The 56,193-nt window shown below is 71.2% G+C and carries 48 protein-coding genes (1 of these 48 cut by a window edge); 28 read left to right on the top strand and 20 right to left on the bottom strand.

The genetic code is table 11. The features are described 5' to 3' along the window. From ACG0Z3_RS19365 to ACG0Z3_RS19340, 6 genes are all read right to left on the bottom strand, one after another. Positions 1–397, bottom strand: partial view of a carbohydrate ABC transporter permease gene (locus ACG0Z3_RS19365; protein ID WP_394400537.1) — the beginning only. It extends 413 nt beyond the left edge of the window; only the first 397 of its 810 coding nucleotides appear in the window; its start codon is at positions 395–397; its stop codon lies off the left edge, out of view. Then, complete coding sequence (locus tag ACG0Z3_RS19360; RefSeq protein WP_394400535.1) at positions 394–1,401, bottom strand: carbohydrate ABC transporter permease; 1,008 nt, start codon at positions 1,399–1,401, stop codon at positions 394–396. Before ACG0Z3_RS19360 ends, ACG0Z3_RS19365 begins: the two co-directional genes overlap by 4 nt. A 121-nt stretch (positions 1,402–1,522) precedes the next feature. After that, positions 1,523–2,734, bottom strand: coding sequence for an ABC transporter substrate-binding protein (locus tag ACG0Z3_RS19355; RefSeq protein WP_394400532.1), 1,212 nt, complete (start codon positions 2,732–2,734; stop codon positions 1,523–1,525). After that, positions 2,731–4,896, bottom strand: coding sequence for a family 20 glycosylhydrolase (locus tag ACG0Z3_RS19350; RefSeq protein ID WP_394400530.1), 2,166 nt, complete (start codon positions 4,894–4,896; stop codon positions 2,731–2,733). Before ACG0Z3_RS19350 ends, ACG0Z3_RS19355 begins: the two co-directional genes overlap by 4 nt. A gap of 71 nt (positions 4,897–4,967) precedes the next feature. Further along, a complete protein-coding gene (locus tag ACG0Z3_RS19345; protein WP_394400528.1) occupies positions 4,968–5,867 on the bottom strand; it encodes a DMT family transporter in 900 nt (299 codons plus the stop codon). Positions 5,868–6,059: 192 nt separating this feature from the next. After that, on the bottom strand, positions 6,060–6,689 hold the full coding sequence (locus tag ACG0Z3_RS19340; protein ID WP_394400525.1) for a LysE family transporter: 630 nt from the start codon (positions 6,687–6,689) through the stop codon (positions 6,060–6,062). A 105-nt stretch (positions 6,690–6,794) separates the two neighbouring features. Between ACG0Z3_RS19340 and ACG0Z3_RS19335 the strand changes: the two genes are divergently transcribed. The 10 genes from ACG0Z3_RS19335 to ACG0Z3_RS19290 all read left to right on the top strand — a co-directional run bounded on the left by ACG0Z3_RS19335 (position 6,795) and on the right by ACG0Z3_RS19290 (position 13,327). After that, complete coding sequence (locus ACG0Z3_RS19335) at positions 6,795–7,499, top strand: hypothetical protein (protein WP_394400522.1); 705 nt, start codon at positions 6,795–6,797, stop codon at positions 7,497–7,499. Between the two features lie 13 nt (positions 7,500–7,512). Beyond that, positions 7,513–8,877 (top strand): DNA repair protein RadA, encoded by a 1,365-nt coding sequence (gene radA / locus ACG0Z3_RS19330; protein WP_394400519.1) that lies wholly within the window; start codon positions 7,513–7,515, stop codon positions 8,875–8,877. Between the two features lie 71 nt (positions 8,878–8,948). Then, positions 8,949–9,380, top strand: a complete 432-nt coding sequence (locus ACG0Z3_RS19325; protein WP_394400516.1) for a hypothetical protein — start codon at positions 8,949–8,951, stop codon at positions 9,378–9,380. Between the two features lie 40 nt (positions 9,381–9,420). Next, positions 9,421–9,771: an antibiotic biosynthesis monooxygenase family protein gene (locus ACG0Z3_RS19320; protein WP_394400513.1), complete on the top strand. Its 351-nt coding sequence runs from the start codon at positions 9,421–9,423 to the stop codon at positions 9,769–9,771. Continuing rightward, positions 9,768–10,145 carry a hypothetical protein gene (locus tag ACG0Z3_RS19315; protein WP_394400510.1) on the top strand — a complete coding sequence of 126 codons (378 nt, stop codon included), beginning with the start codon at positions 9,768–9,770 and terminating at the stop codon, positions 10,143–10,145. Before ACG0Z3_RS19320 ends, ACG0Z3_RS19315 begins: the two co-directional genes overlap by 4 nt. 47 nt (positions 10,146–10,192) lie before the next feature. Beyond that, positions 10,193–11,125 (top strand): branched-chain amino acid transaminase, encoded by a 933-nt coding sequence (locus tag ACG0Z3_RS19310; RefSeq protein WP_394400508.1) that lies wholly within the window; start codon positions 10,193–10,195, stop codon positions 11,123–11,125. Positions 11,126–11,147: 22 nt separating this feature from the next. Continuing rightward, positions 11,148–11,363 carry a zinc-finger domain-containing protein gene (locus tag ACG0Z3_RS19305; RefSeq protein WP_268167957.1) on the top strand — a complete coding sequence of 72 codons (216 nt, stop codon included), beginning with the start codon at positions 11,148–11,150 and terminating at the stop codon, positions 11,361–11,363. Between the two features lies 1 nt (position 11,364). Next, positions 11,365–11,820: a YybH family protein gene (locus tag ACG0Z3_RS19300; RefSeq protein ID WP_394400506.1), complete on the top strand. Its 456-nt coding sequence runs from the start codon at positions 11,365–11,367 to the stop codon at positions 11,818–11,820. 10 nt (positions 11,821–11,830) lie between these two features. Next, positions 11,831–12,796, top strand: a complete 966-nt coding sequence (locus ACG0Z3_RS19295; protein ID WP_394400503.1) for a YheT family hydrolase — start codon at positions 11,831–11,833, stop codon at positions 12,794–12,796. Positions 12,797–12,808: 12 nt separating this feature from the next. Then, on the top strand, positions 12,809–13,327 hold the full coding sequence (locus ACG0Z3_RS19290; RefSeq protein ID WP_394400500.1) for a DUF2946 family protein: 519 nt from the start codon (positions 12,809–12,811) through the stop codon (positions 13,325–13,327). Between the two features lie 80 nt (positions 13,328–13,407). Here the strand turns inward: ACG0Z3_RS19290 and ACG0Z3_RS19285 are convergent, their stop codons facing one another. Continuing rightward, entirely contained in the window at positions 13,408–13,956 is a 549-nt protein-coding gene (locus tag ACG0Z3_RS19285) for an RNA recognition motif domain-containing protein (protein WP_394400497.1), read from the bottom strand. A gap of 223 nt (positions 13,957–14,179) precedes the next feature. Here ACG0Z3_RS19285 and ACG0Z3_RS19280 point away from each other — a divergent pair, with 223 nt between their 5' ends. From ACG0Z3_RS19280 to ACG0Z3_RS19230, 11 genes are all read left to right on the top strand, one after another. After that, on the top strand, positions 14,180–15,094 hold the full coding sequence (locus tag ACG0Z3_RS19280) for a hypothetical protein (RefSeq protein ID WP_394400494.1): 915 nt from the start codon (positions 14,180–14,182) through the stop codon (positions 15,092–15,094). Positions 15,095–15,124: 30 nt separating this feature from the next. Next, the gene (locus ACG0Z3_RS19275) at positions 15,125–15,757 is read left to right on the top strand and encodes a MarC family protein (RefSeq protein ID WP_394400491.1); all 633 of its coding nucleotides are present in this window, start codon (positions 15,125–15,127) and stop codon (positions 15,755–15,757) included. Next, positions 15,757–16,782 carry an NAD(P)H-dependent flavin oxidoreductase gene (locus tag ACG0Z3_RS19270; protein WP_394400488.1) on the top strand — a complete coding sequence of 342 codons (1,026 nt, stop codon included), beginning with the start codon at positions 15,757–15,759 and terminating at the stop codon, positions 16,780–16,782. The genes ACG0Z3_RS19275 and ACG0Z3_RS19270 overlap by 1 nt, the downstream gene beginning before the upstream one ends. Next, entirely contained in the window at positions 16,770–17,441 is a 672-nt protein-coding gene (gene creB / locus ACG0Z3_RS19265) for a two-component system response regulator CreB (RefSeq protein ID WP_394400749.1), read from the top strand. Before ACG0Z3_RS19270 ends, creB begins: the two co-directional genes overlap by 13 nt. Further along, complete coding sequence (creC, locus tag ACG0Z3_RS19260; protein ID WP_394400485.1) at positions 17,441–18,859, top strand: two-component system sensor histidine kinase CreC; 1,419 nt, start codon at positions 17,441–17,443, stop codon at positions 18,857–18,859. The genes creB and creC overlap by 1 nt, the downstream gene beginning before the upstream one ends. A gap of 59 nt (positions 18,860–18,918) precedes the next feature. Then, on the top strand, positions 18,919–20,292 hold the full coding sequence (gene creD, locus ACG0Z3_RS19255; RefSeq protein ID WP_394400482.1) for a cell envelope integrity protein CreD: 1,374 nt from the start codon (positions 18,919–18,921) through the stop codon (positions 20,290–20,292). Between the two features lie 48 nt (positions 20,293–20,340). After that, positions 20,341–21,990, top strand: coding sequence for a GMC family oxidoreductase (locus ACG0Z3_RS19250; protein ID WP_394400478.1), 1,650 nt, complete (start codon positions 20,341–20,343; stop codon positions 21,988–21,990). A 92-nt stretch (positions 21,991–22,082) separates the two neighbouring features. Then, entirely contained in the window at positions 22,083–24,011 is a 1,929-nt protein-coding gene (locus ACG0Z3_RS19245) for a B12-binding domain-containing radical SAM protein (protein WP_394400475.1), read from the top strand. Positions 24,012–24,041: 30 nt separating this feature from the next. After that, positions 24,042–25,235, top strand: a complete 1,194-nt coding sequence (locus tag ACG0Z3_RS19240) for an ATP-binding protein (RefSeq protein ID WP_394400472.1) — start codon at positions 24,042–24,044, stop codon at positions 25,233–25,235. Next, a complete protein-coding gene (locus tag ACG0Z3_RS19235) occupies positions 25,235–25,564 on the top strand; it encodes an antibiotic biosynthesis monooxygenase family protein (RefSeq protein ID WP_394400470.1) in 330 nt (109 codons plus the stop codon). The genes ACG0Z3_RS19240 and ACG0Z3_RS19235 overlap by 1 nt, the downstream gene beginning before the upstream one ends. 46 nt (positions 25,565–25,610) lie before the next feature. After that, positions 25,611–26,378, top strand: a complete 768-nt coding sequence (locus ACG0Z3_RS19230; RefSeq protein WP_394400467.1) for a ParA family protein — start codon at positions 25,611–25,613, stop codon at positions 26,376–26,378. Here the strand turns inward: ACG0Z3_RS19230 and ACG0Z3_RS19225 are convergent. From ACG0Z3_RS19225 to ACG0Z3_RS19210, 4 genes are all read right to left on the bottom strand, one after another. Next, a complete protein-coding gene (locus ACG0Z3_RS19225) occupies positions 26,364–29,198 on the bottom strand; it encodes a M16 family metallopeptidase (RefSeq protein ID WP_394400465.1) in 2,835 nt (944 codons plus the stop codon). The genes ACG0Z3_RS19230 and ACG0Z3_RS19225 overlap by 15 nt on opposite strands. Positions 29,199–29,267: 69 nt before the next feature. Next, positions 29,268–30,254 (bottom strand): AEC family transporter, encoded by a 987-nt coding sequence (locus ACG0Z3_RS19220; protein ID WP_394400463.1) that lies wholly within the window; start codon positions 30,252–30,254, stop codon positions 29,268–29,270. Between the two features lie 106 nt (positions 30,255–30,360). Beyond that, on the bottom strand, positions 30,361–32,211 hold the full coding sequence (locus tag ACG0Z3_RS19215; protein WP_394400460.1) for an ATP-binding protein: 1,851 nt from the start codon (positions 32,209–32,211) through the stop codon (positions 30,361–30,363). A gap of 71 nt (positions 32,212–32,282) precedes the next feature. Beyond that, positions 32,283–34,958, bottom strand: a complete 2,676-nt coding sequence (locus ACG0Z3_RS19210) for a DNA topoisomerase III (RefSeq protein ID WP_394400457.1) — start codon at positions 34,956–34,958, stop codon at positions 32,283–32,285. Positions 34,959–35,193: 235 nt separating this feature from the next. On the opposite strand from ACG0Z3_RS19210, the gene ACG0Z3_RS19205 reads away from it, so the two are divergent. From ACG0Z3_RS19205 to ACG0Z3_RS19195, 3 genes are read left to right on the top strand one after another with little or no spacing between them, the layout of a single operon-like run. Beyond that, positions 35,194–35,661 (top strand): SET domain-containing protein, encoded by a 468-nt coding sequence (locus ACG0Z3_RS19205; protein WP_394400454.1) that lies wholly within the window; start codon positions 35,194–35,196, stop codon positions 35,659–35,661. A gap of 4 nt (positions 35,662–35,665) precedes the next feature. Beyond that, positions 35,666–36,388, top strand: a complete 723-nt coding sequence (locus ACG0Z3_RS19200) for a biotin--[acetyl-CoA-carboxylase] ligase (RefSeq protein WP_394400451.1) — start codon at positions 35,666–35,668, stop codon at positions 36,386–36,388. Further along, a complete protein-coding gene (locus ACG0Z3_RS19195; RefSeq protein ID WP_394400448.1) occupies positions 36,385–37,056 on the top strand; it encodes a hypothetical protein in 672 nt (223 codons plus the stop codon). Before ACG0Z3_RS19200 ends, ACG0Z3_RS19195 begins: the two co-directional genes overlap by 4 nt. On the opposite strand, the gene ACG0Z3_RS19190 is transcribed toward ACG0Z3_RS19195, so the two are convergent. From ACG0Z3_RS19190 to glnE, 5 genes are all read right to left on the bottom strand, one after another. After that, positions 37,007–39,091 (bottom strand): S8 family serine peptidase, encoded by a 2,085-nt coding sequence (locus ACG0Z3_RS19190; protein WP_394400446.1) that lies wholly within the window; start codon positions 39,089–39,091, stop codon positions 37,007–37,009. The genes ACG0Z3_RS19195 and ACG0Z3_RS19190 overlap by 50 nt on opposite strands. A 124-nt stretch (positions 39,092–39,215) precedes the next feature. Beyond that, positions 39,216–39,884, bottom strand: coding sequence for a glutathione S-transferase family protein (locus ACG0Z3_RS19185; RefSeq protein ID WP_394400443.1), 669 nt, complete (start codon positions 39,882–39,884; stop codon positions 39,216–39,218). Positions 39,885–40,019: 135 nt separating this feature from the next. Continuing rightward, complete coding sequence (locus tag ACG0Z3_RS19180) at positions 40,020–40,619, bottom strand: hypothetical protein (protein WP_394400441.1); 600 nt, start codon at positions 40,617–40,619, stop codon at positions 40,020–40,022. Beyond that, positions 40,609–41,199, bottom strand: coding sequence for a rhombosortase (gene rrtA, locus ACG0Z3_RS19175; protein ID WP_394400439.1), 591 nt, complete (start codon positions 41,197–41,199; stop codon positions 40,609–40,611). Before rrtA ends, ACG0Z3_RS19180 begins: the two co-directional genes overlap by 11 nt. Before the next feature lie 22 nt (positions 41,200–41,221). Continuing rightward, the gene (glnE, locus tag ACG0Z3_RS19170) at positions 41,222–44,185 is read right to left on the bottom strand and encodes a bifunctional [glutamate--ammonia ligase]-adenylyl-L-tyrosine phosphorylase/[glutamate--ammonia-ligase] adenylyltransferase (protein ID WP_394400437.1); all 2,964 of its coding nucleotides are present in this window, start codon (positions 44,183–44,185) and stop codon (positions 41,222–41,224) included. 52 nt (positions 44,186–44,237) lie between these two features. Here glnE and ACG0Z3_RS19165 point away from each other — a divergent pair, with 52 nt between their 5' ends. Both ACG0Z3_RS19165 and ACG0Z3_RS19160 read left to right on the top strand, forming a co-directional pair. Beyond that, complete coding sequence (locus ACG0Z3_RS19165; protein ID WP_394400435.1) at positions 44,238–48,269, top strand: YhdP family protein; 4,032 nt, start codon at positions 44,238–44,240, stop codon at positions 48,267–48,269. Positions 48,270–48,278: 9 nt separating this feature from the next. Continuing rightward, a complete protein-coding gene (locus tag ACG0Z3_RS19160) occupies positions 48,279–49,073 on the top strand; it encodes a carbon-nitrogen hydrolase family protein (RefSeq protein WP_268167928.1) in 795 nt (264 codons plus the stop codon). 25 nt (positions 49,074–49,098) lie between these two features. Here the strand turns inward: ACG0Z3_RS19160 and ACG0Z3_RS19155 are convergent, their stop codons facing one another. The 3 genes from ACG0Z3_RS19155 to ACG0Z3_RS19145 all read right to left on the bottom strand — a co-directional run bounded on the left by ACG0Z3_RS19155 (position 49,099) and on the right by ACG0Z3_RS19145 (position 51,761). After that, positions 49,099–49,653 (bottom strand): hypothetical protein, encoded by a 555-nt coding sequence (locus tag ACG0Z3_RS19155; RefSeq protein ID WP_394400432.1) that lies wholly within the window; start codon positions 49,651–49,653, stop codon positions 49,099–49,101. Positions 49,654–49,719: 66 nt separating this feature from the next. After that, positions 49,720–51,093, bottom strand: coding sequence for a sensor histidine kinase (locus tag ACG0Z3_RS19150; RefSeq protein WP_394400430.1), 1,374 nt, complete (start codon positions 51,091–51,093; stop codon positions 49,720–49,722). Further along, a complete protein-coding gene (locus ACG0Z3_RS19145) occupies positions 51,093–51,761 on the bottom strand; it encodes a response regulator (protein WP_394400428.1) in 669 nt (222 codons plus the stop codon). The genes ACG0Z3_RS19150 and ACG0Z3_RS19145 overlap by 1 nt, the downstream gene beginning before the upstream one ends. Before the next feature lie 187 nt (positions 51,762–51,948). Here ACG0Z3_RS19145 and ACG0Z3_RS19140 point away from each other — a divergent pair, with 187 nt between their 5' ends. Together ACG0Z3_RS19140 and ACG0Z3_RS19135 are read left to right on the top strand one after the other, a co-directional pair. Next, positions 51,949–52,821, top strand: a complete 873-nt coding sequence (locus ACG0Z3_RS19140) for a c-type heme family protein (protein ID WP_394400426.1) — start codon at positions 51,949–51,951, stop codon at positions 52,819–52,821. 106 nt (positions 52,822–52,927) lie between these two features. Continuing rightward, complete coding sequence (locus ACG0Z3_RS19135) at positions 52,928–54,367, top strand: serine/threonine-protein kinase (protein ID WP_394400424.1); 1,440 nt, start codon at positions 52,928–52,930, stop codon at positions 54,365–54,367. Positions 54,368–54,414: 47 nt separating this feature from the next. Here the strand turns inward: ACG0Z3_RS19135 and ACG0Z3_RS19130 are convergent, their stop codons facing one another. Continuing rightward, positions 54,415–55,440 carry an integron integrase gene (locus tag ACG0Z3_RS19130; RefSeq protein WP_394400746.1) on the bottom strand — a complete coding sequence of 342 codons (1,026 nt, stop codon included), beginning with the start codon at positions 55,438–55,440 and terminating at the stop codon, positions 54,415–54,417. Positions 55,441–56,193 lie beyond the last annotated feature (753 nt).

The raw sequence follows: 56,193 nt of genomic DNA, 5'->3' as shown, positions 1-56,193 counted from the left end.
GCAGCCCCAGCGAACGGTCCAGGCCGAGGCGCGCCATCGTGATGGCCAACGGCAGCAGGTAGACCTTGATGGGCAGGAAGAAGGCCAGCACCAGCAGCAGCCCCACCCAGCGTTCGCCGCGGAAGCGGACCTTGCACAGCACGAAGCCGTTCAGTGCTGCCAGCAGCGCCGACAGCAACACCGCCGGCACGGCCAACATCAGGCTGATGCCGAAGCTACCCGATAGCTTCTGCCACGCCAGCTGCCAGGCGGCCAGGCTGGGTTCGCGCGGCAGCGACAGAAAGCCCTGCTGCGCCTCGGCCACGCCCTTGAAGCTGTTCATCAGCATCAGCAGCAAGGGCAACGCGATGACCGCAGCGGCCAGCCCGGCCAGCAGGTATAGGCCAACCCTTCTCACCGTGATCGCCCCACGGAGTTGCTCGGGCCGAGCGCTGGGCCGCTCCCAAGCCGGCCCGTCTGGCGATGTGCTGGCGGCTCGATGCCGCCAGCATCGCCGTCCCCCCGGGGGACCGGCTGGGCACGCCCGCGTCCAGCGCGGCGGGACCGGACGAGGGGCGTGCGCGCCAGCGAGTAAGGCAGCGCGATGCTCAGCACCATCATCACCAGCACCATCGCGCTGGCCGCACCCAGACCGAGGCGGCTGCGCTCGAAGGCCATCTGGAACATGTAGAACGCCGGCAGCTCGCTGGACTGGCCGGGGCCGCCCTCAGTCAGCACGACGACGAGGTCGAAGGTCTTGATGGCCGCCGGCAGCAGCACCAGCAGCGCCGACGCGAGGCTGGGCCCCAGCTGCGGCAGGATGACGCGCCTGAGCAGCCGCCAGCCGGTTGCGCCGTCCAGCCGCGCGGCCTGCAGCATGGCCTCGTCGATGCCGCGCAGCCCGGCCAGGAAGAGCGCCATGACGAAGCCGGTGATCTGCCACACGGCGGCCACCACCAGCGCGTAGACGGCCATGTCCTCCTGCGCCAGCCAGTCCCAGCGGAAGTTCGCCCAGCCCCAGCCGCGCACGGCCTCGGCGAGGCCCTGCTCCGGGTCCATCAGCCAGCGCCACGCGCTGCCGGTCACGACCATGGACAGTGCCATCGGGTGCAGCCACACCCAGCGCAGCACGCCCTCGCCGCGCAGCTTCTGGTCCAGCAGCAACGCCAGCGCCAGGCCCAGCAGCAGCGGCAGCACGACAAAGCCGGCGCCGAAGCGCAGCAGGTTCCACAGCGCGGCCTGCCAGCGCGGGTCCAGCAGCAGGCGCTCGTACTGCTTCAGGCCGACGAACTCGGTGCTGGGCAGCAGGTTGGAGCGCGTCAACGACAGCCAGCCCGTCCACAGCAGGAAGCCGTAGAAGAACACGGCGCCGACGAGCAGCAGCGGGATCAGGCACGCGAGTGCGGTGCGGCGTTCGTTCATGTCGTAGGGCGGGTCGCGACCCGCCGTTGGGTGGCGACGACCGCTTGCCCGATGCCGGCTTGCGCGCCGAACCAGCGGGTCGCGACCCGCCCTACGAACGGCCTTGTGTTCACCATGCGCATCAATCGACCTGCCTCAACGCCTGGGCTAGGCGCGCCTGCGCCTGCGGGGCCGTCATACGCTCGCTGGCCCAGTAGGCCGACAGCACATCGCGCAGGCCGCCATAGGCGCTCTCGCCCAGGCGGGCGCTCAGGCTCAGAACGAGGTCGCCGCGAGCCTCGCCAGCGCGAAAGTCCGCCGCCGAGCGCTGCGCGCAGGCGTTGAAGCCCGACAGGTCGGCATCGCGCCGCACCGGAATGCCGCCTTTCAGACGCGCCAGCTTCGCCGACGTATCAGGCTGCAGCAGCAGGCCGGCCAGCTTCTGCTGCGCGCCCAGGCGGGCCGGCTGGGCGAAGAACACCAGCCGGTCGAACTCGAAGTAGTGCAGGCCGGCGTTGCCGGGCGCGGCCGTGCAGTCGTAGTCGACGCCCGGCTGCCAGCCGGCCTTCTGGAACTCGCCATTGGCCCAGTCACCGGTGAACTGGAACACCGCCTTGCCCTGCAGCAACAGCGCCGTCGCGCCCGCCCAGTCGCGGCTGACCTGGCCGGCATCGGTGTAAGCCTTCAGCGAGCGGAACTCCTGCAGCAGCGCCGCCATGCGGGCGCCGGCCAGCAGCGCCGGATCGGCCTGCACCAGCGCGCGCTCGAAGAAATCGCGCCCCGCGCGGCCCAGCACCACGGCCACAAACAGGCTGAGCTTCTGCCCCGCTGAGCTGCCGATGGCGAGCGGCAGCAGGCCCTGGGCGCGCAACCGCGCGGCCGTGCGGTGGAAGGCGTCCCAGTCTTGCGGCACGGCCAGGCCGTGCGCGCGCAGCAGGCGCTGGTTGCTCCACAGCGTGTTGAGGCGGTGCACGTTCAGCGGCACGGCGGCGGGCTTGTGGGCGGCATCGCGCAGCTCGCTGGCGACCGCATGCGGCAACGTGGCAAACAAGGCGCTCACGTCCTGCCCCAGGTCGGCCAGCGGCACAGCCTCGGCCCAGATGCGTAGCGGCTTGTCGGTCTGCGCCAGCGTCGGCGGGTGGCCCGACAAGAAGCGTGCCTTCAGCAGCGTGTTGGCGTTGGACGCGCCGGCCACGGCCGTCGTTTTGAGATCCACGCCGCCGCGCCTGGCGGCTGCCGCCAGCTCGCTGACCATGGCGGCCTCACTGCCCGAGGTCCAGGCATGCAGCAGCTCCAGGTCGGCGGCGGGCGCGCTGCCGGCCAGCAGCAGCATGGCGAGGGCGAGCGGCTTCATGCGAGGGCGTCCAGCCGGCGCTGCAGCGGCTGCACCAGCGCGGGCAGCATCTCGTCCACCAGCGCAGCCCCGCGGTGCAGCCGGCGCTGGGCATCGCCGGGCTTGCGGCCCGCCCACAGCGCCAGGCCCAGCGCGCTCAAGTCGTCCAGCGCGTCCAGCAGCGGCAGCGCGGGTGCAAGCCGGGGCATGGCGGCCAGCAGTACACGCCATGCAGGCAGTTGCTCGCGGGCGTGAGCCAGCGCGGCCTGCCAGGCGGCTGCATCGTCCTGCAGCGCGGCCATCAGCGGGCTCTCGGCCGGCAGCGCATCGGCCAGGCGGTCCAGCGGCTCGTGCTGGTGATAAGCCAGCGCGCGTTTCTTGGCGTGCTGGCGCGCATAGCCGGAACCAGGCTCCAGCCAGGCGGCCAGCGCGCGCAGGCGCTCGCGGTCAGCCGTGTCGGGGCACAGCGCGGCGAACAGCGGCGCGGCCGGGTCGGCCGGCAGGCGGCCGGTGGCCACCAGCCAGCGCTGCGTGGCGGCCAGGCGCAGGGCCAGGTCGTGCCCGGCGTCGGCGGGGTCCCTCCACAGCCGCTCGGCCACGGCCAGCGCGCGCGGCCACAGGCGCAGCGGCAGTTGGGGCGCCTCGACCAGCTCGCCCCACAGCGCCACCTCGCCGCCCAGCAAGGGCACGGCCGGGCCACCGCCGTCGGCCGGCCAGCCCGCAGGCCCAGCCGGCAGCGGCTGCCAGTCGCAGGGCTGGCGCAGCGCATTGACCCGCAGCCAGCCGCGGCCGGAGGCGGCAGGTCCCCACAACTCCAGCTCGCCGAGGTCGCTGTCCACCTGCAGGCGCCAGCGCGTCGGGCCGACGCCGGGCCCGGGCACGACGCGCGGCGCCAGCCATTCATCCAGGGTGCCGGTGCTGCGCAGATGCAGGCGCGCGTCATCGCCCTGCAGCCACAGCCGCCCCTCGACCTGCCAGGCGCCCACGGTGGCGCGCAGCGACCAGGCCGGCGCGTCGTCAGCCGGCGCGGGCGGGCGCGGCGGCGGCTGCAGCGGCCGCCGCCAGTGGTAGGCAGCGGGGTGGATCTGGTCCAGGTAGAAGCCAGCACTGCGCAGCCGGCCGCCCAGCCCGGGCGGCGCCAGGCGCAGGGCCTCGTCGCCGCGCCAGCACTGCAGCACGCTGCCGGCCGGCAGCGCGGTGGACTGGCCCATCTCGTCCCAGGCCAGCAGCCGCTTGCCGTGGCGACGCAGCACACCGGCCACACGCGCCAGGTAGGCAGCCTGCAGCGCGGCCAGGCTGGTTCCGCGCTGCTCGGCCAAGCGCGTCCAGGCGGCCGGCGCCAGCTCGTCGCCGCCGAGGTGGACGAAGGGGTCGGGGAAGACCTCGGCCCACTCGCCCAGCAGGCTGTCGAGGAAGGCGTAGAGCGCGTCGCTCTCCGGGTTGACGGCAGTGCCGAACACGCCGAAGCCGGGCTGCGGCGCGGTGGGCGCCGGGGCGCACAGCAGCTCGGGGTGCGCCAGGCCCAGCGCCCAGCAGTGACCGGGCAGGTCCAGCTCGGGCACGACGCGGATGCCGCGCGCGCCGGCCTCGCCCACCAGGCGGCGGGCCTGGTCCAGCGTGTAGCAGAAGCCGCCGCTGGCGTGTGTTTGCAGGCGAGGGTGGCGGGCCGAGGCCAGGCGCCAGCCCTGGTCGTCGGTGAGGTGCCAGTGCAACACATTGAGGCGCGCGGCGGCCATGCCGTCGAGCAGGCCCAGCAGCGCGTCGAAGGGCAGCGGCCTGCGCGCCACGTCCACCAGCAGGCCGCGCCAGGGGTGGCGCGGTGCGTCGTCGATCTGCAGCGCCGGCAGCGCGGCCAGGCCGGCCTCGCGCGCCTGCCACCACAGCTGCGACAGCGCATGCAGCGCATGCCCGACGCCGGCCGGCGTGGCGGCCTGCACGCGCACGGCCTCGGCCGTCAGCCGCAGGCGGAAGGACTCGTCGTCACCCAGCTGCGGCCGCGCGGGCGGCAGCGACGGCAGTTGCAGGCGCGCGGCGGCCGGGGCGTCGCCCGCCAACGGCAGCAGGGCCTGCCAGACCGGCGGCACATCGCGCAGGCCAACCACGTGCGGCCCCGCACCGGGCAGGCGCTGCAGGGCCCGGGGCCGGGGCAGCAAGGTGGCAGCAAGACGCGACAGAACGGGCATGCGCCCATCTTGTGCCGGCTCGGCTAGGCCTCACCTCAAGCGAATCTGAAGGTTGTCTGAAGGCCGGCCGCTCAGCGGCCTGTAAGGCGAACGGGACGCGTGGCCACGAACAGGCTGGCCAAACACAGCACCATGCCGGCCACCGCCAGCGGCGTGACCTGCCAGCCCTCGAACACCGCCGAGATCACCAGCGCGATGACGGGGATGATCACGCCCGTCAGCGCCGCCTGCGCCGGGCCGCGCGCCTGGGCCAGCTTGAAATACAACACGAAGGCGATCACCGAACCGGCCACCGACAGGTAGAGCAGACTCAGCACATAGGGCAGGCGCAGGTCGAAATGCAGGCCCTGGCCGCTGGCCAGCGACACGCCCAGCAGGAACAGCGCACCATAGCCCATGCTCCAGGCCAGCACCGGAACCAGCGGCAGGCCGCGCTTGGTGAGCGTCAGTGTCAGCACATTGCCGATGCAGGCCACCAGCACTGCGAACAGCCCCAGCGCCAGGCCCAGCCAGGCGCTGGGGCGCGCGCCGGTGGCCGCGATCTCGGGCCAGAAGATCAGCACCACGCCCAGCACGCCGCCGCTGGCCGAGGCCAGGAAGCGCCGCGTGACCGGCTGACCGAAGAACAGTCGCCCCGACAGCGCGTTGCCGTACACCATCAGGCAGAACAACACGGCCACCAGGCCGGACGGGATGTGGCGCTCGGCCTCGTAGACCGACAGGTAGTTGCCGCTGTACTGCACGATGCCGGTGGCGAGCATCCAGCCATGCGCCCACAGTGGCAGCCGCAGCGACAGGCCTTGCCAGCGCGCGAGCGCGGCCAGCAGCAGCGCCGCCAAGCCGAAGCGCCAGGCCACGGAGTTGAATACAGGCACGCCGGAGTCCAGCTGGTACAGGATGACGTGCCAGGTGCTGGCCCAGATCAGCGTGGGGCCCCAGAACAGCCAGCGGCTGGGCGATGCAGTGGACATGGACTCGGCGAAGCAAAACGCCGCTCAGGGCGGCAGAGGGAGTTCGGCAATTCATGCGGGCCGAGCGCCGGGCCGCCCCAAGCCGGCCCGCGCTGGCGATGTGCTGGGCGGTCGAGCCGCCCGGCATCGCCGCCCCCTCGGGGGGCGAACGGGACGGCCGGCGTTCAGCCGGCCCCGGCACGGGCGGGGGCTTCAGGCGTGGCGTTTGAAGCTGGCCAACAGCAAGCCGGCCACGACGAACAGCGAGCCGAACACGCGATTCAGCAGCTTGATGTGGTGCGCGCTCTTGAGCGCCGCCAGCACGCGTGCGGCCAGCGCGGTGTAGCCACCCATGACAACAAGGTCGGTGAAGCCCAGCGTGGCGCCGATGACGAGGTACTGCGGCGCCAGCGGCGCGGCCAGGTCCAGGAACTGCGGCACCACAGCCAGCAGGAAGACCGTACCCTTGGGGTTGACGGCATTGATGCCCCAGCCGCGCAGCACCAGCTGGCGGCGCGTGGCCTGCACGGCGCCATCGTCGGCGGCCGCCAGCGGCTTGGCCGGCGCGCGCCACTGCTGCACGCCCAGCCACACCAGGTAGGCCACGCCGGCCCACTTGATGACGGCGAAGGCCGTCTCGGACGCGGCGATCAGCGCGCCCAGGCCGGCACTGACGAACAGCACCTGCGTCAGGATGCCGAGGATGAGGCCGAAGGTCATGAAGTAGCCGCGCCGGAAGCCGTGGCTCAGCCCCGCGCTCATGGCGGCCACCGCGCCCGCGCCGGGCGACAGGCTGATGGCCCAGCAAGCGGCGAAGAAGGTCAACCAGGTGGCGAGTTCCATGTGGGGCTCCGGGGGCGGCGGGACGTGAGCGAGCGCTGCAGTGTGCATGAGCGGCGGCGGCAGCGCCGGTCGTCATGCCCGCGCGCAGCGCCAGAATGGCCCGCCATGAGCGCCACCCCGTCCGTCGAACGCCAGATCCTCAGCACCCGCCGCTGGCTGCGCAGCCACCGCTGGCTGCGCCTGCATGTGGGCCTGATCGCGCTGTGCTGCCTGGCCTGCCTGTGGCTCGGTGGCGCGCTGCTGCGCTGGGCGGGAGTGGACGGGCTGGCGTTGCGCTTCGGGCTCAGCCTAGCGTTCAGCTACGCGACCTACCTGGGGCTGCTGCGGTTGTGGGCGGCCTACCTATTGAGCCGGGCGGACGGCGACGCCACCGACCTGGCCGACCTCGGCGCGCAGCTGGCCGACAGCAGCTGCGGTGGCGGTGGCGGTGGCGGCGCAGCGCTGGACGCGCTGGAGCTGGCGGCCGGCGCCGACGAGGGCGCGATCCTGCTGCTGCCTCTCGCGGCAGCTGTGGCGGTGGCCGTCGCGCTGGCCGCGCTGCTGGGCGCGGGCGTGACGCTGCTGTTCGGCGTGGAGGTGCTGCTGGCGGTGTCCGTCGAGGTCGCGCTAGCCGCGTTTGCCGCCGGCCTGGCCTGGCGGCACCAGCGCCAGTTCGACCGCGGCGGCTGGCTGCGCTGCGCGCTGCGCCACACCTGGGTGGGCGCGCTGGTGCTGCTGCTGGCCGGCGTGGGCCTGGGCGCGGCGCTGGACCGTTGGATGCCGCAGGCCGAGTCGCTGCCGCATGCTGTCAGGCTGTGGCGCGCGGCCTGACGACAATGGCCGCATGGCCACGAGCAAAAGCATCTACACCTGCACCGACTGCGGCGGCACCAGCCCGCGCTGGCTGGGCAAATGCCCGCACTGCAATGCCTGGAACACGCTGACGGAGGCCCCCGCCGAGCCCAGCGGCGGCGGCAAGAACCGCTACCAAGCGCTGGCCAAGAGCCAGCCGGTGGCCACGCTCAGCGAGATCGAGGCCAGCGACTACGAGCGCACGCCCACCGGCCAGGAGGAACTGGACCGCGTGCTGGGCGGCGGCATCGTGGCCGGCGGCGTCGTGCTGATCGGCGGTGACCCGGGCATCGGCAAGTCCACGCTGCTGCTGCAGGCGGTGGAGTCGCTGTCACAGCAGGTCAAGGTGCTGTACGTGACCGGCGAGGAAAGCGGCGCCCAGGTCGCGATGCGCTCGCGGCGCCTGGGCCTGGCCGGGGACAAGGTGCGCGTACTGGCCGAGATTGGGCTTGAGAAGATCCTCGCAACCATCGAGGCCGAGCAGCCCGACTTCTGCGTCATCGACTCCATCCAGACGCTGTACTCCGAGCAGCTGTCGTCGGCGCCGGGCTCCGTCGCCCAGGTGCGCGAGTGCGCAGCGCAGCTGACGCGCACGGCCAAGGCGCGCGGCTGCGCGATGGTGCTGGTGGGCCACGTGACGAAAGAAGGCGCGCTGGCCGGCCCGCGCGTGCTGGAGCACATCGTCGACACGGTGCTGTACTTCGAGGGCGACACGCACAGCAGCTTCCGCCTTGTGCGCGCCATCAAGAACCGCTTCGGCGCCGTCAACGAGATCGGCGTGTTCGCGATGACGGAGAAGGGCCTGAAGGGCGTGGCCAACCCCAGCGCCATCTTCCTGAGCACGCACACCGAGCCGGTGCCGGGCAGCTGCGTGCTCGTCACGCTGGAGGGCACGCGGCCCCTGCTGGTGGAGCTGCAGGCGCTGGTGGACAGCGGCGGCGTGAGCCCGCGGCGCCTGTCCGTCGGCCTGGACCGCGACCGCCTGGCCATGCTGCTGGCCGTGCTGCACCGGCACGCGGGAGTAGCCACGGGCGACCAGGACGTGTTCGTCAATGCGGTGGGCGGCGTGCGCATCAGCGAGCCGGCGGCCGACCTGGCGGTGCTGTTGGCCATCCAGAGCTCGCTGCGTGGCCGCGCGCTGCCCAAGGGCTTCATCGCGTTCGGCGAAGTGGGCCTGGCCGGCGAGGTGCGGCCCGCGCCGCGCGGCCAGGAGCGCCTGAAGGAAGCCGCCAAGCTGGGCTTCAGCGTGGCCGTGGTGCCCAAGGCCAACGCGCCCAAGAAGCCCATCGACGGGCTGACCATCCACGCCATCGAGCGCGTGGAACAAGCCATCGACGTGCTGCGCGGCCTGACCTGACCGCAGGTTTCCACACTGCACGCCGCCACAAAGTCTGCTTAGGATGCGGCCTGTCACAGGAGGACTCTTTCATGCCCGACTTCGCCGACCTCAGGCAGCATGCCCGCACCGATTTCCTGGGCGCCCAGCACGACGCCGACTCCCTGCCCGGCTGGGTGTTCAAGCCGGTGCAGTTCAGCCAGGGCCCGGCCGGCCTGGTGCTGAACATGAGCGACGGCGGCCTGCAGGTGCTGACCAGCGCCACCGAGCCGTTGACGGACGCCAAGTACGAGGTGGTGCTGCTGCTGGGCCGCTCCGACATGGATGACGGCGAGGAGCAGGTGTCCTGGTTCAACGGTGTGGTGGAGCGCAAGTGGTCGCGGCCCGTGCCGCGCATGGGCGTGCTGCATGGCATGAGCTTCACGGCGCGCAACTCGACGGCCGAGACCTTCTTGAACGGCCACCAGGCCGCGCTGGAGGCGGGCCAATGGGTGCGCTGCGTGCTGCTGAAGGTCAGCGCCTGATGCCGGCCATGGCAGGATGCGCGCCCCGACCCAGCGCCCCATGACTCCCGACCTGCCCGAACCGCCCTACTACGCCGTCATCTTCACGAGCCAGCGCAAGGCCGTGCAAGACGGCTACGCCGACACCGCCGAGCGCATGGTGGCGCTGGCGGCCGCGCAGCACGGCTACCTGGGCGCCGAGAGCACGCGCGGCGCCGACGGGCTGGGCATCACCGTGTCCTACTGGCGCACGCCGGAGGACATCGCGCGCTGGCGCCGCGACACCGAGCACCAGGCGGCGCGCGACACCGGCCGCGCCCGCTGGTATGAGCGCTACACGCTGCGCGTGGCCCGCGTCGAACGCGCCTACGCCTGGGAACGCAGCGACGGAACACAGGATCCTCAAACATGAACGCATGGATGGGCGTGCTGCTGGCGCTGGCGGCGCTGGTGGCGGGCGGGGCTTTCTTCGGCTGGCAGGGCATCGTCTTCGCGACGACGGGCATCGTCTTCTGGCTGCTGCTGCAGATGAGCCGGCTGATGCGGCTGATGCAGAAGGCGGGCGCCGCGCCCATGGGCTCGGTGGCGAACGCCATCATGCTCAGCAGCAAGCTGCACGAGGGCATGACGCTGGTGGAACTGATCAAGCTCACCGGCAGCCTGGGAGAGAAACTGACCGAGGACACCTACATCTGGCGTGACACCGGCGGCGATGCGGTGGAGGTGGTGCTGAAGAAAGGCAAGCTCGCCGAGTGGCGGCTGCTGCGGGCCGGCGAGGCGTCATAGGCTCTTCGTAAAATCGCTGTTTTTCCTTCTTCAGCCTGGAGTACCCGATGGTTCCCGCCCCCCTGCACGACCGCGACGGCAAGATCTGGATGGACGGCGAGCTCGTCGACTGGCGCGACGCCAAGATCCACGTGCTGACGCACACGCTGCACTACGGCTGTGGCGCCTTCGAGGGCGTGCGCGCCTACGACACCGTCAACGGCACGGCCATCTTCCGGCTGCAGGAGCACACGCAGCGCCTGCTCAACAGCGGCAAGATCCTGCGCATGAAGTTGCCGTTCTCGGCCGAAGAGATCAACGAGGCGCAGCGCGCCGTCGTCAAGGCCAACGGCCTGAAGAGCGCCTACATCCGCCCGTTGATCTGGATCGGCTCCGAGAAGCTGGGCGTCAGCCCCAAGGGCAATCAGGTTCACTTGATGGTGGCCGCGTGGAGCTGGGGCGCCTACCTCGGCGAAGAAGGTCTGAAGCGCGGCATCCGCGTGAAGACCAGCTCCTACACGCGCCACCACGTCAACATCACGATGACGCAGGCCAAGACGGTGTCCAACTACACCAACTCCATCCTGGCCAACATGGAAGCCACCGACGACGGCTACGACGAGGCGCTGCTGCTGGACGCCTCCGGCTTCGTCTCTGAGGGCGCGGGCGAGAACCTGTTCGTCATCAAGAACGGCGTCGTTTACACGCCCGACCTGTCGGCCGGCGCGCTCAACGGCATCACCCGCAACACCATCTTCTCGATCTGCCAGGACCTGGGCCTGAAGCTGGTCGAGAAGCGCATCACGCGCGACGAGGTCTACATCTGCGACGAGGCCTTCTTCACCGGCACCGCCGCGGAAGTGACCCCCATCCGCGAGCTGGACCGCATCGAGATCGGCGCCGGCTCGCGCGGCCCCATCACCGAGAAGATCCAGTCGGCCTTCTTCGACATCGTCAACGGCCGCAACCCCAAGTACGCCGACTGGCTGACCGCGGTTTAAGCGCCGTCCGAGAGCACACAACATGAGCACCAACACCACGCCCGCCGCCACTGTCGAAGTCACGGCCAAGGACTGCAACGACAACGGCACCGTCTTCTGCCCCAACCCCAAGATGGCGCTGTGGAGCAACCATCCCAAGGTCTTCATCGACCTGACCCACGGCGGCCAGGGCCAGTGCCCGTACTGCGGCACGGCCTACAAGCTCAAGGCCGGCGAGGTGGTGGGCCACCACCACTGACATGCGCCGCACCCCCGCGCAGCAGGCCGCGCTGCAGGCCTCGCCCGACGACACCGAGGCTCAGTTCTACGAGGCCCTGCAGCATGCCGACCTCGACCATCTGATGGCTCTGTGGGCCGATGACGAGGAGATCGCCTGCGTGCATCCAGGCGGTCCGCGCATCGTCGGGCTGACGGCCATTCGCGCAGCCTTTGCGGCGGTGTTCGAGCGCGGCGCCGTGCGCGTGCATCCCGAGCGCGTGCGCCGCTTGCACAGCGGCGACTGCGCCATCCACCATGTGCTGGAGCGCGTGCAGCTGCACAGCGAGGCCGGCCAGGCCGCGCCCACCTCCTGGGTGATCGCAACCAACGTCTACCTGAAGACGGCGCTGGGCTGGCGCCTGGTGCTGCACCATGCCAGCCCCGGCAACCCTGGTGACGTCCAGGAACTGGTGGCCGACGCCGGCACGCTGCACTGACGCCGGGCGCATGCAGTACCGCGCCCCTCGCTGGCTGCCCGGCGGGCACCTCCAGACCATCTGGCCCGCGCTGTTCAGCCGTCAGCACGACGGCACGCCGCCCACCTGGACGCGCGAGCGCTGGGATACCCCTGACGGCGACTTCATCGACGTCGACTTCCTCGCTGACGCCCCAGCCGGCGCGCCGCTCTTCGTCCTCTTCCACGGGCTGGAAGGCGACCGCACCAGCCACTCCAGCGTCGCCTTCGCCAGCGCGGCGCGCGAACGCGGCTGGGCCATGGCGCTGCCGCACTTCCGCGGCTGCTCGGGCGAGCTGAACCGCGCGCCGCGCGCCTACCACTCGGGCGACTACGAGGAAGTCGGCTGGATCCTGCAGCGATTGCGCGAACGCCACAGCGCCCCGCTGCTCGTTGCCGGCGTCTCGCTGGGCGGCAATGCGCTGATGCGCTGGGCCGAGGAGGCCGGCCACAGCGCGGCCACCGTGGCCAGTGCCGTGTGCTCGATCTGCGCTCCAATCGACCTGGCTGCCGCCGGCGCCGCCATCGACCGCGGCTTCAATAAGCAGGTCTACGCGCGCCGCTTCCTGCGCACCATGATCCCCAAGGCGCTGAGAAAGCTGCAGCAACACCCGGGGCTGTTCGATGGCGAGCGGCTGAAGCGAGCGTCCACCATTTACGAATTCGACAATCTCTTTACCGCGCCGCTGCACGGTTTTCGCAACACCGAGGACTACTGGGCCCGCGCCGCTGCCAAACCGCACCTGCATCGCATCCGCATCCCGGCACTGGTGCTGAATGCCGTCAATGATCCCTTCGTGCCCGGCCACAGCCTGCCCCGGCCGGGCGACGTGGGCGCACATGTGACCCTCTGGCAGCCCGGCCATGGCGGCCATGTCGGCTTTCCGGCGGGCCCGCTGCCCGGCCACCTGCTGACCATGCCCGGCCAGGTCTGCGACTGGCTCGCCCCACACCGCTGAAGGACACGCCCCATGGATGACCTGGTCCTGGCCGCGCTGAAGAAGTGGCCCAACGTACCGCATTGCTACGGCTGGCTGGCGCTGGACGCACGCGGCGACTGGTACATGCGCGACGAGCGCATCCAGCGCGCCGGGCCCTTCCCGCAGGTCAAGGGCAGCCGCATCGAGCATGACAAGCTGCTGGCCTTCATCGGCCGCAACTACGGTGTGGACGAGCGCGGCGCCTGGTACTTCCAGAACGGCCCGCAGCGCGTCTATGTCGAGCTGGGCTGCACGCCCTGGATCTGGCGGCTGCAGCCCGACGGCCGCGTGCTCGGCCACACCGGGCGGGCCACGCAACGGGTCGAATCGGCCTGGCTGGACGAGGCGGGCCACCTCTACCTGCTGACCGACCTGGGCTTGGGCCTGGTGCACACGCAGGACATGACTCTGGCCGCCGACGCCATCGAGGCCGGCCGCTGGCTGCCGAAGGACTGCTTCGCCGCCGAGCTGCCCGCCCGCCACGGCTTTCTGCGCCATCCCGTGCCCTGAGCAGGGGCGACGAGGCCAAAGAAAAAGCGCCCGGTGAGGGCGCCTTATTCATTGTGCTGGGGTCAGCAGGGGGTCAGGGCTCAGTAGCCGCCGCCGCCGTAGCCGCCGCCACCGGAACGGCCACCGCCGCCGTAGCTGCCGCCACCGCCACCGCCGTAACCGCCACCGCCGGAGCGGCCACCGCCGCCACCGCCGTAGCCGCCACCGCCGGAACGGCCACCGCCGCCACCGCCGCCGTAGCCGCCGCCACCACCGTAGCCACCGCCACCACCGCCATAGCTGCCGCCACCGCCGCCGCCGTAGCCGCCGCCACCGGAACGGCCACCGCCGCCACCGAAGCCGCCGCGACCACCGCCACCGCCGAAGCCGCCAGGACGCTCCTCACGGGGACGCGCCTCGTTCACGACGATGGCACGGCCTTCGAGGGCCTGACCATTCATGCCGTTGATCGCGGCTTGCGCTTCTGCGTCGGAACCCATCTCGACGAAACCGAAGCCCTTGGAGCGGCCGGTTTCGCGATCCATCATGACCTTCGCAGAGGTCACGGTGCCGAATTGGCCGAACGCCTCAAGCAGCGACTCATCACGCACGCTGTAGGCCAGATTGCCCACATAAAGCTTGTTTCCCATGGGGAAGCCCTTCTCTAACTCAAAAACCAAAAAACCATGTGGAGCTTCAACCCATCGTGAACCATTCAAGCGAAGGTGCGGCGTCCAGACACAGGCGAATCATTATGGTGGCGAGGCTCCTTCTTGCCAGAGGGTGCCTGCTCAAGTGTTGTTTTTCAGAGCTAGCACAAACCCTGTCGAGTCCCGTTTCTCATGCTCGCGTCATCGCTAGCATCGCCATCCGATGAAATCTCCGCTGCTTTCCGCCATCGCCCGCGTCCTTGCCAGCATCGACGCCGCCCGCAACCTGCGCGCCCTGTATGCGCTGCTCGCCGGCTTCTGCATGGCCGGCCTGCTGCTGGCCACGGCGCAGTCGGCCTTCGCCCGCGCCGAGGAAACGATGGGCGCGCTGTGGCTGGGGCTGGGCCTGGCTGTCGCCTTTTTTGGCGTCAACACCACCGGCCTGATGCTGATGGACCAGGCGCGCGGCCTGCCGGTGCGCGACCCGCAGGGCGCGCTGTCCGACGCGCTGCGCAGCGGCCACCGCGTGCTGCTCGCGCTGCTGGCCTGCCTGGCGCTGGCCGCCGCGGGCGTGGCGGCGCTGGCTGCGCTGCTGTGGGCCACGCGCTTCCCGTGGGTGGGCGCGCCGCTGATGGCCGTGGTGCTGCCGCTGGGCGTGCTGCTGCTGGGCGGCCTGGCCTTCGTGCTGGTCATCCTGGTCGGGCCGCTGGCCGGGCCGGCGGTCTGGGCCGGCCGGGGCAGCGCGGGCGTGCTGGGCTTCCTGCGCGCGCGGCTGCGCCACGGCCTGCCCGAGACGGCGCTGCTGATGGCCACCGTCTACCTGCTGGTGGCGCTGACGACGGCCGCCGCGAGCTTCGTCGTCGTCAGCGGCGGCAAGCTGCTGGCCGGGCTGGCCATCCTGGGCGCCGGCATCGAGCTGCCGGCGCGCCAGTTGCTGGCGGGCCTGCAGGGCCTGGGCCCGCGCACGCTCAGTGCCAGCGGCGTGCCGCTGGAGGGCGGCTACCTGGGGCTGGCTGCGCTGGTGGGCGGCGGCGTGGTGTTCGCGCTGGCGCTGGCGCTGCCCACGCTGGTGTGGCTGCGCGGCTGCTGCGCCGTCTACCTGGCGCTGACCGACGACCCCGCCACCCCGACCGAGTGAATCTTCACACCGACCGCACAATCGCCCGTCATGGATATCTACAAGCCCTTGGTCGCCCTGCTGGCCATCGTGAATCCCGTGGGCGTGGTGCCCTTCTTCATCCACTTCACGGCGGGCCTGACGCGCCAGCAGCGCCGCAAGACCATGCTGGTGAGCGCCAGCACGGCGGGCATCGTCATCGCGCTGTCGGCCCTGTTCGGGCTGAAGATCATCGAGTTCTTCGGCATCTCGCTGGCCAGCTTCCAGGTAGGCGGCGGTTGCCTGCTGCTGATCAGCTCGCTGCAGATGCTCAACGCCAAGCCGGCCGAGGCACGGCCAACCGACGTCAGTGACGGCGACAGCAAGATGGACGCCGGCGCCAGCATCGCCGTCGTGCCGCTGGCCATCCCGCTGCTGACGGGGCCGGCCACCATCTCCACGATGGTGATTTACGCCGACAAGACCCGCCACTGGTGGGAGCTGGCCATCCTGTGCGGCTATGGCGTCGTCGTGGCGCTGGTGACCTTCGTGACCTTCTCGGCCAGCAGCAAGATCGCCAAGGTGCTGGGCCAGACCGGCATCAACATCATGACGCGCCTGATGGGCCTGATCCTGGCCGCGCTGGCGGTGGAGCTGCTGGCCGACGGCCTGATGAAGCTGTTCCCGGCGCTGGCGGGGCGTTGATGCGCCCGGTCGACCTGCCGCCCGTCTGGATGGCGCCCATGGCCGGCGAAGCGGCCAGCGCGGCGCTCGTTGCCGCCGTCAGCGCAGCCGGAGGCTTTGGCCAGCTGGGCGCGGCCTACCTGGCGCCGGCCCGCATCGCCGAGGTGGCAGCCGACATCCGCGCCCGCACCGACCGGCCCTTCGGCATCAACCTGTTCTGCCCCCAGCCCTCGCGGCGCGACGACGCCGCGATGGACGCCTACCTCGCCAGGCTGGCACCCTGGCATGCCGAACTGGGCCTACCCGCGCCCGCGCGGCCCGAGCGCTGCGAGGAAGACTTCGAGGCCCAACTGGCCGCCACCGTCGCAGCGCGGCCCGCCGTCGTCAGCTTCGTCATGGGTGACCCCGGCGCGGCGCGCGTGGCGGCGCTGAAGGCGCAGGGCTTCACCGTTGTCGGCACGGCCACGCATGTGAGCGAAGGGTTGCAGCTGCAGGCCAGCGGCGTCGACGCGGTCGTGGCGCAAGGCTACGAGGCGGGCGGCCACCGGGGCGGCTTCCTGAGCAGCAGCGAAGGCGCGTTGATCGGCACGATGGCCCTGGTGCCACAGCTGGTGGATGCGCTGGACATCCCCGTCATCGCGGCCGGCGGCATTGGCGATGCGCGCGGCGTCGCGGCCGCGCAGGCGCTGGGCGCCAGCGCCGTAGCGGTGGGCACGGCCTTCCTGCTGGTGGACGAATGCCCGCTGTCGCCTGCCTACCGCGCCGCGCTGCTGGCAGCGCGCGACGCCGACTCCACGCTGACGCGTGCCTTCTCCGGCCGCCTGGCGCGCGGCGTGGCCAACCGCGTCACGCGCGCGCTGGACGGCGTGGCCCTGCCCGACTTCCCCCAGCCCAACGCCGCCAGCCGGCCGCTGCGCCAGGCTGCCGCCAAGGCGGGCCAGGCGGACTTGCTCAGCCTGTGGGCCGGCCAGGCCTTGCCGCTGAACCGCGCGCCTGGCACGGCCGCGCAGCTGGTGGCCGCGCTGCAGCAGGGCTGGCGCGCGTAAGCATCCTGCTGCTGGAGGACGACCCGGCCATCGCCGACACCGTGGCCTTCGCGCTGCGCCGTGAGGGCTTTGCCGTCGAGCACCGATCCTGGCTGGCCGAGGCCCGCGAGCGGCTGCGCGCGGGGCCCGCGCCGGCCCTGCTCATCTTGGACATCGGCCTGCCCGACGGCCACGGCCTGGACCTGTGCCGCGAGCTGCGCGCTGGGCCGCTGAAGCAACTGCCGGTCATCGTGCTGAGCGCTCGCAGCGAGGAGATGGACCGCGTGCTGGGGCTGGAGCTGGGCGCCGACGACTATCTCGCCAAGCCCTTCAGCCCGCGCGAGCTGGTGGCGCGCGTGCGCGCGCTGCTGCGCAGGGCCCAGGCGGCGCCGCCCCCCAGCGCGGGCTTCGTCGTCGACGGGGCCCGAGTGTGGCTGGACGGCCAGTTGCTGAACCTCACCAAGCTGGAGCTGGGCCTGCTGCTGAAGCTACTGGCCGCGCCGCAGCGCATCCATGCCCGTGACACGCTGCTGGACGCTGTCTGGGGCAGCAGCGCTGACAGCGGCGACCGCACGGTGGACACCCACATCAAGACGCTGCGCGCCAAGCTGCGCGAGGCGGCGCCCGCGCGCGACCCGATCAAGACGCATCGGGGTTTGGGCTACTCGCTGGAACCCTGATGCGCCTGGGCCTGCGCGTCTTCTTCGGCTTCTTCCTCATCGCCGGCCTCAGCGCGGTGCTGCTGCTCAAGGTGTTCCTGGCCGAGGTCAAGCCCAGCGTGCGCGAGGTCATGGAAGACCTGATGGTGGACACCGCCCACCTGCTGGCCGAGGTGGCCGCCGACGAGCTGGCGGCTGGCCCGCCGCGCGCCGACGGACCACTGGCCGCGCAGCTGCAGCGCTATGCGCGGCGCGAGGTGGACGCGCTGATCTGGGGCCTGCGCAAGCAGACGCTGGACCTGCGCGTTTACATCACCGATGCCAGCGGCCGCGTGGTGCTGGACTCCGGCACGCCCACGGCCGTGGGGCAGGACTACTCGCAATGGAACGATGTGGCTCGCACGCTGCGCGGCGACTACGGCGCCCGCGCAGGCCCCTACGGCCGGCACGATGGCACGGTGATGGTGGTGGCCGCGCCGGTGCTGAAGGACGGGCGCACGCTGGGCGTGGTGAGCGTGGCCAAGCCGGTGGCCAGTGTGCAGCGCTTCGTCGCCCGCGCGGAGCGGCGGGTGTTCTGGGCCGGCGCCGGACTGCTGGTAACCAGCCTCGTCGTCGGCGTAGGCGTCACGCTGTGGCTGGTGGGCTCGGTGAGGCGGCTGCGCCGCTATGCGCAGCAGGCCCAGGCGGGCCAAGCCATCGCGCCGCCGGCCATGCCCGGCGAACTGGGCGACCTGGCCCACGCGATGGACGACATGCGCCGCCGGCTGGAAGGCCGCGAGCAGTTGGAGCACGATGTGCGCGCGCTGACGCACGAGCTCAAGAGCCCGCTGGCCGCGTTGCGCGCCAGCGGCGAGCTGCTCCAGGACGAGCTGCCCGCCGCCGACCGCCAGCGCTTCGCCGCCCAGGTGCTGGACCAGACAGCTCGACTGCAGACGCTGGTGGAGCGCGTGCTGGCGCTGTCGCAGCTGGAGGCTCAGGTGGGTCTGGGCGAGCGTCAACACCTGGCGCTGGCGGTCTGGGCTGACGCCCAGATCGAGCGGCAGGCGGCGCGGCTGGCGCAGCGTGATCTGCGCGTGGTCTGGACAGCCCGCGACGACGCCCGTGCGCCGGCCGATGCCGCGCTGCTGGAGCTGGCGGTCGGCAACCTGCTGGTCAACGCGATCGACTTCGCGCCCGCCGGCTCGTCGCTGGAACTCGCCGTCAGCAGCACGCCCACGTCGGTGCGCCTGTCGCTGCGCGACCACGGCCCGGGCGTGCCCGAGGCCGTCTTTGCCCAGCTGGGCCAGCGCTTCTTCTCCACCGCTCGGCCCGGCAGCCTGGTGAAGGGCTCGGGTCTAGGCCTGGCCATCGCGCGGCGCGTGGCCGAGCTGCATGGCGGGCGGCTGGCGTTCGAGGCGGCGGCGCCGGGACTGCGCGTGAGCCTGATCCTGCCGCGCTGACTTCACGCCGGCTTCACACAGCACCTCATCGCCTCACAGCGTCTCGCGATGCTGGCAGCATGAAGCTCAACCCCACCTTTTCCAAGCTGGCCATCCTGGCCGTGGTGTCACTCCTGCTGTGCCTCGTGCTCGCCCAGATCGGCGGGCTGGTGCACGAGCGCCAGATGCGCCAGCGCGAGGCGGCCCGCTCCGTCGAGCAGGCGCTGGCCGGGCCGCAGGCGCTCGCCGGGCCCGTGGTGGCCCGCGCCTGCAAGGAGCACTGGACCACCCTGGCCCCCGACAACAAGACTGAGGTCGTCGCGTCACGCGTGTTCTGGCTGGTGGCCGCACCGGCCCGGCTGCAGGTTAGCGGCGGCGTAAGCCCCGAGGTCCGCCAGCGCGGACTGTTCAAGGTCAACACCTACGCCACGCAACTGGACATGCAAGCCCAGTGGGACAGCCTGGTACTGCCCGCCCCCAAGGCCGAGCAGGCCAACGGCCGCCTGAACTGCGGCGAGGCGCAGCTGGTGGTAGCGCTGAGCGACCCACGCGGCATCCGCGCGGCCGATCTGCGCCTAAACGGCCAGCCGCTGCGCGCGCTGCCAGGCACGCCTCACCCCAGCTACAACGGCCTGCACGCGCCACTGCCCGAGCTGAAGGCGGGCGAGCCGCTGCAGGTGTCGCTCAAGCTCAGCCTCGTGGGTAGCCAGCGCCTGGGCCTGGTGCCAGCGGCCGGCGACACGCAGGTCAACCTGCAGTCCAGCTGGCCGCACCCCAGCTTCGGCGGCCAATTCCTGCCGTTGGCGCACGAGGTAGGTGTCAGCGGCTTCGCGGCGCGCTGGGCGGTGTCGTCGCTGGCCAGCACGGCCGTGGCGGACCTGCAGGCCGGCAAGCCGCTGGCGGCGGCGCCGCGCAGTGCCTCGCCCTACGGCGTGGACGAGGGCGCGGCCAGCGGCGGCCTGGACGTGATGGCCGTGGAGCTCATCGACCCCGTGAACCCCTACGTGATGAGCGACCGCGCCATCAAGTACGGCCTGATGTTCATCGCGCTGACCTTCGTCACCGTGGGCCTGACGGAGTTGCTGACCGGCCGGCGCGTGCACCCGGTGCAGTACCTGCTGGTGGGCCTGGCGATCAGCCTGTTCTTCCTGCTGCTGCTGAGCCTGTCGGAGCACCTGCCCTTCCTCGTGGCCTACCTGATCGCGGCGGTGGCAGCGGCCGGCGTGCTGACGCAGTACGCCGCCGCCATGCTGGGCGGCTGGGCGCGCGGGGCGGCCTTCGGCGGCGGCATCGCGCTGCTGTACGGTGCGCTGTACGTGCTGCTGAGCCGCGAGCAGACGGCACTGGTCATCGGCGCGGTGCTGCTGTTCGCGGTGCTGGCGGTGGTGATGATGCTGACGCGGCGGCTGGACTGGTACCGCCTGGGCGCTGAAAGCCTGCGTCAAGGCGAGTGATTTACGCTCCGGGCCAACCGTGCGCCGCGCGGCCCCCAGCAGAGTTCCATGTCCAAAGAAGGCTTCGACTACATCATCGTGGGCGCCGGCACCGCCGGCTGCCTGCTGGCCAACCGGCTCAGCGCTGACCCGCACAAGCGCGTGCTGCTGCTGGAGGCCGGCGGCAAGGACGACTACCACTGGGTGCACATCCCCGTAGGCTACCTGCACTGCATCGGCAACCCGCGCACCGACTGGTGCTTCCAGACCGAGGCCGAGACCGGCCTCAACGGCCGCAGCCTGCGCTACCCGCGCGGCAAGGTGCTGGGCGGCAGCTCCAGCATCAACGGCATGATCTACATGCGCGGCCAGAGCCGCGACTACGAGCACTGGGCCGACCTGACCGGCGACGACACCTGGCGCTGGCCCCGCGTGCTGCGCGCCTTCCGCCGCCACGAGCACCACTGGCGGCTGGACGACCCCAAGACCGCGCCCGAGGGCTTTGCCGACATGCACGGCCACCGCGGCGAATGGCGCGTGGAGCAGCAGCGCCTGCGCTGGCCCATTCTGGACGCCTTCGCCGCCGCAGCGCAGCAAGCCGGCATCCCCGCCACCAGCGACTTCAACGCCGGCACCAACGAGGGCGTGGGCTATTTCGAGGTGAACCAGAAGAAGGGCCTGCGCTGGAACACCGCCAAGGCCTTCCTGCGCCCCACCTGCCTGGGCCGGCCCAACTTCGAGCTGTGGACCGGCGCGCAGGTGCGCAAGCTGCGCCTGCTGCAGGACGACACCGGCCTGCGCTGCAGCGGCGTGGAGGTGCTGACACCGCACGGCGTGGAGCAGCCCTGGCTGAACGCGGGCGGCGAGGTCATCCTGGCGGCTGGCGCCGTGGGCTCGCCGCAGCTGCTACAGCTGTCGGGCCTGGGCCCGGGTGCGCTGCTGCAGCGGCTGGGCCTGAACGTCAAGGCCGACCTGCCCGGTGTGGGCGCCAACCTGCAGGACCACCTGCAGCTGCGCACCGTCTACAAGGTTCAGGGCACCCAGACGCTGAACACGCGCAGCGCCTCCCTGCTGGGCAAGGCCTTGATCGGCCTGGAGTACGCGCTGCGCCGCAGCGGGCCCATGAGCATGGCACCGTCGCAGCTGGGTGCGTTCACGCGCAGCTCGCCCGACCAGGCCTGGCCCGACCTGGAGTACCACGTGCAGCCGCTGTCGCTGGACGCCTTCGGGGAGCCGCTGCACCGCTTCGACGCGTTCACGGCCAGCGTCTGCAACCTGAACCCGAGCAGCCGCGGCCACCTGCACATCACCTCGCCGGACGCCACCGTGGCGCCCGCCATCCAGCCCAACTACCTGTCCACCGACGAGGACCGCCGCGTGGCCGTGGAGAGCCTGAAGCTGACGCGCCGCATCGTGAGCCAGCCTGCGCTGGCGGGCCTGCAGCCCGAGGAGTTCCGGCCCGGCCCGCAGGTGCAGACCGACGAGGACCTGGTGCGCGTGGCCGGCGACATCGGCACCACCATCTTCCACCCCGTGGGCACCTGCAAGATGGGCCGCCGGGACGATCCGACCGCCGTCGTCGACTCGCGGCTGCGCGTGCGCGGCGTGAGCGGCCTGCGCGTGGCGGACGCCAGCGTGATGCCGACGATCACCAGCGGCAACACGGCGTCGCCAACCTTGATGATTGCGGAGAAGCTGGCGGGGTGGTTGGGGGGATAGCCCCCAACCACCCCGGCGGCGCCGGCCATGCCCGTTGGGGTTCACGTCGTTCATCACCGACCTGCGGCCTGCCCTGCCGCGACAATTCCGGCATGTCTCCAGCGTCCCTCCGCGTCCTTGCCGTCATCCCCCCGATGACGCAGCTGAACACGCCCTACCCGTCCACGGCCTACCTGACCGGCTTCCTGCGCTCGCGGCAGATCGATGCGCAGCAGGTGGACCTGGCGCTGACGCTGGTGCTGGAGCTGTTCTCGCCCACCGGGCTCGCGCAGATCCGCGAGATCGTCCAGGCCCTGCCCGACGACCGCCGCACGCCGCAGACCGCCTGGTTCGACGCCGAGTTCGACACCCTCACCGCCGTCACGCCGCGCGTGCTGCGCTTTCTGCAGGGGCAGGACCCGACGCTGGCCCACCGCATCAACACGCGCAGCTTCCTGCCCGAGGGCGCGCGCTTTGCGTCGCTGGATCACTACCTCGGCGAGGAGGGTGAAGACCCGCTGGCCTGGGCCTTCGGCGCTTTAGGCCTGCAGGACCGCGCCCGCCACCTCGCTACGCTGTTCCTGAACGACCTGGCCGACGTGCTGCGCGATGCGGTGGACGAGCGCTTCGAGTTCGTGCGCTATGCCGAGAAGCTGGCTGCCGCACAGGCCCACTTCGACCCGCTGGCCGAGGCGCTGGCGGAGCCGCCCCACCTCATCGACCGCACGCTGCAGCGGCTCACGCGGCAAGCGCTGGAACAGCACCAGCCCGACGTCGTGCTGCTGTCCGCGCCCTTCCCCGGCTCGGTCTACGCGGCGCTGCGCATCGCGCAGGCGATCAAGGCGGCGCGGCCCGAGGTGGTGTGCGTGCTGGGCGGCGGCTACGTGAACACCGAGCTGCGCGAACTGGCCGAGCCGCGGCTGTTCGACTTCGTGGACTACGTAACGCTGGATGCCGGCGAACGGCCGCTGCTGGCGCTGCTGGAACACGTGGCGGGCAAGCGCTCGAAGACGCGCCTGGTGCGCACGTTCTGGCGCGAGGAAGGCACGGTCCGATATACGAACTTCGTCGAGCCCGACATTCCCTTCGACGAGGTCGGCACGCCGACCTGGGATGGGCTGCCGCTGGACCGCTACCTGTCGCTGCTGGACATGCTCAACCCCATGAACCGGCTGTGGAGCGACGGGCGCTGGAACAAGCTGACCATTGCCCACGGGTGCTACTGGAAGAAGTGCAGCTTCTGCGACGTGAGCCTGGACTACATCTCGCGCTACGAGGCCGCGAGCGCCGAGGTGCTGGTGGACCGCATCGAGGCCATCGTGAAGGAGACGGGGCAGACTGGCTTCCACTTCGTCGACGAGGCGGCGCCGCCCAAGGCGTTGAAGGCGCTGGCCGAGGAGCTGCTGCGCCGCAACGTCGCCATCAGCTGGTGGGGCAACATCCGCTTCGAGAAGACCTTCACGCCCGAGCTGTGCCAGCTGCTGGCCGACAGCGGCTGCATCGCGATCTCGGGCGGGCTGGAGGTGGCGTCGGACCGGCTGCTGAAGCTGATGAAGAAGGGCGTCAGCGTGGAACAGGTGGCCCGCGTGACCAAGGCGTTTGCCGACGCGGGCGTGCTGGTGCACGCCTACCTGATGTACGGCTTCCCGACGCAGACGACGCAGGACACCGTGGACGCGCTGGAGTACGTGCGCCAACTGTTCGAGCACGGCTGCATCCACAGCGGCTTTTTCCACCGCTTCGCGTGCACGGTGCATTCGCCGGTGGGCATGAACCCGGCCGAGTACGGCGTCACGCTGCAGCCGCTGCCGCCGGACGGCCGCTTCGCGAAGAACGACATCGCCTTCATCGACCCCACGCAGACCGACCACGACGGCCTCGGCCAGGGGCTGAAGAAGGGCCTCTACAACTTCATGCACGGCATCGGCATCGACAGCGACATCCGCAGCTGGTTTCCCGTGCGCGTGCCCAAGACCACGGTGCCGCGCCGCTTTGTCGAGCGGGCACTTTATTCGAAGATTAGTCAATTTATCGACTCTTGATAAATTCACAAATATCGCTATAAATCGGGCATGGACTCGATACGCAATCCCTTTGCACCCGGCGCCGGGACACCCCCTCCAGATCTTGCCGGTCGGGATGAGCTGCGTGAAGCACTGCGCGTCGCGATTGAACGCGCTCGCATCGGCCGCCCCGCAAAGAGCGCGATGCTGGTGGGCCTTCGAGGTGTTGGCAAAACGGTGTTGCTGGATCGCGTGCGTGCCGACGCAGAAGCCGCAGGCATCCACACGATCCGCATTGAGGCTCCGGAAGGCCGGTCGCTGCCGGCACTTCTGGCCCCTCAGCTGCGGCAGGCATTGCTGAGGCTGAGTCATCTCCAAGCCGCCAAAGACATCGCCATCCGCGGGCTTCGTGCACTGGCCGGTTTCGCGAGCATGCTCAAGGCCACCTACAACGACATCGAAGTCGGGCTGGACTACGACAGCGAACCCGGCTTGGCCGACAACGGCGATCTGGAACACGACCTGCAAGCCTTGTTTGAACAAGTCGGACTGGCGGCAAAGGCCGCCGACACCGCCTTGGTCCTCTTCATCGACGAACTCCAGTACGTCGATGAAGACCAGATGGCTGCCCTGATCACGGCCATGCACCGGACCGAGCAACGCCAGCTGCCTATCGTGTTGGTCGGTGCCGGCCTGCCGCAGCTGCGCGGCCGCATGGGCAATGCCAAGTCATACGCCGAGCGACTGTTCAACTTTCCCGAGATAGGTCCATTGCCCGCAGCTGCCGCACGGCGGGCCATCGTCAAGCCGCTCGCAGATGAGGGCACAGCCATCGACGACGACGCCATGGATCAGCTGATCAACGTCACCGAGGGGTATGCCTACTTCCTGCAGCAATGGGGCTACTACACGTGGGAAACCGCCAGCGCGTCGCCACTCACGCTGAAGGATGTGAACCAAGCCACCGCCATCGTTGTCGCCGCTCTTGACGAGAGCTTCTTCCGCGTCCGGTTCGACAGGCTAACGCCCAAGGAAAAGCGATACCTGCGCGCAATGGCGGAACTCGGCGCGGGACCGCACCGATCAGGCGACATCGCCACTGGCTATCCGGCCAAGGTCACCTCGCTAGCACCTACCCGCAGCTCGCTGATCGCCAAGGGCATGATCTGGAGCCCAAACCATGGCGACACCGCCTTCACCGTGCCCATGTTCGACCAGTTCATGAAGCGCATCATGCCGGGTGAGGACTGGCGCAAGAGCTGATGTTCACGTCCACCTTCACGTTCGCCCCGGGCACCTACGACGACGAGTTCCACGCGCTGGATGCGCGCATCGCCGACATGGCCCGCGCCACCCCCGGCTACCTGGGCGAGGAGACCTGGGAGAACGCCACGACCGGGCTGGTCTCCAACGTCTACTACTGGGACTCGATGGCCGCGTTGCAGCAGCTGATGGGCGATGCCGCACACCGCGAGGCCAAGCAGGCCCAAGCCAAGTGGCTGAAGGGCTACCAGGTCGTCATCGCCGAGGTGCTGCGCAGCTATGGCGACGGCGGCATCCCGCATCCGCTGAAGGACCGGCCCGCCCGCTGACTTTTGTGCAGTGCACAATCGACGCAACCAACAGGAGGTGGCGGCGATGCGGCGAGTCGTGTTCAACCAGAAGGGTGGCGTGGGCAAGTCCACGATCACGAGCAACCTGGCGGCGATTGCCGCGGCGCATGGCAAGCGGGTGCTGGTCATCGACCTGGACTGCCAGGGCAACACCACGCGCTACCTGCTGGGCGAGGCGGCCGACGAGCCGCTGGCCGGCTCGGCCGACTTCTTTGCGCAGACGCTGAAGTTCAGCGTGCGCGACAGCGACGGCAGCGAGTTCATCAGCGAGACGGCCTGGGACGGCCTGCACGTGATGGCCGCCAGCCCCGAGCTGGACGAGCTGCACGCCAAGCTGGAGAGCCGCTACAAGATCTACAAGCTGCGCGACGCGCTGCTGAAGCTGGAGAAGCAGTACGACGAGATCTGGATCGACACGCCGCCGGCGCTGAACTTCTACACGCGCTCGGCGCTGATCGCGGCGCAGGGCTGCCTGATCCCGTTCGACTGCGACGACTTCTCACGCCGCGCGCTGTACGGGCTGCTGGAGGCGGTGCAGGAGATCCAGGCCGACCACGCACCCGACCTGCACGTGGAGGGCATCGTCGTGAACCAGTTCCAGGCCCGGGCCTCGCTGCCGCAGCGCGTGGTACAGGAGCTGCTGGACGAGGGCCTGCCGGTGCTGCAGCCCTACCTGTCGGCCAGCGTGAAGGTCAAGGAATCACACGAGCTGAGCCGGCCCATGGTCCACCTCGACCCGCGCCACAAGCTCACGCAGGAGCTGGTGGCGCTGTACGAGTCATTGCCGGGATAGCTGCCCCTCGGCGTCGCGCAGCTCGACCTGGCGGCCCAGCTTGCGCAGCTGCGGCAGCACCTTGGCGCGGTCGCCCACGGCCACGACGATGAGCTGCGAGGGATCTAAGTGTTGCCGGGCCGCCTTCAGCGCATCGGCGGCGGTGATGGCGGCGTACTGCGCCGGCAGCGCGGTGATGGACGACAGCGGCCGCCCGATAGCCCAGTTGCCCGCATAGCCGGCCACGACCGCGCCGTTGGTGTCGAACAGGCCGGGCAGCGACAGCAGTTGCGCATTGCGCACCCGCGTCAGCTCGGCCGCGCCCATGGGGCGGGTGCGCATGCCGGTGACCTGGCGCCAGATCTCGGCCACGGCCGGGCCGGTCGCGTCGGTGCGCACGCTGCCATGGATGCCGAACTCGCCCCGCTCGCGACCCAGCGTGTAGCCGGAGTAGATGCCGTAGGTGTAGCCCTTGACCTCGCGCAGCTGGTGGTTGATGCGCGACGTGAACAGCCCGCCCAGGGCCGCGTTCATCAGCTTGAGCGGCGCGGCGTCGGGCGTAGCCGCTGTCGGCCCGGGGGAGACGATGGCCAGCGCCGTCTGCGACGCCCCCGGCTGGTCCACCACGAGGGTGCGGGCCGCCGTGGGCCGCGCAGGCGGCAGCGGCGCCAGGGCCGGCGCCTCGCCCCGGCCCTGCCAGGCGCCGAACAGCGGCTGCACGAGGGCGCGCAGCTCGGCCTCGCTCAGGTCGCCCGCCACCACCAGCGCGGCGCGCTCCGGGCGGTAGTGCGCCTGCCAGAAGGCGCGCAGCGCGGCCGCGTCCAGCGCGCGCAGGCTGGCCACGGTGCCCAGCGCATTCTCGGCCAGCGGGTGGCCCTCGCCGTAGACGGCACGCTGGCCCACCACCTCGGCCAGCAGGTCGGGCTGCTCGCGCACCTGCGCCAGCGCGGCCAGACGCTGCGCGCGGATGCGCTCGATGTCGGCGTCAGCGAACGCGGGGCTGAGGGCCAGCTCCGCCAGCAGCGCCAGGCCCTCGCGGGCGGCGGCCTTGCGGCCGGAAAACGCCAGCCGCGCCTCCTCAGCGCCGGCCTGCGCGCTCAGCGTGGCGCCCAGGCCGGCCAGGCCTTCGGCGATCTGCTGCGCGCTGCGCGTGGCCGAGCCCTCGGGCAGCATCGCCGCCACAAAACCAGCCAGGCCGGGCTTGTCGGCCGGGTTGGCGGCCTGGCCGGCGCGCAGCACCAGGCTGGCGCTGACCAGCGGCAGGCCAGGCTTGGGCGAATGGATGACGGTGAGCCCGTTGGGTAGCGTGAAGCTCTGCGCCGCCGGCAAGGCCAGCGGCTTGGCCGAGGCCGCGGCGGGCGGCTTCAGGCGCCACGGCTCGGGGCCGTTCAGCGACTCCCGCTCGCCCTTGGCGGCCCGGGTGGGCATGGGCGGCGTGGGCACCTCGGGCGGCAACAGCTTGTCGCCCGGCTGCGCGTGGATGACGACACGGCGCTCGCGCTGCAGCCACTGCGCCGTGGCGGCACTGACCGCCGCTGGCGTCAGCGCGTCGTAGCGGGCCAGGTCTTGCGCCAGGAAGCCCGGGTCGCCGGCCATCTGGTTGTAGTGGTTGACGAGGTCGGCCAGCGTGGCCACCTTCTCCATGCGCTGCAGCACCTGCGTCTCGATGACGGCACGCGCCTGCGCGAGCTCGGCAGCCGTGGGCGGCGTGGCGGCCAGGCGCGCGATCTCGGCGTCCACCAGGCGCTCGATCTCGTCCAGCGACACACCCGGCCGGGCCACGACCTCGATGTCGAACACCGAGCTCAGCGACTGCGAGCCCTGCATCACGGCCACGCTCTGCGCCAGCTGTTTCTCGCGCACCAGCAGGCCGTACAGCCGGCTGGCCTTGCCGCCGCCCAGCACATGGGCGGCCACGTCGAGCTCGGCATCGCCGGGCTGGTACAAGGGCGGCGTGTGCCAGGCCAGATTGAGCCGGGGCAGCTCCACGCGGTCGGTCATGACGAGGCGGCGCTCCTGCGTGATCTCGGGCGTGGTCACGCGCACCTCGGGCGGCTTGGGGCCGGGCTTGAGCGTGCCGAAGTACTTCTGCACCAGCGCCTTCGCCTGGGCCGGGTCGAAGTCACCGGCCAGCACCAGCGTCGCGTTGTTGGGCCGGTAGTAAGTGCGGGCGAAGTCCTTCACATCCTTGAGCTGGATGCGCTGGATGTCGGCGTGCGAGCCGATGACGGCCGCGCGGTAGGGGTGGCCCTCGGGGTAGAGCGCGTGGTACTTGGCCTCCTCAACCAGGCCGTAGGGCTGGTTCTCGGTGGTCTGGCGGCGCTCGTTGCGCACCACGTCCTGCTGGTTGGCCAGGGCCACCGAGTCCACCTCGTCGATCATCCAGCCCAGCATGTCGGCCTTCAGCCACAGGCCCTTCTCCAGCTGGTTGGCGGGTAGCGTGAAGAAGTAGTTGGTGCGGTCGAAGTTGGTGGAGCCGTTGCTGTCGGTGCCGCCGGCAGCGTCGATGTGCTTGTCGAACGCGCCGCGCGGCACATGGCGACTGCCGGCGAACACCAGATGCTCGAACAGGTGCGCGAAGCCCGTCTGCCCCTGGGCCTCGTTGCGCGGGCCGGCATGCACCCACAGGTTGAAGGCCACCAGCGGCAGCCGGCGGTCCGGCACCAGGATGACCTCGAAGCCATTGGCCAGCACGAACTTCTCATGCCGGATGGCCAGCCGGCCGGCTTCAACACTGACGGCACCGGCCGTCGCGGGCTCAGCCTGGGCCGGCAACGTGGCGTGCAACAAGCCCGCCAGGGCCAGCAGGGCCAACAGGCGGCGCGGGGTGGGAGTGCTCATGCAACAGGGCTTTCTGCAAAGGTGGCCGCATTGAGCCAGCAGGGGCCCTGCGGCGGCAAGTGCGGTTGGTCAGGGCCAGGGGGACAACCAGGCCAGCAGCGCCAGCCACAGCGGTGCCGTGGCCACGTAGAGGATGGTGGACACCACCGTGGCAGCCGTCACCTCGGCCTCCAGCGCGCGGTAGCGCTGCGCAAAGATCAGCGCGTTGGAGCCCGTGGGCAGCGCCGCGATCATCACGATGACGGCCAGCGGCATGCCGCGCAGCCCCAGGCCCCAGTAGGCCAGCACCAGCACGACGGCCGGCATCAGCATCAGCTTGGCGGCCACCAGGCCCAGCAGGCCGTTCCAGGTGCGCGGCCAGCCGTAGTAGGCGAGCGACATGCCGATCAGCGTGAGGCACAGCGGCACCACGGCCGTGCCCAGCGTCTGCAGCGCCTCATCCGCGACGGCGGGCAGCGGCACGCCGGTCGCGCCCCAGGCCAGGCCGGCCAGCACAGGCAGCACGACCGGGTGGATGACGGTGTTGCGCACGGTCTGCGCCAGCGTGTCCAGCAGGCTGCCGCCGCTGCGCTCGCGCGCCAGGTCAAGCTCCACCAGCGTGGTCAGCAGGCTGAGGATGCACAGCGCATGCAGGCTGACGACGGCGATGTGCAGCGCCAGCCCCTGCTCGCCGAACACGCCCGCCGCCACCGGCAGGCCCACCTGCAGCGTGTTGCCGAAGCCGGCCGTGATGGCCTTGACGCTGGGCGCCACGACGTTCTCGCCCGGCGGGCGGCGCCAGCGGTACAGCGCATACAGCAGGCCCACCAGCAGCAGCGCCGGCACGAAGAAGGCGCCCAGGAAGGCCCAGGGCAGCGCGTCGGTGTCCAGCCGCGCCGTAGTGCGGAACAGCAGCGCCGGCACGAAGATGTAGAAGGCCGCGTTGGCCAGCACGCGAGCGGGGTCGCTGTCGCTGCCGGCGGCGCCGCCGCCCAGCCAGCGCATGCGGCCCACGACCCAGCCAATCGCAACGGCCACCAGAATGGCCAGCAACTTGGCAGCGATGGCCCACGTCATGGCCAGCCCTTGTCCGGGCCTCGAGCCGACCTGCTCAGGCGGCACGCCCAAAGCACAACCGACCCCGTGGCGTGCATGCGCGCGGCGGACACCGCCGATACCCAGCTCACGCCACAGCCAGCCGAAGCTCAAAGCCGAAGCTGCTGCCGTGCCCCGCCGTGCTCTGCACGAGGATCTGGCTGCCCATCAGGCGCACCAACTGCTGGCTGATGGACAGCCCCAGCCCGGTGCCGCCCAGCGTGCGCGAGGCCTCGGAGACCTGCTCGAAGGCCTGGAACAGCCGCGCCTGCTGGGCCGCCGTCATGCCGATGCCGCTGTCGGTCACGCTGAAGTGCAGGCGCGCCTGGCCCGCCTGCACCGGCTCCAGCAGGCCGGCCGCCAGGCTGACCGTGCCGCTGTCGGTGAACTTCACCGCGTTGGACAGCAGGTTCAGCAGCACCTGGCGCAGGCGCTGGCCATCCACCAGCACCTGCTGCGGCAGGCGGGGGTCGATGTCCACCGCGAACGCCAGGTTCTTCTGCTCGGCGCGCAGGCGCACGCTGTCGCAGGCCATGTCCAGCAGCGCGCGCAGGTCCACCGGCGCGGGCTTGAGACTGACCTTGCCGGCCTCGATGCTGGCCATGTCCAGCACATCGTTGATCAGCTCCAGCAGGTGCAGGCCGGAGTCACGCATCAGCTGCAGCCGGGCCTTCTGCGCCACCGGCACGCCGGCATCCATCTGCATCAGCTGCGTGAAGCCGAGGATGGCGTTCAGCGGCGTGCGGAACTCGTGGCTCATCGTGGCCAGGAAGCGGCCCTTGGCCTGGTTGGCCGCCTCGGCGCGCAGCTTGGCCTCGTTGAGCTCGGCCGTGCGCTCCAGCACCAGCTCTTCCAGGTGCTCGCGATGACGCGCCAGCTCGGCCTCGGCCTGGCGGCGCAGCGAGATGTCGCTCACCATGCCCTCCACGCGGCGCTGCCCGCCACCGGCGTCCACCCAGTGCGCGCTCAGCTCCACCCACAGCGAGGCGCCGCCCGGCACCCGCAGCGGCAGCTGCACCTGCTGCACCCGCCCCTGCTCGTTCATCAGATGGGTGATGCGCAGCATGTCGTCCCGCGCCACGCCGGCCACCTCGCGCAGCCGCCGGCCCGCCACCGATTGCTCGCCCAGGCCCAGCATCCGCGTCAACTCGCGGTTGAGTTGCAGCACCCGCCCCTCGGCGTCTGCCTGGAAGATGCCCTGCGTCGCGTTCTCGAACAGGCTGCGGTAGCGCGCCTCGCTGACACGCAGCGTCAGCGAGGCGCGCCCCACCTGCTCGCCCGCACCGCGCAGTGCCAGGCTCATGTCGTTGAACTGCCGGGTCAGCTCGCCGATCTCGTCGGCCCGCTCCACGGTCTCCTGCGCCCCCAGGTCGCCCGCCGCCACGCGCTGGGCCAGGCCACCCAGCCGCGCCACGGGCCGGCGCACCAGCCAGTGCACCAACAGCGAACTGGCCGCCACGATGCCCACCAGCACCACGGCCATCAGCTCCAGGAAGAACACCCGCGTGCGGCGGACCTGCTCGTCGATGTGGATGCGCGTGAAGGTCAGCACTGCCGTCGCAACCTGAGCGCCGGGCGCGTCGGCACCGGGCTGGTAATTGACGGCGAACTCGCGCACCAGCAGGCCGCTGCCCGCGTGGCTGCGCTCGCGCCGCGCCAGCCCGCCACGCAGGCCCAGCCCGCGCAGCTCGATGGCGTGCACCTCGGGGTCGGCCATGACGGCGTCGAGCAGGTTCTCGATGGCCACGTGGTCCAGGTTCCAGATCGGGCCGGCAAAGCCTCGCTCGATGAGCCCGGCCATGCGCGCCTCGCGCTGCTGCAGCGCCTTGACGAGCTCGCGCTCCTCATAGACCGTCCAGGTCCAGCCCACGGCCACCACGAGCAGGCTGGCCACCAGCGCGATGCCGGCGGTCAGACGTGTCTGAATGCCTATGCTCATCAGCGACTCCCCTCGTGGCCCGTTGGCGGGCCGAGGGCGCAGCATAGGCGCAATTGCATGGAGATGATGGATTAGCGCTTGGCGGCGGTCTTCTTGGCCGGCGCCGCCTTGCCTGCAGCCTTCGCCGCCGGCTTGCCCGCGCGCGGCTCGAACTCGAAGACGACCTTGCCTTCCTTCTTGTCATAGGCCAGGAAGGCCTTGAACTTGCGGCGCGTCTTGTTGGAAACGAAGTTCTCCAGCAGGTCGGTCTTGCCCTCGGCCAGCAGCTTATGCACCTGCGGCGGCTCAATAGGCTGGGTCAGGATGACCTTGCCGGTCTTGAAGTCGCAGGTCACCTTTTCGCCCACCGAGTGCTCGCAGACGTAGTTGGCGCCATGCTCGAACACATGGCCCTGGCACTTGGGGCAGGCGCCCAGGCTCTGCTGGCCGGAGAAGTCCACCGGCTCGCCATCGTTCTCGGCCTTCTTGGCGTCCTCGCCGAAGTCGAACTCCAGCTTCCAGTTGGCGATCTCGTCGTCATAGACCAGCGCCAGCTCGGCCGTGAACGGCCAGCCCGCCTTGGAGCGGAAGCCTTCCAGCGGGCCGATCTTCTTGTTGGCGAGGAAGGTCTCCACCTCGCCCAGCTCGAAGCTGCGGCCGCCGGGGATCTTGCCGATCGAGAAGCCGCAGCCTTCGGCTGCGCCGTCCTTGCCGGTGCAGGTGAAGCGCCGGTAGTTCTCCTTGACCACGCCGCCGCAGGTGGGGCACGGCACCTTCAGCGTCGCGTAGTCGCCAGGGATGGTGTCGCGGTCGTAGCCCTTGGCCTTGGCGACCATCTTCTCGGTCATGGCCGCGATCTCGGCCATGAACTGCTCGCGGCTGAGCTTGCCCCTCTCCATCGCGGCAAGCTTGGACTCCCAGTCGCCGGTCAGCTCGGGCTTGGTCAGGTCTTCCACCTCCAGGCCACGCAGCAGCGTCATCAGCTGGAAGGCCTTGGCCGTCGGAATCAGCTCGCGGCCTTCGCGCAGCATGTACTTCTCGGTGATCAGGCCTTCGATGGTGGCCGCACGCGTGGCCGGCGTGCCCAGCCCCTTCTCGGCCATGGCCTCGCGCAGTTCGTCGTCGTCGATCAGCTTGCCGGCGCCTTCCATCGCGGAGAGCAGCGTGGCTTCCGTGTAGCGCGCCGGCGGCTTGGTCTGCAGCGCCTTCACGTCCACGCTCTCGGTGCGCACGACCTCGCCGGTGTTCACCGGCACGAGGTTGGCGTCCTCGTCGTCCACGTCCTTGCCGTAGACGGCCAGCCAGCCCGGCTTCACCAGCACCTTGCCGTTGGTCTGGAAGTGATGCGCGCCGCCCGCCGGGCCGCTCCCAAGGGCGGCGGCGTCCCCTTGGGGGACCGGACGCGTACGCGCGACCGAGGGGCCAGTCACCAGCACCTTGCTGATACGCGTCGTGACCAGGAACTCGGCCGGCGGGAAGAACACCGCCAGGAAGCGCTTGACGACCATGTCGTACAGCTTGGCCTCCACCTCGGTCAGCGCCTTGGGCGCCTGCAGCGTCGGGATGATGGCGAAGTGATCCGACACCTTGGCGTTGTCGAACACCTTCTTGGTGGGCTTGATGTAGCCCTCCTTCAGAGACTTGGCGGCGTGCTGCGACAGCGCGGCCAGCGGGCCGGGCAGGTCTTCCGTCGCCAGCATCTTGGCCGTGTCCTTGGCCACGGCCAGGTAGTCCTCGGGCAGGAAGCGCGAGTCCGTCCGCGGGTAGGTCAGCACCTTGTGCTTTTCATACAGCGCCTGCGCGATGGACAGCGTCGTCTTGGCCGAGAAGCCGAAGCGCGAGTTGGCCTCGCGCTGCAGCGTCGTCAGGTCGTACAGGCCGCCGCAGCTCGTCGTGCTGGGCTTGCTTTCTTCCGTCACCATGGCGGGCTGGCCCAGCACCGCCTTCGCGATGGCCTCAGCGTCAGCCGCGTTCCACAGCCGGTCGGCACGGCGCTCGGCGTCGTCGTTCTTCTTCCAGGCCGGGTCGAACCACTTGCCCTCGTACTGGCCGGCCTGGGCGTCGAAGTTGGCGCGCAGCTCCCAATAGTCGCGGGCGACGTGCTTGCGGATCTTCTCTTCGCGCTCCACGACGACCGACAGCGTCGGCGTCTGCACGCGGCCCACCGTCGTCAGGAAGAAGCCGCCGTCGCGCGAGTTGAAGGCCGTCATGGCCCGCGTGCCGTTGATGCCCACCAGCCAGTCAGCCTCGGAGCGGCAGCGCGCGGCGTCGGCCAGCGGCAGCATCTGCGCGTCGCTGCGCAGCTTTTCGAAGCCGTCGCGGATGGCCGCGGGCGTCATGGACTGCAGCCACAACCGCTTGATGGGCTTGTTCAGCGGGCCCTTGGCCGGCGTGGCGTACTGCTCGATGAGGCGGAAGATCAGCTCGCCCTCGCGCCCCGCGTCGCAGGCGTTGATGAGGGCCGTCACATCCTTGCGGCGGATCAGCTTGGTCAGCGCGTTGAGCCGGCCCTTGTTCTTGTCGATGGGGTTCAGGTCGAAGTGAGGCGGGATCACCGGCAGATTGGCGAAGCTCCACTTGCCGCGCTTGACGTCGAACTCCTCGGGCGCCGCGATTTCCACCAGGTGGCCCACGGCCGAGCTGACGACGTACTGCTCGTTCTCGAAGTGGTCGTCGTGCTTGTCGAACTTGCCCGCCACAGGGGTCAGCGCGCGGACGATGTCCTGCGCGACAGAGGGCTTCTCGGCAATGATCAGGGTCTTCGTCATCGGTCGTTCAATCAGGTTGTCTGTTCGTCTTCCGGGCCGAGCGCCGGGCCGCTCCCAAGCCGGCCCGTCAGGCGATGTTGACCGGGCTCCATGCCCGGTCAATCGCCGTCCCCTCGGGGGACCGGCCAAGGCACGCCTTGGCCGAGGGGTGTCACTTTCTGGTGCCTACAATCCGGGCCTCGCGCGCACGCCTACACGCACGCGCACCCATGAAATCACCGTACCACAGCGTTTGATGGCCACCAAAACACCGCGCCGCAAGATCGAAGTCCGTGACTCCGGCGTGCATGGGCGCGGCGTGTACGCGGTGGCGCCCATCGCGGCGGGCGCGCGCATCATCGAATACACCGGCGAGCGCATCAGCTGGGACGAGGCGGTGCGCCGCCACCCGCACGACCCCAGCCAGCCCAATCACACCTTTTATTTCCACATCGAAGGCGGCCAGGTCATCGACGCGCTGCACGACGGCAACGACGCCCGCTGGATCAACCACGCCTGCGAGCCCAACTGCGAGGCCGACGAGACCGATGGGCGCGTCTTCATCCTGGCGCTGCGCGACATCGAACCCGGCGAGGAGCTGTTCTACGACTACGGCCTCGTGCTCGACGAGCGCCACACAGCCAAGGTCAAGAAGCAGTTCGCCTGCTGGTGCGGGGCGCTCACCTGCCGCGGCACCATGCTCGCCCCCAAGACGCGCCGCTGACGCCATGGAGCGGCGCCACCTCGCCGAATGCGGCTCCACGAACACCGAGGCGCTCGCGCACCTGCGCGCGGGCGGCGGGCCGCTGCTGCTGTCGGCCGCACGCCAGACCGCCGGCAGGGGCCGCCTGGGCCGCGCCTGGCAAAGTGATGACGCAGCGCTGACCTTCTCGGTCGCCACCTCGCTGCCGGCCGCGCTGGATCTCTCCGGCCTGTCGCTGGCCGTGGGCTGCACGGTGGCTGACGTGCTGGACCCGGCCGGCGAACGGCTGCGCCTGAAGTGGCCCAACGACCTGTTCATGGACGGGGCCAAGCTGGGCGGCATCCTCATCGAGACCGTGTCTGTGCCGGGCGAACGCCGCGGCGTCGTCATCGGCATCGGCCTGAACCTGCAAGCGCTGCCGCCGGACGCCGACCGCAGCGCTTACGCCAGCGGCCACGCGGCGCTGCAGACGCTGGACCCCACCGCTACCGCATCGACCACGCTGGACCGGCTGGCCCCGGCCTTGCGTGCCCTGCTCGCCGACTTCGAGACGCTGGGCTTCGGCCCTTGGCAGCTCGCGTTCTCCCGGCGCGACCTGGCCGCCGGCCGGCCCGTGCGCGTCGGCGAGCGCACGGGCATCGCGCGCGGCGTCTCCACCAGCGGCGAGCTGCTGCTGGACACCGACACCGGCCTCAGCCTCATCAGCGCCGGTGAACTGAGCCTCAGACTGGAGAATCCGTCCCCATGATGCGCATCGTCGTCATCGTCCTGCTGGCAGCCAATGCGCTGTTCTTCATGTGGTCACAAGGCTGGCTGGACACCGTCACCGGCCTGCCCGCCCAGGCGGGGCGCGAGCCGCAGCGCCTGGCCGCGCAGCAGCACCCCGAGCGCATCCAGCCCCTGGCCGCCAGTGCCGTGGCCGCGCTGGCCCGCCGCAGCTGCCTGGAGCTGGGACCGCTGGACGGCGACGCCGCCCTGGCCGGCGCCCAGGCGGCGCTGCGCGGCCTGGGCATTGCCGAGCTGCAGACACGCAGCGCCCAGCAACCTGGCGAGTGGGCCGTGGCCACCATCCGGCTGGCCGACCCCGAGTTCCGCGCCCGCAAGGAAGCCACCTACAAGCAGCTGCGCCTGAACTACGACCTGCTGGAGGGCATGCCCGCCGAACAGCCCTCGTTCGTGTTCACCCGTCACGCCAGCAAGGACGCCGCCGAGGCGCAGATCGAGGCCTTCGGCAAGCGCGGCATGAAGGGCCTGCGCGTGCTGGCGCTGAAGCCGACCCAGGCCCGCCACACGCTGGTGTTCCAGGCCGACGGCCTGCAGACCGAGCGCCTGAAGGCCAGCAAAGACGCCGCGCTGGCAGCCGTGATCAAGGCCTGCGCTGCAGCGCCGGCCGCGTCGAGCGCTTCCGCAGGCTGAACGCCGCCAGCAGCAGCGACGCTAGCCAGGCCAGGCTGGCCGAACCGCCACCACCGCCGCCACTGCTGGTGGGCGTGGGGGTTGACGTGGGCGTCGGCGTAACGGCCGCTGCCGCGACGCTGACCGTGGCCGTCTGGCTGTAGACCAGGCCGAGGTTGTCGGTCACATCGGCCCGCACCGTGAAGCTGCCGGCGCCCATGGGCGTGACGGTGGCCGTCGCGGTGCTGGCGCCAGACGCAAAGGCGTTGACGATGCCGCCATTGTCGGTGATGACCCAGGCGGTGGACGCCACCGTGCGGCCGCTGGGCAGGCCAGCCGGCGTGGCGGTGAGCGTCAGCGTCTGGCCGGCGGTCAGGCCGCTGGCGGGGCTCTGCGCGATGGCAACCGTCGTGCCGTTCAAGGCCTTGGCCGCAGCGACCGCAGCGGCCGCGTCCACCATGCCGGCGCCGCAGGTGGCGGTGGTGCAGTAGCACTCCAGTTGCTCGGCCGAACCCGGCGCCACGCAGGCCAGCGTGCCGGCCGTGCCGCCGCTGGTGGGGAAGGCGCGCGCCGTGGCCTTGAGGATCTGCGTCGCCTCGGTGGACGTCAGCGACGGCCGCACCGCCGCCATCAGGCCCACGATGCCGCTGACCACCGGCGCCGAGAAGCTGGTGCCGACCGACGCGTTGCTGTTGGTGTAGCCCTCGTCATTGGCGATGGGCGAAGTCGTGCCCCGGTTGGTCGTGCTGACCATGGGGTAGAGGCAAGGCTGGCCCGAATTGATGTTGATGCAGTTGCCGCCCGGCGCCGCGATGGTCACCTCGGTGCCGACGCTGGAGAAACCCACCTTGGTGCCCACATGGCGCAGCGCCGCCACCGAGACGACGCCGGGGCAGTTGCCCGGAAGACCCACGGCCTGGCCCGCCGAGTTGCCGGCCGCCACGACGATGGTGGCGCCGGTGGCGTTGATGGCCGTGATGGCCTCGCGGTAGAGCGCGCCGGTGCCGGTGGTACCGCAACTGCCGCTGCCACCCAGGCTGAGGTTGAGCACCTTGGCGCGGTTGGTGTTGGCCGGTACGCCCGGCAGGCTCAGGCCGGCCGCCCAGCGCATGCCGGCGATGATGTCGCTGTCATAGCCGCCGCACTTGCCCAGCACACGCACGGGAAGCACCTTGAGCAGGCCGGTCTGGGCGCTGCCGCTCCAGCCCACGCCGGCCAGGCCCTGGCCGTTGTTGGCCTTGGCCGCCACGATGCCGGACACGCGGGTGCCATGCCACGAACTGTTGCCCACATCGCTGCTGTCGCAGCCGCTGCCCAGCGTGCCGCCGGCCACGTCGCTGCTGCTGACCCAGTCGCCCGGGTCGGACGGATCGCTGTCATGCCCGCCGCCGTCGTTGGCGATGGCCGTCGAGGTGTTGCCCGGGCTACCGTAGCCGATCATGTCGTAGCCGGCCACGAACTGACCCGCCAGGTCGGGGTGGTCCAGGCGCACACCGGTGTCCAACACGGCCACGACGGTGGTGCTGCTCAGGCCGGCTGTGTGCTCCCACGCGGCCGGCGCGTTGACGCTGGACACCACCTCACCCGGCGTGCTGCTGGGCGCCTTCAGATACCACTGGTCGATGGTGCGGCTGGGAATGCCGTTGGCCGTGCCCTCGGGGTTGACGGTGGCGCTGCCGAACAGCGGATCGTTGGGCACCGCCATGCGCTTGCGGCGGCCGTCGACGGCCACCAGCTCCACCTCGGCGTCGGCCACCAGCCGCTTGACGAGTTGCGCGGCGCTCAGGCCGCTGGCCGTGACCACGTGGGTGCGCTCGTCCAGGCTGAGCCCGGCGCGCAACGCGTGGCCGGTGCGCATCCCCAACGCGGTGGCGCGGGTCTGCGCGATCTCGCGCGCCTCCAGCCGCGTGGCGCGCAGGCTCAGCGCCTTGGCTCGCACGCTGTCGGCCTGCGGCTTGAAGCGGACGATGACGCGGGCCTCGGTTTCGGCCGGCGACTGGGCCGACACCGGCAGGGCCAGCACGGCGGCGGCAAGGGCAGACAGCAGGGACTTCATGGCGGGCAGCGGCCGCAAGGCGGCCGGGGCGGCTGGGGATCGTTTCAGTTTAGGCCGGGGCCCTGCCGGCCACCCGCCACAAATGCCACGCAACGGCCACTTCGCTGCGGGCGCCGCGTGGCCGTCAGCCCGCCGGGCGCGCGGCGGCGAGCAGGCGCTCCTGGTCGACCTTGCGGTCGGCCGCCACGCGCTGGGCGTGCGGGCGCTCGCCGATGAGCTTGGCGTAGGGCTTCCAGTCCACGCCGCCGGCGGCCAGCAGGTCCTCGCCGTAGATGGTCTTGGTGGCCAGCGCCACCAGCGGCAGGCTTACCCAGCCGGCGCAGTCCGCCAGCGTGAAGCGGTCACCGGCCAGGTAGGGTCCGAACTTGGCCAGCCGCTTGAAGGCGGCGATGTTCTCGGGCAGCACGCGGGCCACGCGCTGCTTGGTGCCGTCGCTGACCTTGCCGCCGAAGAAGGCCTCGGCGTACAACTCACGCGCCACCAGCTCCAGGTGCAGCTCGACGAAGGCAATCAGCTCGCGCACCTTGGCCGCCTCGAAGGGGTCGGCCGGCAGCAGGCGCGGCGTGTCGGGGTAGGCGGCCTCCAGGTAGTCGGCAATGACCTGGCTCTCGCACAGCGCGCCCTGAGGCGTGCGGATGAAGGGCACCTTGCCCAGCGGCGACGCGCTCAGCACGGCCTCGTCGTGGGAATGCGTCTTCACGTAGTCCTCGCTGAAGGGGATGCCCTTTTCCAACAGGGCCAGCTTGACCTTGTTGTAGTAATTGGACAGCGGGATGCCGCACAGCGTGATCATGGGGGTGTCTCCTGGGTGTGAGCCCGGCAGTCTAGGCAGCGCGGCCGGGGCCGCGTGCCGCCCGGGCGACATCAGCGATTGACGGCCGACCTGGAAGCCAACCAGGCCGATGAGCCGCAGCGGGACTGACGCACCCTACTTGCGCACGTAGCGCGTGGCGGTCAGCGTATCCGACACCGAACTGGTCTTGTTGTCCACATAGCCACGGCTGCGCAGTTCCATGCGGATCTCGCCGTCGGACGGGTAGGCGTCGCGGCCCTTCTGGTGCACCACCCAGACGGTCTTGCACAGCATGGTGGCGTGGAAGTCGGCCATGCGCTCCAGCTCGCCCGGCTTGCTGATGACGGCCACCAGCATGCGCGCCACTTTCACATTGCCGGTCAGGCCGTGGGACAGCGCCTCGGCCAAAGCCGGGTCCAGCGTGCCCACGGTGGGGCCGATCAGCAGCGCCGGGTTGTCGGCGCTGACGCCCAGCTTGGCGGCCAGCGTGGGCGGCGGCGCCTGCAGCTTGGCCAGCCACTTGCCGGCTTCCTTCTCGCCCAGCGCCAGCACGACGGCTTCGTCGCCAACGTCGAAACGTAGCTCTTCGCCTTCGACACGCAGGTTCTGAAGGGCGGCGATGGCCCACTTGCGTTTGAGCGCGCCGCGCAGCACGACGGTGGTGGATTCGAGCAGCGCGGTGGATTCGGCGGTCTCGCTGCCGACGCGGGCGGTACAGCTGGCTTCACGTCCCATGGGGAGTCCTCGGTGATTTCGGTCTGGCCCGCATTGTCAGTGCCCACGCGACGAGGCCGGCCACGGCGCCGCTCAGGTGGGCAAAGGGCGCGACGGCGAAGTCGAAGCCCGGCGTGTCGCGCAGCGCGGGGCCGAGAGGCTGTTCCAGCGCCAGCTTGGCGATGAGGCCCAGCAGCAGGGCCGCGCCGACAAGGCGATCGCGGCTGCGTCGCGCCAGCAGCGTCAGCGCGGCGATGGCCACCAGCGCATGCAGCTCGCCCGACAGGCCGGCATAGCGCTGCAGCTCGGGCTGGAATAGCAGGCCCAGCTGGGTCAGCGGCAGCGCGATGAGAGCGGCCACCGCTTCACGCAGGCCGAGCGCGCCGCGCTGGCCCAGCAGCGCGATGACGGAGCAGCCGGCGAGGTTGGCGCCGAGGTGCAGGGGCGTCCAGTGGACAAAGGCGGCGGTCATGGCACGCCAGGGCTGGGAGGCCAGGCGGCTGGGCTGCCAGTCCAGCATCTCGGGAGGGAAGGGCCAGGCGAGCAGCGACAGCGCAGCGAGCGCGGCACAGAGCAGGAGCCAGGCGCTGCGACGGGTCATCGCCCCGACACGGCCCTAGCCATCAACCAAAAACAGCGCGCCACAGCGCCTTCACAGCATCGCGATGCACGACCAGCGCAGCGGCCGCCTCCGCATCCAGCGCCGTCGCCTGCTCATCCAGCCGGGCCTTGTGCTGCACGCGGCGCAGCTCGCGGTAGGCCGTCGCGGCGGCCACGCCCACGCCGGCCGGCAGCAGCGCCAGCGTCTCGGCCAGCAGCAGCAGCGCGATGTTGCCCAGGTCGTCCTGCAGCTGCGGATGCGCCGCCGAATGCGCGAGCACCAGCACCTGCACGGCGAACTCGGCGTCCATCATGCCGCCCTCGCTGTGCTTCACATCGAACAGCCCCGCCCGCACCGGGCGCGCGCTGCGCACCTTCTCGCGCATGGCCTGCACCTCGCGCTTGAGCGCGTCGGCGTCACGCGGCGCCGTCAGCACCTGGCGGCGCACGCCCTCGCAGCGTGCGGCCAGGTCGGGATGGCCGGCACAGAAACGTGCCCGCGTGATGGCCTGGTGTTCCCAGGTCCACGCGGCGTTGCTGCCGCGGCCGGTCTGGTAGGCCTCGAAATGGTCCAGCGACGTGACCAGCAGCCCCGAGTTGCCGTTGGGCCGCAGCGCGGTGTCGATGTCGAACAACTCCCCCGCCGCCGTGCGCAGCGTCAGCCACGTGATGAGGCGGCGCACAAAGGCGCCGTAAATCTCGCTGGCGTTCTCGTCGTCGTCGTCGAAGACGAACACCACGTCCAGGTCGCCGCCGTAGCCCAGCTCCTTGCCGCCCAGCTTGCCGTAGGCGATGACGGCCAGGCGCGGGTCGGAGCGGTGGGCCTGCAGCCGGCCGCCGGGCCGCCCCAAGGCCGGCGACGCCCCCTCGGGGGGCAGCCCAGGCGCAGCCTGGGCGTGGGGGCGCTGGGGCATGCGGGCCCACGCCCACTCGATGGCGATCTGCAGCACAGCGTCAGCCAGCAGGCTGAGGTCATCAGCCACCTGCTCCACAGTGATGCGGCCCTCGACGTCGCGCACCAGCGTGCGGAACACCTCGGCATGGTGGGCACGGCGCAGCGTGTCCAGCAGCGCCTCCTCGTCGGCCTGGCCGCTGCGGGCCCAGCCCTGCTCGCGGTCGCGCAGGTCGGCGAGGAAGGCGTCGCGGTCGAAGCGGGCCGTCAGCAGCAGCGGGTCGGCCAGTTCATCGATGACGCCGGGATGCTGCATCAGGTAGCGCATGGGCCAGCGCGCCAGGCCCAACAGCCGCAGCAGCCGCTGCTGCACGGCGGGGCGCTCGACGAGCAGGGCCAGGTAGCTCTCGCGGCGCAGCAGCGGCTCCACCCAGTCGACGAAACGCACGGCGGCGTCCAGCGAGCATTCGTCGGCCTCGACGGCCTGCGCGGCGCGGTAGAACAGCTTGGCCAGGCGCTGGCGCGACTCCTCGCGCAGGCCCTGCACGCGCGGCGTCTCGGCCAGCGCGCGGACGGCCGTGGCCAGCGCATCGGGCAGGCGCTGCAGGAAGTCCTCGCCGTCCACGGTGGGCTTGGGGCCGCCGCAGTTGCCGCCGGTGCAGCCGCCGGACTGCTGCGGCGCGCCGTGCAGCAGCGCGTCGAACTCGGTGGCCACCAGCTCGCGTACCTCGCCCAGCGTCTCGAACAGCTCGCAGCAGGAGTCAGGCCCCCACGGGTCCGTCGCCGGACCCTGCCCCCCAGGGGGGCTCGCCGCGTCTTGGGAGCGGCCCGGCGACGCGTCGGCGCGCGAGCACTTGAGGCCCATGGACGCCGCGATCCAAGCCAGGTCGGCATCGGCCTGCGGCAGGCAGTGCGTCTGCTGGTCGTCCAGGAACTGGATGCGGTGCTCCACGCGGCGCAGGAAGACGTAGGCGTCGGCCAGCTTGGAGGCGGTCTCGGGCTTCATCAGCCCGCGCTCGGCCACGCGGCCCAGCGCCTTCACGGTGGAGCGGGTGCGGATCTCGGGGAACTGGCCGCCGCGCACCACTTGCAGCAGCTGCACGATGAACTCGATCTCGCGGATGCCGCCACGCGACAGCTTCACGTCGTTGGCGCGCTCGGGCCGACCGGCGGCGCGGGCCTTGGCCTCGCTGCGGATCTTGCCGTGCAGCTGGCGCAGGCCCTCGAAGACGCCGTAGTCCAGGTAGCGGCGGTAGACGAACGGCGTGACGAGGTCGCGCAGCGCCAGCGTGCGCGGGTCGGCCGGCGCGCCCAGGCCTGTCAGCGGCGCGACGACGCGGCTCTTCAGCCACGCGAAGCGCTCCCACTCGCGGCCCTGCACGAGGAAGTACTCCTCCAGCATGCCCAAGCTGACGACCGGCGGACCGCTCTTGCCGTTGGGGCGCAACGCCAGGTCGACGCGGAAGACCTGGCCGTCGTCGGTCACGTCGCCAATCAGCGCGTAGAGCTTCTTGGCGACGTTGGTGAAGTACTCGTGCGCCGAAATCGGGCCCCCACGCGTTCGCTGCGCGACCGCTGCCCCCCAAGGGGGCGCATCCGGCTCGGGGCGGCCCGTCGCCGGATCGGGCCGGGGGCCGTGCGTCTCGCCGTCGTCCTCGTAGGCGTAGATGAGGTCGATGTCGGACGACACGTTCAGCTCGCGCGCGCCCAGCTTGCCCATGCCGATGACCCAGAACGCGATGTCGCGGCCGTCGGCCGTGCGCGGTGCGCCGTGGACGGCGTCGAGCTCGGTGCGGGCGGCGGCCAGCGCCTTGTCCAGCGTGACTTCGGCCAGGTGCGTCATGACCAGCGTGACGTCGGCCACGCTGGCGCCTTGCTCGATGTCCAGCACCGCCAGCCGCTCCATCACCAGGTGGCGGGCCACGCGCAGCGCGCTGGCTAGCGGCCTGGCGGGCTGCAGTGTGTCGATCAACGCGGCGATGACCTCGCGGTCCGGCAGCCCCGGGGGCAGCAGCGCCAGGTCGGCCGCATAGCGGCGGCGCACCCGCTGCACATAGCGGCTGTGCTCAGCAAAAACGGGAAACAGTTCGCTCATGTCGCTGTGCTAGATTGCCTGCCGGCCGGTTACCACGTGCCTCCACGACAACGTGTCTGACTTCTTCTCGGCCGCCCTCCACCACTGCAACCGCGCCGCGCGCTGGCCGCTGCGCCTGTGCTGGCGCGTGCTGCGCGTGGCACTGGGGGTGCTGGCGCTGGTGTGGAGCCTCGCAGTGGTGGCTTGGGCGGTATTGCACTGGGGCATTCTCCCGCAGGCCAACGAGTGGCGGCCCTGGCTGGAACGGGAAGCCTCAAAGGCACTGGGGGTAGAGCTGCGCATCGGGCGCATCGCCGTCGAATCCGGCGGCTGGATGCCGCGTATGGAGCTGGGCGATGTGCGCGTGCTGGACGCCAGCGGCCGCCCGGCGCTGACGCTGCCGCGCGTGTCGGCGGTGCTGTCGGCCCAGTCGCTGGTGCTGCTCCAGCCGCGCTTCTCGCAGTTGCTGGTGGATGCGCCGGAGCTCGTCATCCGCCGCGACTCGGCGGGCCGGATCTTCATCGGCGGCCTTGGGCTGGACGACAGCCGCAGCGCCGACACCGGCACCACCGAGGCCGGCATGGACTGGCTGTTCAGCCAGCCCGAGTTGGCCATCATCGGCGGGCGGGTGCGCTGGATCGACGAGAAGCGCGCCGGCACGCAGCCGCTGGAGCTGTCGGACCTGAACTTCATCCTGCGCAACAGCCTGCGCCGCCACCAGCTGCGCCTGGACGCCACGCCGCCCGCCGACTGGGGCCAGCGCTTCACGCTACGCGGCCAGTTCACACAGAGCGTGCTGAAGCGCCCGGCTGAGTTCCAGCACTGGAGCGGCGAGCTGTTCGCCGAGCTGCCGCGTGCCGACCTGCGCCAGCTGCGCCGCCATGTGGACCTGCCCTTCCAGCTCAGCGAGGGCGACGGCGCCGTACGCGCCTGGGCCCAGATCAAGCAGGGCGAGCCCGTCGGCGCGACGCTGGACCTGGCGCTGCGCGCCGTGCGCATGCGCGTGCTGGAGAGCGCCCCGGAGCTGGACCTGGACCACATCGAGGGCCGGCTGGAGCTCGCGCGCGCCAAGGACAGGCTCAGCCTGCAGGCGCGCCAGCTGGGCTTCGTCAGCACTGCCCCAGACGGCAGCGGCGTGACATGGCCGCGCTCGGACTGGGGCGTCACGCTGCAGCTGGGCAAGGCCGACGAGGTGCTGGGTGGCGAGGTCAGCGCGCAGCGGCTGGACTTCGCACTGATGGCGCAGATCGCCCAGCGCCTGCCACTGGGCGAGCGGGCACACCGGCTGCTGGCCGAGCTGGCGCCGCAGGGCGTGCTGACCGCGCTGTCGGGCCAGTGGCAGGGCGCCGTGCACGCGCCGACCAGCTACCGCGTGAAGGCGCAGCTGGACGGGCTGGCCGCGGCCGCCGGCACGGCCGCCCCCGCCGACCGCCCCGCCCGCCCGGGCCTGCGCGGTGCCAGCCTGGCGCTGGAAGCCACCGAGCGCGGCGGCACGGCGCGGCTGTCCGTGCGCGACGGCGAGGTCGTGCTGCCCGGCCTGCTGGAAGACCCGCACCTGCCCATCACCCGGCTGGACACCCAGCTCAGCTGGAAGCTGCCCCAGCCCACGGCGCGCACGCCGGGCGAGGTGGAACTGCGCCTGCGCGACCTGAAGCTCAACACCCCCGACCTCAGCGGCGAGTTCGACGTCACCTGGCGGCGCCCGGCCGGCGCTACGACGGCCGGCTTCCTGGACCTGAGCGGCCGCGCCCAGCGCGCCGATGCCACCCGCGTGGCGCGCTACATCCCGCTGCGCCTGCCCGCCACGCGCAGCTACGTCAACCGCGCGCTGCTGGGCGGCGAGGCGCGCAACATCCAGGTGAGGCTGAAGGGCGAGCTGGCCGAGTTCCCGTTCGACACGCCCAAGGCCAGCGGCCAGTTCCGCGTGTCCATGCAGGCGCGCGGCGTCACGCTAGCCTATGTGCCGCACAGCGATGTCGGCGCCAATTGGCCGGTCATGGAGGGCGTGGACGCCGAGGTCGTCTTCGAGCGCGGCGGCCTGGCCATCAAGGACGGCCGCGCCAAGGTGCTGGGCTACGAGCTGACGGGCGTGAACGGCGGCATCAAGGACCTGCACCACGGCCGCGTGCTGCAACTGGACGGCAACGGCCGCGGCCAGGGCACCGACCTGCTGCGCTTCGTGCGGGCCTCGCCGCTGGACGAATGGCTGGGACATGCGCTGACCACCACCACCGCCCAGGGCCCCGCGGGCCTGAAGCTGGGCCTGAGCATCCCGCTGGACGACACGCCCCGCACCACCGTCAAGGGCCAGCTGCAGCTGGGCGGTGTGGACCTGAAGCTGCGACCCGACCTGCCGGCGCTGGGCAATGCGCGCGGCCGCATCGATTTCGACCAAAAAAGCCTGCAGCTCGCTGGCATGACGGCCCGCCTGCTGGGCGGTGACGCCGGGCTGGAGGGCGGATCGCTGCGCGAGGGGGGCCTGCGCTTTGCCGTTCAGGGCCAGGCCACGGCCGATGGCCTGCGGCGCACGCCCGAGCTGGGCGCAGTCGCGCGGCTGGCCCAGGCGGCCAGCGGCCAGGCGGCGTACCGCTTCCAGCTCGCTGTGCCCCGCGACGGCCAGCCCGAACTCAGCGTGGCAAGCAACCTGCAGGGCATGGCGCTGGACCTGCCCGCGCCCGGACGCAAGGCGGCCGAAGCGGCGCTGCCGCTGCGCCTGCTGATCACGCCCACCGGCGCCGGCCGCGACGAGATCCGGCTGGAGGTCGGCAGCGCCGGCGCGCCGCTGCTGCAGGCCCAGCTGCAGCGCGACGTGTCGGGCGGCAGCTCGCAGGTGCTGCGCGGCGCGCTGGCCGTGCAGGACAAGTTGCCCGCGCTGCCGGCGACCGGCGTGCTGCTGCAGGCCAACGTCGCCACGCTGGACCTTGACGCCTGGCAGCAGCGCTTCTCCGCGCTGGGCGGGGCCGCCACCGGCGGTAGCGGCGACGGCGCTGACGACGGCCTGCTGCCCAGCCAGATCGCGCTGCGCAGCCAGTCACTGAAGATAGGCGGCCGGCAGCTGGGCCGCGTGGCGGCCACCGTGTCACGCGACGGCGCCAACTGGCGGCTCAACGTGGACGCCGAGCAGCTCAACGGCCGCATCGAGCTGCGCGGCGTGCGCGGCGACCGCATCGACACCGTGCAGGCGCGGCTCACGCGGCTCTCGCTGCCGCGCTCGGAGGCGCAGTCGGTCAGCGAGCTGATGGAGCCCGGCCGCCCCGCCGCGTCGGCCCACCCGCTGCCATCGCTGGACATCGAGGTGGACGACTTCGAGCTGCGCGGCAAGCGCCTGGGCCGGCTGGAGGTGCGCGCGCAGGCGCCGGCCGCCGCACGGGATTGGCAGCTGCAGAAGCTGCAGATCAGCTCGCCCGATGCCACCCTCAACGCCAGCGGCCACTGGGGCGAGCGCGTCGGCGCCGCCCGCACGCAGCTGGACTGGACGCTGGACATCGCCGACGCCGGCCGCCTGCTGGCGAGGCTGGGCCAGGGCCAGGCCTTGCGCGGCGGCAAGGGGCAGTTGGCCGGCCAGGTGGGCTGGGACGGCTCGCCGCTGGACCCGCACTACCCCAGCATGGCCGGCGCGCTGAATGTGCAGCTGGACACCGGCACCTTCTTGAAGGCCGAGCCGGGCGTGGGCCGTCTGCTGGGCGTGCTGAGCCTGCAGTCGCTGCCGCGGCGCTTCCTGCTGGACTTCCGCGACGTGTTCGCCGAGGGCTTCACCTTCGACGGCGTGACGGGCGACGTGAAGATCGCCGCCGGCGTGGCGCGCAGCGACAACATCCGCATCCGCGGCCTGCAGGCCGCAGTGCTCGTGGAGGGCAGTACCGACCTGGCCGCCGAGACGCAGAAGCTGCGCGTCGTCGTCGTGCCGGAGGTGTCGGCGGGCGGCGCGTCGCTGGCCTACGCGGCCATCAACCCGGCCGTGGCGCTGGGCGCCTTCCTCGCGCAGATGCTGCTGAGCCGCCCGATGGCCGCGGCCAGCACGCGCGAGTTCCACATCACCGGCAGCTGGGACGAGCCCAAGGTCGAGAAGGTCGACGGCCCGGCCCGGGCGGCCAGCGGCCCCTAACATCCGCGTATGAAGATCGCCGCCCTCCAGATGGTCTCCGGCCCCGATGTGGCCGCCAACCTGAGCGCCGCCCGCCGGCTGCTCGAAGCCGCCGCCGCGCAGGGCGCGCAACTGGCCGCGCTGCCCGAGTACTTCTGCCTGATCGGCCAGCACGACGGCGACAAGCTCGCCATCGCCGAGCCGCTGGGCGAGGGCCCGATGCAGGCCATGCTGGCGCAGGCCGCGCGCGAGCTGGGCCTGTGGATCATCGGCGGCACGCTGCCCATCCGCGCCGCCACGCCGGACCGCGTGCGCAACACGACGCTGGTGTTCTCGCCCAGCGGCGAGCAGGTGGCGCGCTACGACAAGATGCACCTGTTCGCGTTCGACAACGGCCGCGAGAGCTATGACGAGGCCCGCGTGCTGGAGGCCGGCAGCGCGCCCACCGCCTTCGACGCGGGCGGGCTGCGCACGGGGCTGTCGGTCTGCTATGACCTGCGCTTCCCGGAGCTGTACCGCGCCTACGCGCCCTGCGAGCTGCTGGCCGTGCCGGCCGCCTTCACCTACACGACGGGCGAGAAGCACTGGGAGCTGCTGCTGCGCGCCCGCGCGGTGGAGAACCAGGCCTACGTCATCGCGCCGGCCCAGGGCGGCACCCACCCCAACGGCCGCCGCACCTGGGGCCACAGCATGGTGGTGGACCCCTGGGGCGAGGTGCTGGCCGTGGTGCCCGAGGGCGAAGGGCTGGCCGTGGCCGAGGTGGACCCCGCCCGGCTGGCCCAGGTGCGCCAGCAGCTGCCGGCGCTGGCGCATCGCCGGCTTTGAACGCGCCGGCTCTGCGTACGCTGTCTCAGGGCTGCAGCGTGACGAGGTCGCGCAGCAGCAGCGCGATGTTGGCGCGCAGCGCGCGCTCGTTGGCGATGCGCAGCCGCTCGGGCGGCGACAGCATGGCCTCGGTGAAGCCGGCGTCCTCGGTGTTGGCGATGCGGCGCTGGTAGAGCACGCGGCCGCCGGCCGTGTCGGTCAGCGTGTAGCGCACGGCCGTGCCGACGGTGACGCCGAGGGCGGGCACCAGCGGCTGGTCCAGCTGCACCAGCTCGGCCTTGAGCTCGAAGCGCGGTGCCGGCTCGGGCGCCAGCGCCCGCATGCCCACGCCCAGCAGCGACTCCTCCAGCGCCTGCTGCAGCGCGACCGCGCTGACCTTGGAGCCCCACCAGCGGCCGGTCTCCTGGCCGCCCTGCACGGCCGCCACGCCCACGCTGCCCCGCAGCGCCTGCGGCACCCAACCGCGGATCTGCAGCGCCTCGACCGGCGTGACGGTCATCGGCAGGTGCTGGCTGGGCGCGCCGCAGCCGGCCAGCAGCAGGGCCAGCAGCAGCGCGGGGCGAAAGGCGGGACGGTACATGAGACCCCATGCTAGGGCGGCCACGGCCGGCCCGGGCGCTGAATAGCGCAGCACGGACCCGCCAATTCAGGCCGCCGGCAGGCTGATGCGCGCGCGCAGGCCAGGGCCGCCGTGGGCGTCCAGCAGGTCCAGCCGGCCGCCGTGGCGAGCCACGATGTCGGCCGCAATCGCCAGGCCCAGGCCACTGCCGGTGCCGCTGGCCTGGCCGCCGCGCCGGAAGCGCTGCATGGCCGCCGGGCGCTCGGCGGGCGGGATGCCGGGGCCGTTGTCCTCGACCTCCAGCCAGGTCCTGCTGCCCGTGCTGCCGCAGCGCACGGTGATGCGCGCGCCGGCGCCGGCGTAGCTGACGGCGTTGTGGATGAGGTTCTCCAGCGCCTCGCGCAGCAGCAGGGCATGGCCCCGTGCCAGCGCGGGCGCGAGCTCGAAGCCCAGGTCCATGCCCGCCGGCAGCGCGCGGTGGGCCCAGTCCTGCCCGCTTTCGGTGGCCACGTCGCGCAGGTCCAGCGGCTGGCCGAGGTCCACGCTGCGGTCCTCGGTGCGCGCCAGCGACAGCAGCTGCTGCGCCAGCCGGGCACTGCGCACGACGCGCTGGCGCAGGCGCTCCAGCAGCGGGTCCATGCGGGCGTCGTGCGGCTCCAGCATGGCCAGCTCGATCTCGGTCTGCAGCGAGGTCAGCGGCGTGCGCAGCTGGTGGGCAGCGTCGGCCAGGAACTCGCGCTGCGTACCGGCCGCCAGCGACAGCCGCTCGAACAGCCGGTTGAACGCGGCCTGCAGCGGCACCAGCTCGCGCGGCAGCTTCGCCGTCAGCGGCGTCAGGCGGTGCAGGTCGCGGCGCTCCAGCTCGGCGCTCAGGCCGGTCAGCGGCGACAGGCCCTGGCGCACCGCCCACCAGCCCGCCGCCGCCAGCAGCAGCGCCAGCGCCAGGCCGTTCATCAGCACATGGGCGCCGATCTCGCGGCGCAGCGTGTCGCGCTTGTGCAGCGTCTCGGCCACCAGCACCTGGCAGGCGCCCTCGCCGCAGGCCCGCCCCAGCTGCACCAGGCGCAGCGCCCGTTCGCGCAGCCGCACATTGCTGTGCACGGTGCTGCCGGCCGGCAGCGGCCGGGGCCGCGGCTGCACGTCCACCAGGCCCGCATCGCCCTGCAGCACCTCGCCGGCCGGGCCGAGCACGACGTAGAACACATCGTCCTGGCGGTCGAAGCGCAGCACCCGGTCCATCGTCGCGCTGACGTCCACGCGCAGCGTGCCGCCCCGCCGGTCGATCTGGCCGGCCAGCGTCAGCGCGGTGTCTTCCAGGCCGTCGTCCAGCCAGCCCTGCGCGCTGAGCCACACCTGCTGGTACAGCGCCCAGCCCAGCAGCGGCAGCACCACCAGCAGCGGCAGCATCAGCCAGCCGAACAGCCGGCGCTGCAGGCTGGTTCGCGGCCGCCCCGTCACCATCAGGCGATTTCTTCGAGCAGGTATCCCAGCCCACGCACCGTGCGCAGCCGCACGCCGCCGGGCTCGATCTTGGCGCGCAGCCGCGACAGGCAGACCTCGATGGCGTTGTCACTGACGCCCTGCTCCCAGGCATTGCTGGCCATGGCGATGTGCTCCTTGGAGACCACCTTGCCGGCGCGCGCCATCAGGAAGCCCAGCACGTCCCACTCGCGCGCCGACAGCGGCAGCGGCTCACCGTCGATGAAGGCGCGGCGGGCTTCCAGGTCTGCGCGCAACCGTGCCAGCTGCAGCTGGTTGCTGGTGCGCGCCTGGCTGCGCCGCACCAGCGCGCGGGCGCGGGCGATGAGCTCGGTCAGCGCGAAGGGCTTGACGAGGTAGTCGTCCGCCCCGCCCTCCAGCCCGCGCACGCGGTCCTCCACGGCGTCGCGTGCGGTCAGGATGAGCACCGGCACGGGCAGGTTCTCGGCACGCACGCGGCGCAGCGTCTCGAAGCCGTCGATGCCGGCCAGGCCGATGTCCAGGATGAGCAGGTCGTAGGCGTCCTCGCGCAGCGAGCGCGGCACCGGCTCGCCACGGGCCGTGCAGTCCACCACCCAGCCCTGCGAGCGCAGCGCGCGGGCGGTGGTTTCAACGAGTTGGTCGTCGTCCTCGACGAGCAGGATGCGCATGGGCGGGCAGTATGGCGCCAAGCCCGCCACCGCGCTGACGCCGGGCTGTCCGCGCCCGCGCTGCCACAGCACCGCCCCCGGCGCTGAGCTGTGTTTCAGGGACTCGCCAACCCGGGGCCAGAGTGCATATCCCCCGTGCCGCAGGCGCCGCCGGGCCCTAACATTGCCGCCCTCGCGGGGGAGCGTCATGAAACTGCTGGTCAAGTTCAATCTGGTCTATCTGCTGGTGATGAGCCTGGGCATCGCCCTGAGCGGGTTCATCGCGCGTCAGCTGTTGCAGGACAACGCCAAGCAGGAGGTCGTCAACAGCGCGCAGATGCTGATGGAGAAGGCGCTGGCCGTGCGCAACTACACCAACACGCAGGTCAAGCCGCTGCTGACCGCGCAGATGGCGCACGAGTTCCTGCCGCAGACCGTGCCCAGCTACGCCGCCACCGAGGTGTTGAACACGCTGCTGGCCAAGCACCCCGAGTTCGCCTACAAGGAAGCCGCGCTCAACCCCACCAACCCGCGCGACCGCGCCACCAGCTGGGAGGCCGACATCGTGGCCCAGTTCCGCAGCGCGGCCGACCTGAAGGAAACCGTGGGCATGCGCGACACGCCCGCCGGCCCGGCGCTCTACATCGCCCGCCCGCTGCGCATCACCGACCCGGCCTGCCTGGCCTGCCACAGCAGCGTGGAAGCCGCGCCCGCCACCATGGTGGCCAAGTACGGCCCGGCCAACGGCTTCGGCTGGAACCTCAACGAAGTCATCGGCGCGCAGATCGTCTCCGTGCCGCTGGGCGTGCCGCTGCAGCGCGCGGACACCGTGTTCAAGGTCTTCATCACCGCGCTGGTGGGCGTGTTCGTCGTCGTCGGCGTCGTGCTCAACCTGATGGTGTGGCTGCTGGTGGTGCGCCCGGTCACGCGGCTGTCGGCACTGGCCGACCGCGTCAGCCAGGGCGACCTGGACGCGCCCGAGTTCAAGACCAGCAGCCGCGACGAGATCGCCACGCTGTCCGACTCGTTCTCCCGCATGCGCGCCTCCGTCGTGCAGGCCATGAAGCTGCTGGACGCCTGATGCCGTCGCCAACCCCACCCCTGCGGGCCGAGCGCCGGGCCGCTCCCAAGCCGGCCCGCGCCCCCCTGGGGGGCCGGACCGCGTACCCGCGGGCCGAGGGGCTGACATGACGCATCCCACGCAGCTGGGCAAGTACCGCATCACCGAGGTGCTCGGTGAAGGCGCGATGGGCGTCGTCTACAAGGGCTTCGACCCCGACATCCAGCGCACCGTTGCGCTCAAGACCATACGCACCGGCCTGGACGTCGAGGACGACAGCCCCGGCGCGCCGGCCTCGCGCTTTCGCAACGAGGCGCAGGCCGCCGGCCGGCTGGGCCACCCGGGCATCGTCGCCGTGTACGACTACGGCCACGACCAGCAGGTGGCCTACATCGCGATGGAGTTCGTCGAGGGCCGCTCGCTGGCGAGCTACCTGACGGCCAAGGTGCGCTTCACCGACACCGACATCGTCGGCATCATGAGCCAGCTGCTCGGCGCGCTGGGCCATGCGCACGACAAGGGCGTGTGGCACCGCGACATCAAGCCCGCCAACATCATCATGATGGGCAGCGGCCGGCTCAAGGTGGCCGACTTCGGCATCGCGCGCATCGAGACCCAGCACCTCACGCAAACCCACTACATGGTGGGCACGCCCAGCCACATGGCGCCCGAGCAGTTCCTGGGCAAGCCCATGGACCGGCGCGTGGACATCTACGGTGCCGGCGTCGTGCTCTACCAGCTGCTCACCGGCCGCGCGCCCTTCACGGGCACGACCGAGGCGCTGATGTACAAGGTCGTCAACGAGGCGCCCGAGCCGCCCTCCATCGTCGAGGGGGCCGACCGGCCGGGCTGGTTCGACGCCATCGTCGCCCGCGCGCTGGCCAAACGCCCCACCGACCGCTTCGCAACCACCTTCGAGTTCCGCCAGGCGCTGATCAGCGCCGTGGGCAGCAGCGTGGACGACTCCGCCTGGGAGCAGACGCTGCTGATGGCGCCGCCCCGCCCGGCGCGCTCGCCGCTGACGCCCACGCTGGCGCCGCCCTCGGTGTCCAGCGCGTCCAGCGGCGCGCCGCCGCCCTCGCACTGGGACAAGGCCGTCCTGCTGCAGGCCGAGCAGACGCTGGCCAAGCACGTCGGCCCGCTGGCCAGCGTGCTGGTGCGGCGCGCGGCCCGCGAGTGCCACGAGCTCGGCGAGCTGTACGCCCGGCTGGCCGAGCAGGTGGCCGACCCGCGCGCCCGCGACCTCTTCCTGGGCCAGGCCAGCCAGGTCACCGTCGGCGGCACGAGGACGGCCGGCGGCACCGCCGGCACGCCACCCACGGCTGGCTCGCGCGCCACCGGGGGCTCTGCCGGCGCCACCACGATAGGCGGCCCGCTGACCGATGCCGTGCTGGAAAAGGCCGTGCCCCTGCTGGCCCAGCACGTGGGGCCGATCGCCAAGGTGCTGGTCAAGCGCGCCGCCAGCGACACGGACAGCCGGGCGGTGTTCTTCAACCGGCTGGGCGAAGCGGTGAGCGACGCCAAGGGCCGCGAGAAGCTGCTGGCCGACCTGAGCAAGCTGGCCTGAGAGGGCCCGTCAGTCGTGGGCCTTGCCCAGCCGGCTGGCGCCCCGCGTCAGCCCCCCGGTATGCCCAGTGCGTCCAGCGGCGAGCGCACGGCGCCGCCGCCCAGCTTGAGCACGTGCGTGTAGATCATCGTGGTCGCCACGTCCGAATGGCCGAGCAGTTCCTGGACCGTGCGGATGTCGTACCCGCCTTGCAGCAAATGCGTGGCGAAGCAGTGGCGTAGCGTGTGGGGCGTGGCGGGCTTGGTGATGCCGGCGGCTGCGACGGCGCGCTTGAAGGCGCGCTGAAACGTCTGGTCGTAGAGGTGATGACGACGCACCACACCGCTGCGTGGGTCGGTGGAGTGATGGCCCTGAGGAAAGACCCAGAACCACGACCATGCATGCCCCGCGCGCGGGTATTTGCGCTCCAGGGCGTGGGGCAGTTCCACGCCGCCCTGGCCCGCTGCCGCATCCGCAGCCCAAACAGCATGCCCGTTCGCCAACTGCGCTCGCAGCCCGGCCTGAAGGGCGGCTGGCAGCATCACCACCCTGTCCTTGTCGCCCTTACCGCCGCGCACGATCAGGGCCTGGTGATCAAAGTCCACGTCCTTGACCCGAAGTTGCAACGCCTCCTGAAGTCGCAGGCCTGTGCCGTACAGCAGGCGGGCCAGGAGCCGGTGCTCGCCTTCCAAGCCGCTCAGCACTGCCGCCACCTCGTCGGGCGCCAGCACCACGGGCAAGCGCCGCCTGACGGTGGGCCGCCCGATGTTGACCAGCCAGGGCAAATCCAGTTCAAGCACCTTGATGTAGAGAAACAGGAGGGCCGATAGCGCCTGGTTGTGCGTTGAAGCCGCGACGTTGCGCTCGGCCGCGAGCCATTGCAAGAACGCCTCGACCTCGGCGGCACCCATGTCCGCCGGATGGCGCAGCCCGTGAAAGCGGATGAAGGCACGGCACCAATGCACGTAGGCCTGCTCGGTGCGCCGGCTGTAGTGCAGGTACCGTATGCGCTCACGCAATTGATCCAACAGCTTGGGGGCGCGCAGGGGCGGGAGGTTTGCCCCGGCTTCCGGACGCGGCGCCCGCCGTGCCATCATGGGCACGGTTTCGCCCTCTCGATGCGCTGTGATGCCCATGACAAGCCCTTCACCTGATTCACCACCCGCTGCGCCTGCCGCCGAGGTGCATTACGCAGACAGTGTGGAGCTGTATGAAAACACAGTCAATGGCTTTTTTGTTGAGGCGGACCAAGCGCTTAGACGCGTGAAGCGCGTCGGCAATACGCAGCAGTCGTCTGCATTACGCAGACTGGCGACAACACGTTAGGCAGCGCAAGCCACACCAAGCTCAACATGCTGTGCCGCTCCGTCCCCGCAGCTGAAATCGGCTCGTTTGGCCAAGTGACTTTGGCGCGCTGTAGCAAGCCTAGCCCCAGTCAGATCTCTCTTCCTGCGCAGCACACGCCAATGGTTTGGCATTCCGTAAGGCAACGCGCGGCCTCCGGGTCAGACAGGTTGACCAGTCAGCCTCTCAAGTATGTAGTGGTTGGCGCTTCGCGCCGGCGTGCTGCGCCGCGCAGTCAGTCAGTGGGTGTTGCCGCCAGGCAGGCGCAAGCTGACGCAGCCGAGGTTCATCGGCGGCAACGGCACGAGCAGTGGCTGCTTGCACGGTTGTCGCGGGCTGCAGCAGAATGCAGCAAATGCCCGGTTTTGTCAGCAGGTTCACAGCGCTGCCTAACCTGGCGTTCGAACGGACCCGCTACGGCAGGCCGCCCAAGGCCAGTACGCGGCCGCACCGCCGAGAAGACAGACCCCCCGGGGGGGGCGGCCCCCCCCGGGCCCCCCAAA

The organism is Pelomonas margarita (genome assembly GCF_043555875.1).
Lineage (GTDB): Bacteria > Pseudomonadota > Gammaproteobacteria > Burkholderiales > Burkholderiaceae_C > Pelomonas > Pelomonas margarita.
This window is presented reverse-complemented; position numbering and strand designations above follow the sequence as displayed.

Excerpts from the sequence above, each read along its gene's own strand:
- ACG0Z3_RS19195 (WP_394400448.1), top strand. The coding sequence starts at position 36,385 with ATGATGCGCATCGTCGTCATCGTCCTGCTGGCAGCCAATGCGCTGTTC.
- ACG0Z3_RS19240 (WP_394400472.1), top strand. The coding sequence starts at position 24,042 with ATGGACTCGATACGCAATCCCTTTGCACCCGGCGCCGGGACACCCCCT.
- ACG0Z3_RS19245 (WP_394400475.1), top strand. The coding sequence starts at position 22,083 with ATGTCTCCAGCGTCCCTCCGCGTCCTTGCCGTCATCCCCCCGATGACG.
- ACG0Z3_RS19315 (WP_394400510.1), top strand. The coding sequence starts at position 9,768 with ATGAACGCATGGATGGGCGTGCTGCTGGCGCTGGCGGCGCTGGTGGCG.
- ACG0Z3_RS19205 (WP_394400454.1), top strand. The coding sequence starts at position 35,194 with ATGGCCACCAAAACACCGCGCCGCAAGATCGAAGTCCGTGACTCCGGC.
- ACG0Z3_RS19210 (WP_394400457.1), bottom strand. The coding sequence starts at position 34,958 with ATGACGAAGACCCTGATCATTGCCGAGAAGCCCTCTGTCGCGCAGGAC.
- ACG0Z3_RS19215 (WP_394400460.1), bottom strand. The coding sequence starts at position 32,211 with ATGAGCATAGGCATTCAGACACGTCTGACCGCCGGCATCGCGCTGGTG.
- ACG0Z3_RS19230 (WP_394400467.1), top strand. The coding sequence starts at position 25,611 with ATGCGGCGAGTCGTGTTCAACCAGAAGGGTGGCGTGGGCAAGTCCACG.
- ACG0Z3_RS19285 (WP_394400497.1), bottom strand. The coding sequence starts at position 13,956 with ATGGGAAACAAGCTTTATGTGGGCAATCTGGCCTACAGCGTGCGTGAT.
- ACG0Z3_RS19295 (WP_394400503.1), top strand. The coding sequence starts at position 11,831 with ATGCAGTACCGCGCCCCTCGCTGGCTGCCCGGCGGGCACCTCCAGACC.
- ACG0Z3_RS19355 (WP_394400532.1), bottom strand. The coding sequence starts at position 2,734 with ATGAAGCCGCTCGCCCTCGCCATGCTGCTGCTGGCCGGCAGCGCGCCC.
- rrtA (WP_394400439.1), bottom strand. The coding sequence starts at position 41,199 with ATGACCCGTCGCAGCGCCTGGCTCCTGCTCTGTGCCGCGCTCGCTGCG.
- ACG0Z3_RS19345 (WP_394400528.1), bottom strand. The coding sequence starts at position 5,867 with ATGTCCACTGCATCGCCCAGCCGCTGGCTGTTCTGGGGCCCCACGCTG.
- ACG0Z3_RS19305 (WP_268167957.1), top strand. The coding sequence starts at position 11,148 with ATGAGCACCAACACCACGCCCGCCGCCACTGTCGAAGTCACGGCCAAG.
- ACG0Z3_RS19270 (WP_394400488.1), top strand. The coding sequence starts at position 15,757 with ATGCGCCCGGTCGACCTGCCGCCCGTCTGGATGGCGCCCATGGCCGGC.
- ACG0Z3_RS19325 (WP_394400516.1), top strand. The coding sequence starts at position 8,949 with ATGCCCGACTTCGCCGACCTCAGGCAGCATGCCCGCACCGATTTCCTG.
- ACG0Z3_RS19180 (WP_394400441.1), bottom strand. The coding sequence starts at position 40,619 with ATGGGACGTGAAGCCAGCTGTACCGCCCGCGTCGGCAGCGAGACCGCC.
- creC (WP_394400485.1), top strand. The coding sequence starts at position 17,441 with ATGCGCCTGGGCCTGCGCGTCTTCTTCGGCTTCTTCCTCATCGCCGGC.
- ACG0Z3_RS19130 (WP_394400746.1), bottom strand. The coding sequence starts at position 55,440 with ATGGCACGGCGGGCGCCGCGTCCGGAAGCCGGGGCAAACCTCCCGCCC.
- ACG0Z3_RS19225 (WP_394400465.1), bottom strand. The coding sequence starts at position 29,198 with ATGAGCACTCCCACCCCGCGCCGCCTGTTGGCCCTGCTGGCCCTGGCG.
- glnE (WP_394400437.1), bottom strand. The coding sequence starts at position 44,185 with ATGAGCGAACTGTTTCCCGTTTTTGCTGAGCACAGCCGCTATGTGCAG.
- ACG0Z3_RS19250 (WP_394400478.1), top strand. The coding sequence starts at position 20,341 with ATGTCCAAAGAAGGCTTCGACTACATCATCGTGGGCGCCGGCACCGCC.
- ACG0Z3_RS19320 (WP_394400513.1), top strand. The coding sequence starts at position 9,421 with ATGACTCCCGACCTGCCCGAACCGCCCTACTACGCCGTCATCTTCACG.
- ACG0Z3_RS19300 (WP_394400506.1), top strand. The coding sequence starts at position 11,365 with ATGCGCCGCACCCCCGCGCAGCAGGCCGCGCTGCAGGCCTCGCCCGAC.
- ACG0Z3_RS19145 (WP_394400428.1), bottom strand. The coding sequence starts at position 51,761 with ATGCGCATCCTGCTCGTCGAGGACGACGACCAACTCGTTGAAACCACC.
- ACG0Z3_RS19155 (WP_394400432.1), bottom strand. The coding sequence starts at position 49,653 with ATGTACCGTCCCGCCTTTCGCCCCGCGCTGCTGCTGGCCCTGCTGCTG.
- ACG0Z3_RS19290 (WP_394400500.1), top strand. The coding sequence starts at position 12,809 with ATGGATGACCTGGTCCTGGCCGCGCTGAAGAAGTGGCCCAACGTACCG.
- ACG0Z3_RS19140 (WP_394400426.1), top strand. The coding sequence starts at position 51,949 with ATGAAACTGCTGGTCAAGTTCAATCTGGTCTATCTGCTGGTGATGAGC.
- ACG0Z3_RS19350 (WP_394400530.1), bottom strand. The coding sequence starts at position 4,896 with ATGCCCGTTCTGTCGCGTCTTGCTGCCACCTTGCTGCCCCGGCCCCGG.
- ACG0Z3_RS19335 (WP_394400522.1), top strand. The coding sequence starts at position 6,795 with ATGAGCGCCACCCCGTCCGTCGAACGCCAGATCCTCAGCACCCGCCGC.
- ACG0Z3_RS19185 (WP_394400443.1), bottom strand. The coding sequence starts at position 39,884 with ATGATCACGCTGTGCGGCATCCCGCTGTCCAATTACTACAACAAGGTC.
- ACG0Z3_RS19135 (WP_394400424.1), top strand. The coding sequence starts at position 52,928 with ATGACGCATCCCACGCAGCTGGGCAAGTACCGCATCACCGAGGTGCTC.
- ACG0Z3_RS19190 (WP_394400446.1), bottom strand. The coding sequence starts at position 39,091 with ATGAAGTCCCTGCTGTCTGCCCTTGCCGCCGCCGTGCTGGCCCTGCCG.
- ACG0Z3_RS19220 (WP_394400463.1), bottom strand. The coding sequence starts at position 30,254 with ATGACGTGGGCCATCGCTGCCAAGTTGCTGGCCATTCTGGTGGCCGTT.
- radA (WP_394400519.1), top strand. The coding sequence starts at position 7,513 with ATGGCCACGAGCAAAAGCATCTACACCTGCACCGACTGCGGCGGCACC.
- ACG0Z3_RS19275 (WP_394400491.1), top strand. The coding sequence starts at position 15,125 with ATGGATATCTACAAGCCCTTGGTCGCCCTGCTGGCCATCGTGAATCCC.
- ACG0Z3_RS19150 (WP_394400430.1), bottom strand. The coding sequence starts at position 51,093 with ATGGTGACGGGGCGGCCGCGAACCAGCCTGCAGCGCCGGCTGTTCGGC.
- ACG0Z3_RS19340 (WP_394400525.1), bottom strand. The coding sequence starts at position 6,689 with ATGGAACTCGCCACCTGGTTGACCTTCTTCGCCGCTTGCTGGGCCATC.
- ACG0Z3_RS19200 (WP_394400451.1), top strand. The coding sequence starts at position 35,666 with ATGGAGCGGCGCCACCTCGCCGAATGCGGCTCCACGAACACCGAGGCG.
- ACG0Z3_RS19235 (WP_394400470.1), top strand. The coding sequence starts at position 25,235 with ATGTTCACGTCCACCTTCACGTTCGCCCCGGGCACCTACGACGACGAG.
- ACG0Z3_RS19310 (WP_394400508.1), top strand. The coding sequence starts at position 10,193 with ATGGTTCCCGCCCCCCTGCACGACCGCGACGGCAAGATCTGGATGGAC.
- ACG0Z3_RS19360 (WP_394400535.1), bottom strand. The coding sequence starts at position 1,401 with ATGAACGAACGCCGCACCGCACTCGCGTGCCTGATCCCGCTGCTGCTC.
- ACG0Z3_RS19160 (WP_268167928.1), top strand. The coding sequence starts at position 48,279 with ATGAAGATCGCCGCCCTCCAGATGGTCTCCGGCCCCGATGTGGCCGCC.
- ACG0Z3_RS19280 (WP_394400494.1), top strand. The coding sequence starts at position 14,180 with ATGAAATCTCCGCTGCTTTCCGCCATCGCCCGCGTCCTTGCCAGCATC.
- creD (WP_394400482.1), top strand. The coding sequence starts at position 18,919 with ATGAAGCTCAACCCCACCTTTTCCAAGCTGGCCATCCTGGCCGTGGTG.